The organism is Bradyrhizobium sp. UBA2491, from assembly GCF_002341725.1.
Classification (GTDB): domain Bacteria; phylum Pseudomonadota; class Alphaproteobacteria; order Rhizobiales; family Xanthobacteraceae; genus Bradyrhizobium.
On sequence record NZ_DDOP01000080.1, the window covers coordinates 56991 to 113802 of the forward strand.

The 56812-nt window shown below is 64.4% G+C and carries 52 protein-coding genes, 1 tRNA gene and 2 pseudogenes (1 of these 55 running past the window's edge); 21 read left to right on the forward strand and 34 right to left on the reverse strand.

Annotated elements, in window-relative coordinates:
- From B2W55_RS27675 to B2W55_RS27695, 5 genes and pseudogenes are all read right to left on the reverse strand, one after another.
- Positions 1-940 carry the 5' portion of a choice-of-anchor A family protein gene (locus tag B2W55_RS27675; protein ID WP_024578358.1) on the reverse strand. It extends 44 nt beyond the left edge of the window, so the window shows 940 of its 984 coding nt (coding positions 1-940); it begins with the start codon at positions 938-940; its stop codon lies off the left edge, out of view.
- A complete protein-coding gene (locus B2W55_RS27680) occupies positions 937-1539 on the reverse strand; it encodes a PEPxxWA-CTERM sorting domain-containing protein (RefSeq protein ID WP_024578359.1) in 603 nt (200 codons plus the stop codon). Before B2W55_RS27680 ends, B2W55_RS27675 begins: the two co-directional genes overlap by 4 nt.
- A 270-nt stretch (positions 1540-1809) precedes the next feature.
- Positions 1810-1920, reverse strand: a pseudogene (locus tag B2W55_RS34285) (PEPxxWA-CTERM sorting domain-containing protein); the annotation flags it as partial.
- Between the two features lie 835 nt (positions 1921-2755).
- Positions 2756-2830: transfer RNA gene (locus B2W55_RS27690), tRNA-Glu, on the reverse strand.
- Positions 2831-3264: 434 nt separating this feature from the next.
- Positions 3265-3612 carry a hypothetical protein gene (locus B2W55_RS27695; protein WP_145987263.1) on the reverse strand — a complete coding sequence of 116 codons (348 nt, stop codon included), beginning with the start codon at positions 3610-3612 and terminating at the stop codon, positions 3265-3267.
- A gap of 168 nt (positions 3613-3780) precedes the next feature.
- Between B2W55_RS27695 and B2W55_RS27700 the strand changes: the two genes are divergently transcribed.
- On the forward strand, positions 3781-5022 hold the full coding sequence (locus B2W55_RS27700; RefSeq protein ID WP_024578362.1) for a Zn-dependent hydrolase: 1242 nt from the start codon (positions 3781-3783) through the stop codon (positions 5020-5022).
- Here B2W55_RS27700 and B2W55_RS27705 read toward each other — a convergent pair.
- Entirely contained in the window at positions 5019-5240 is a 222-nt protein-coding gene (locus B2W55_RS27705; protein WP_024578363.1) for a DUF2061 domain-containing protein, read from the reverse strand. The two genes, B2W55_RS27700 and B2W55_RS27705, sit on opposite strands and share 4 nt — an antisense overlap.
- A gap of 180 nt (positions 5241-5420) precedes the next feature.
- Between B2W55_RS27705 and B2W55_RS27710 the strand changes: the two genes are divergently transcribed.
- Together B2W55_RS27710 and B2W55_RS27715 are read left to right on the forward strand one after the other, a co-directional pair.
- The gene (locus B2W55_RS27710; protein WP_024578364.1) at positions 5421-6458 is read left to right on the forward strand and encodes a PrsW family glutamic-type intramembrane protease; all 1038 of its coding nucleotides are present in this window, start codon (positions 5421-5423) and stop codon (positions 6456-6458) included.
- A gap of 337 nt (positions 6459-6795) precedes the next feature.
- Positions 6796-7881, forward strand: coding sequence for a 3-deoxy-7-phosphoheptulonate synthase (locus B2W55_RS27715; RefSeq protein WP_024578365.1), 1086 nt, complete (start codon positions 6796-6798; stop codon positions 7879-7881).
- A gap of 64 nt (positions 7882-7945) precedes the next feature.
- Here B2W55_RS27715 and B2W55_RS27720 read toward each other — a convergent pair whose 3' ends face one another.
- Genes B2W55_RS27720 through epmA form a run of 4 tightly spaced genes read right to left on the reverse strand, consistent with a single transcriptional unit; the run spans position 7946 to position 10595 of the window.
- The gene (locus tag B2W55_RS27720; RefSeq protein ID WP_024578366.1) at positions 7946-8212 is read right to left on the reverse strand and encodes a hypothetical protein; all 267 of its coding nucleotides are present in this window, start codon (positions 8210-8212) and stop codon (positions 7946-7948) included.
- A gap of 22 nt (positions 8213-8234) precedes the next feature.
- Entirely contained in the window at positions 8235-8525 is a 291-nt protein-coding gene (locus B2W55_RS27725) for a hypothetical protein (protein WP_244442097.1), read from the reverse strand.
- Positions 8455-9546: a lysine-2,3-aminomutase-like protein gene (locus B2W55_RS27730; RefSeq protein WP_024578368.1), complete on the reverse strand. Its 1092-nt coding sequence runs from the start codon at positions 9544-9546 to the stop codon at positions 8455-8457. Before B2W55_RS27730 ends, B2W55_RS27725 begins: the two co-directional genes overlap by 71 nt.
- Positions 9543-10595, reverse strand: coding sequence for an EF-P lysine aminoacylase EpmA (gene epmA, locus B2W55_RS27735; protein ID WP_024578369.1), 1053 nt, complete (start codon positions 10593-10595; stop codon positions 9543-9545). The genes B2W55_RS27730 and epmA overlap by 4 nt, the downstream gene beginning before the upstream one ends.
- Before the next feature lie 381 nt (positions 10596-10976).
- On the opposite strand from epmA, the gene efp reads away from it, so the two are divergent.
- Both efp and B2W55_RS27745 read left to right on the forward strand, forming a co-directional pair.
- Positions 10977-11543, forward strand: a complete 567-nt coding sequence (gene efp, locus B2W55_RS27740) for an elongation factor P (RefSeq protein ID WP_021081155.1) — start codon at positions 10977-10979, stop codon at positions 11541-11543.
- Between the two features lie 155 nt (positions 11544-11698).
- On the forward strand, positions 11699-13276 hold the full coding sequence (locus B2W55_RS27745) for a peptidoglycan DD-metalloendopeptidase family protein (protein ID WP_100555257.1): 1578 nt from the start codon (positions 11699-11701) through the stop codon (positions 13274-13276).
- Positions 13277-13308: 32 nt separating this feature from the next.
- Here the strand turns inward: B2W55_RS27745 and B2W55_RS27750 are convergent, their stop codons facing one another.
- The 6 genes from B2W55_RS27750 to B2W55_RS27775 form a co-directional block, all read right to left on the reverse strand.
- Positions 13309-13701 carry a tautomerase family protein gene (locus B2W55_RS27750; RefSeq protein WP_024578371.1) on the reverse strand — a complete coding sequence of 131 codons (393 nt, stop codon included), beginning with the start codon at positions 13699-13701 and terminating at the stop codon, positions 13309-13311.
- A gap of 241 nt (positions 13702-13942) precedes the next feature.
- Complete coding sequence (locus tag B2W55_RS27755; protein WP_051404229.1) at positions 13943-15877, reverse strand: caspase family protein; 1935 nt, start codon at positions 15875-15877, stop codon at positions 13943-13945.
- A gap of 14 nt (positions 15878-15891) precedes the next feature.
- Positions 15892-16314: a chorismate mutase gene (locus tag B2W55_RS27760; RefSeq protein ID WP_080890977.1), complete on the reverse strand. Its 423-nt coding sequence runs from the start codon at positions 16312-16314 to the stop codon at positions 15892-15894.
- Between the two features lie 133 nt (positions 16315-16447).
- The gene (locus tag B2W55_RS27765; protein ID WP_024578374.1) at positions 16448-17341 is read right to left on the reverse strand and encodes a dihydrodipicolinate synthase family protein; all 894 of its coding nucleotides are present in this window, start codon (positions 17339-17341) and stop codon (positions 16448-16450) included.
- Between the two features lie 191 nt (positions 17342-17532).
- Positions 17533-18039 (reverse strand): cupin domain-containing protein, encoded by a 507-nt coding sequence (locus tag B2W55_RS27770; protein ID WP_024578375.1) that lies wholly within the window; start codon positions 18037-18039, stop codon positions 17533-17535.
- 138 nt (positions 18040-18177) lie between these two features.
- Positions 18178-18657, reverse strand: a complete 480-nt coding sequence (locus B2W55_RS27775) for a carboxymuconolactone decarboxylase family protein (protein WP_024578376.1) — start codon at positions 18655-18657, stop codon at positions 18178-18180.
- Positions 18658-18740: 83 nt separating this feature from the next.
- On the opposite strand from B2W55_RS27775, the gene B2W55_RS27780 reads away from it, so the two are divergent.
- Both B2W55_RS27780 and B2W55_RS27785 read left to right on the forward strand, forming a co-directional pair.
- Positions 18741-19316, forward strand: a complete 576-nt coding sequence (locus tag B2W55_RS27780; protein ID WP_024578377.1) for a MarR family winged helix-turn-helix transcriptional regulator — start codon at positions 18741-18743, stop codon at positions 19314-19316.
- Between the two features lie 112 nt (positions 19317-19428).
- Positions 19429-20661 (forward strand): lytic murein transglycosylase, encoded by a 1233-nt coding sequence (locus tag B2W55_RS27785; protein WP_024578378.1) that lies wholly within the window; start codon positions 19429-19431, stop codon positions 20659-20661.
- A 91-nt stretch (positions 20662-20752) separates the two neighbouring features.
- On the opposite strand, the gene B2W55_RS27790 is transcribed toward B2W55_RS27785, so the two are convergent.
- Both B2W55_RS27790 and recJ read right to left on the reverse strand, forming a co-directional pair.
- On the reverse strand, positions 20753-21571 hold the full coding sequence (locus tag B2W55_RS27790; RefSeq protein ID WP_024578379.1) for an SDR family NAD(P)-dependent oxidoreductase: 819 nt from the start codon (positions 21569-21571) through the stop codon (positions 20753-20755).
- 18 nt (positions 21572-21589) lie between these two features.
- Positions 21590-23431, reverse strand: a complete 1842-nt coding sequence (gene recJ, locus B2W55_RS27795) for a single-stranded-DNA-specific exonuclease RecJ (protein ID WP_024578380.1) — start codon at positions 23429-23431, stop codon at positions 21590-21592.
- A gap of 488 nt (positions 23432-23919) precedes the next feature.
- Between recJ and B2W55_RS34290 the strand changes: the two are divergent.
- Together B2W55_RS34290 and B2W55_RS27805 are read left to right on the forward strand one after the other, a co-directional pair.
- A pseudogene (locus B2W55_RS34290) lies at positions 23920-24735 on the forward strand (glucosyltransferase domain-containing protein); the annotation flags it as partial.
- 208 nt (positions 24736-24943) lie between these two features.
- On the forward strand, positions 24944-25324 hold the full coding sequence (locus B2W55_RS27805) for a hypothetical protein (RefSeq protein ID WP_024578382.1): 381 nt from the start codon (positions 24944-24946) through the stop codon (positions 25322-25324).
- 44 nt (positions 25325-25368) lie between these two features.
- Here B2W55_RS27805 and B2W55_RS27810 read toward each other — a convergent pair whose 3' ends face one another.
- The 5 genes from B2W55_RS27810 to B2W55_RS27830 form a co-directional block, all read right to left on the reverse strand.
- Entirely contained in the window at positions 25369-26088 is a 720-nt protein-coding gene (locus B2W55_RS27810) for a haloacid dehalogenase type II (RefSeq protein WP_024578383.1), read from the reverse strand.
- A 161-nt stretch (positions 26089-26249) separates the two neighbouring features.
- The gene (glpX, locus tag B2W55_RS27815) at positions 26250-27248 is read right to left on the reverse strand and encodes a class II fructose-bisphosphatase (RefSeq protein WP_024578384.1); all 999 of its coding nucleotides are present in this window, start codon (positions 27246-27248) and stop codon (positions 26250-26252) included.
- 79 nt (positions 27249-27327) lie between these two features.
- Positions 27328-28647, reverse strand: a complete 1320-nt coding sequence (locus B2W55_RS27820; RefSeq protein WP_024578385.1) for a homoserine dehydrogenase — start codon at positions 28645-28647, stop codon at positions 27328-27330.
- A gap of 38 nt (positions 28648-28685) precedes the next feature.
- Positions 28686-29906, reverse strand: a complete 1221-nt coding sequence (locus B2W55_RS27825) for an LL-diaminopimelate aminotransferase (protein ID WP_024578386.1) — start codon at positions 29904-29906, stop codon at positions 28686-28688.
- Positions 29907-30122: 216 nt separating this feature from the next.
- Positions 30123-30398 carry a hypothetical protein gene (locus B2W55_RS27830; RefSeq protein WP_024578387.1) on the reverse strand — a complete coding sequence of 92 codons (276 nt, stop codon included), beginning with the start codon at positions 30396-30398 and terminating at the stop codon, positions 30123-30125.
- 292 nt (positions 30399-30690) lie between these two features.
- On the opposite strand from B2W55_RS27830, the gene B2W55_RS27835 reads away from it, so the two are divergent.
- Positions 30691-32499: a PHA/PHB synthase family protein gene (locus B2W55_RS27835; protein ID WP_024578388.1), complete on the forward strand. Its 1809-nt coding sequence runs from the start codon at positions 30691-30693 to the stop codon at positions 32497-32499.
- 91 nt (positions 32500-32590) lie between these two features.
- Positions 32591-32989: an MAPEG family protein gene (locus B2W55_RS27840; RefSeq protein ID WP_024578389.1), complete on the forward strand. Its 399-nt coding sequence runs from the start codon at positions 32591-32593 to the stop codon at positions 32987-32989.
- Positions 32990-32997: 8 nt separating this feature from the next.
- Here the strand turns inward: B2W55_RS27840 and B2W55_RS27845 are convergent, their stop codons facing one another.
- The 7 genes from B2W55_RS27845 to B2W55_RS27875 form a co-directional block, all read right to left on the reverse strand.
- A complete protein-coding gene (locus tag B2W55_RS27845; RefSeq protein WP_024578390.1) occupies positions 32998-33588 on the reverse strand; it encodes a class I SAM-dependent methyltransferase in 591 nt (196 codons plus the stop codon).
- Positions 33589-33602: 14 nt separating this feature from the next.
- On the reverse strand, positions 33603-34580 hold the full coding sequence (argC, locus tag B2W55_RS27850; RefSeq protein ID WP_024578391.1) for an N-acetyl-gamma-glutamyl-phosphate reductase: 978 nt from the start codon (positions 34578-34580) through the stop codon (positions 33603-33605).
- A 102-nt stretch (positions 34581-34682) separates the two neighbouring features.
- Complete coding sequence (gene argC, locus B2W55_RS27855; protein WP_024578392.1) at positions 34683-35729, reverse strand: N-acetyl-gamma-glutamyl-phosphate reductase; 1047 nt, start codon at positions 35727-35729, stop codon at positions 34683-34685.
- Entirely contained in the window at positions 35726-36400 is a 675-nt protein-coding gene (locus B2W55_RS27860; RefSeq protein ID WP_024578393.1) for an FMN-binding negative transcriptional regulator, read from the reverse strand. The genes argC (B2W55_RS27855) and B2W55_RS27860 overlap by 4 nt, the downstream gene beginning before the upstream one ends.
- 233 nt (positions 36401-36633) lie before the next feature.
- Positions 36634-37623, reverse strand: a complete 990-nt coding sequence (locus B2W55_RS27865) for an MBL fold metallo-hydrolase (protein ID WP_024578394.1) — start codon at positions 37621-37623, stop codon at positions 36634-36636.
- Positions 37624-37847: 224 nt separating this feature from the next.
- Positions 37848-39329, reverse strand: coding sequence for a caspase family protein (locus B2W55_RS27870; protein ID WP_024578395.1), 1482 nt, complete (start codon positions 39327-39329; stop codon positions 37848-37850).
- Positions 39330-39368: 39 nt separating this feature from the next.
- Entirely contained in the window at positions 39369-39899 is a 531-nt protein-coding gene (locus B2W55_RS27875; RefSeq protein WP_024578396.1) for a DedA family protein, read from the reverse strand.
- A gap of 188 nt (positions 39900-40087) precedes the next feature.
- Here B2W55_RS27875 and B2W55_RS27880 point away from each other — a divergent pair, with 188 nt between their 5' ends.
- The 5 genes from B2W55_RS27880 (at position 40088) to B2W55_RS27900 (ending at position 46024) form a co-directional block, all read left to right on the forward strand.
- Positions 40088-40456: a hypothetical protein gene (locus tag B2W55_RS27880; protein WP_024578397.1), complete on the forward strand. Its 369-nt coding sequence runs from the start codon at positions 40088-40090 to the stop codon at positions 40454-40456.
- 127 nt (positions 40457-40583) lie between these two features.
- Positions 40584-42644, forward strand: a complete 2061-nt coding sequence (gene parE, locus B2W55_RS27885; RefSeq protein WP_024578398.1) for a DNA topoisomerase IV subunit B — start codon at positions 40584-40586, stop codon at positions 42642-42644.
- A gap of 110 nt (positions 42645-42754) precedes the next feature.
- Entirely contained in the window at positions 42755-43939 is a 1185-nt protein-coding gene (locus tag B2W55_RS27890) for an AIPR family protein (protein ID WP_080890984.1), read from the forward strand.
- A 376-nt stretch (positions 43940-44315) separates the two neighbouring features.
- Complete coding sequence (locus B2W55_RS27895; protein ID WP_024578400.1) at positions 44316-45107, forward strand: outer membrane protein; 792 nt, start codon at positions 44316-44318, stop codon at positions 45105-45107.
- Positions 45108-45253: 146 nt separating this feature from the next.
- Positions 45254-46024: a glucose 1-dehydrogenase gene (locus B2W55_RS27900; protein ID WP_024578401.1), complete on the forward strand. Its 771-nt coding sequence runs from the start codon at positions 45254-45256 to the stop codon at positions 46022-46024.
- A 78-nt stretch (positions 46025-46102) separates the two neighbouring features.
- Here the strand turns inward: B2W55_RS27900 and B2W55_RS27905 are convergent, their stop codons facing one another.
- The 3 genes from B2W55_RS27905 to B2W55_RS27915 form a co-directional block, all read right to left on the reverse strand.
- A complete protein-coding gene (locus B2W55_RS27905; protein WP_080890976.1) occupies positions 46103-47308 on the reverse strand; it encodes an FAD-dependent oxidoreductase in 1206 nt (401 codons plus the stop codon).
- 224 nt (positions 47309-47532) lie between these two features.
- The gene (locus B2W55_RS27910) at positions 47533-48507 is read right to left on the reverse strand and encodes an outer membrane protein (protein WP_081725929.1); all 975 of its coding nucleotides are present in this window, start codon (positions 48505-48507) and stop codon (positions 47533-47535) included.
- A gap of 30 nt (positions 48508-48537) precedes the next feature.
- Positions 48538-50034: a caspase family protein gene (locus B2W55_RS27915; protein WP_024578404.1), complete on the reverse strand. Its 1497-nt coding sequence runs from the start codon at positions 50032-50034 to the stop codon at positions 48538-48540.
- Between the two features lie 304 nt (positions 50035-50338).
- Here B2W55_RS27915 and B2W55_RS27920 point away from each other — a divergent pair, with 304 nt between their 5' ends.
- The 5 genes from B2W55_RS27920 to B2W55_RS27940 all read left to right on the forward strand — a co-directional run bounded on the left by B2W55_RS27920 (position 50339) and on the right by B2W55_RS27940 (position 56183).
- Positions 50339-51286 carry a helix-turn-helix transcriptional regulator gene (locus B2W55_RS27920; protein WP_024578405.1) on the forward strand — a complete coding sequence of 316 codons (948 nt, stop codon included), beginning with the start codon at positions 50339-50341 and terminating at the stop codon, positions 51284-51286.
- Between the two features lie 122 nt (positions 51287-51408).
- Positions 51409-52023, forward strand: a complete 615-nt coding sequence (locus B2W55_RS27925) for a TetR/AcrR family transcriptional regulator (RefSeq protein WP_024578406.1) — start codon at positions 51409-51411, stop codon at positions 52021-52023.
- 189 nt (positions 52024-52212) lie between these two features.
- Positions 52213-53094 carry a helix-turn-helix transcriptional regulator gene (locus B2W55_RS27930; RefSeq protein WP_080890975.1) on the forward strand — a complete coding sequence of 294 codons (882 nt, stop codon included), beginning with the start codon at positions 52213-52215 and terminating at the stop codon, positions 53092-53094.
- 253 nt (positions 53095-53347) lie between these two features.
- Entirely contained in the window at positions 53348-54820 is a 1473-nt protein-coding gene (locus tag B2W55_RS27935) for a DEAD/DEAH box helicase (protein WP_024578408.1), read from the forward strand.
- Between the two features lie 295 nt (positions 54821-55115).
- Positions 55116-56183: a GGDEF domain-containing protein gene (locus B2W55_RS27940; RefSeq protein WP_024578409.1), complete on the forward strand. Its 1068-nt coding sequence runs from the start codon at positions 55116-55118 to the stop codon at positions 56181-56183.
- 93 nt (positions 56184-56276) lie between these two features.
- Here the strand turns inward: B2W55_RS27940 and B2W55_RS27945 are convergent, their stop codons facing one another.
- Positions 56277-56732, reverse strand: coding sequence for a TfoX/Sxy family protein (locus tag B2W55_RS27945; protein ID WP_024578410.1), 456 nt, complete (start codon positions 56730-56732; stop codon positions 56277-56279).
- Positions 56733-56812: the final 80 nt, after the last annotated feature.

Consider the following 56812-nt stretch of genomic DNA (forward strand, 5'->3'; position numbering starts at 1 on the left):
TCTTGATCCGGCGACAGGACGCCAAGCCGAGACCAGCGAAACCAAGCAACAGCATTGTCCAGGTAGAAGCTTCGGGAACGGACCCGACCGAATTCAGATAGCTGGCGTCAGTGAGGGTCTTGAAGTGCAGTTCGCCGTTGCCTTGGAACGAGGCGGCGAACAGCGTCCCATCGATCGGGCTGGAGCTTGACACGGTTGCGTTGGGAGCAAGAACGGTGCCGCCGAATTCGACGCCGAAGTTGAGGCTCGTCGCGTCGTAGAAATTCCACAATATGTCCGACGCGTAGTTGCTGTCGTTGAAGTTTCCCGACCCAGTGGAAAAGTTTCCGTCGACGTTGACGACCAACAGCTTTGCGCCGTTGAGGTCGAAGGTCGGATTGCTGACCTGCTCCAGCTGGGCGGCAGTGATATTGATCACGGCGACACCGTTCACCGGCTGGGCGGTAAAGATAGAGCTGTTCTGCGAAATGATGGCGAGACCGGACGCCCCAGTTGTCGCCATCTTGGAGAGCGCGCTCGAGACCTGCGTCAGCTGCCCCGCAATCGAGCTGTAACTGTAGGGAAAGGCGTAATTGGAGGTAACCTTGCTGGCACCCGAGAACGTCGCGTTCTGCGAACCTCCGACATGCACCGTCAGATTGTTGACGTTGTACGGGCCGCCGGAGGCATTTCCGTAGATGTTGACCCCACCGTAGCCCGATAGCGAAGAGGCCGTCGGTTGATAACCCTGGGTATCGAATGTCGTGCTCGGGCCCGACAGATTGCCGCCGATCATCACCGCTCCGACGGTGTCGGACTGTGAGCTGTTGGTGACGATCGCGTTGAAGTTGGTCAACAGATCGCTCGTGAGCGGGAGCGCTGCGGCAGGTCGGGTTGCACCTGCCGCAAGGAGCGCGGCAATCAACCAGGCACGGGACATCTTCATGAAGCCCTCGATCAAATCAGTTGTCCGAGCAGCGGCCGGTTGCGCTTACGACGAGCCAGAAAGCCCAGTCCGCAGAAGCCGAGGATCATCATGACCCAAGTGGCAGGCTCCGGGACCGCAGCGGTCAAAATGGTCCCGTTGGTTCCGAACGCGATCGAGGCGGGCGAGCCCGTACTATGGGATGCGCCGGCCACAGGGTAGTCGTCGTCGATCTCTCCAAAAGAAAACAGGATGAGATCCGCCTGGCCATCGTTGGAAAAGAGTAGCAAGGAATGCCCGCTCGGACCGAAATTGCCGTCAAAATTGAATATGAGATTGCTGCCGACCGCTTCCAGGACGTTACTTCCGCTGAAAGACATGTTCGAAAGCTTGTCCGCGACGTGAGTTCCGATGGTCAGACTGAAAGCCAGGATATCGGACTTCGACAGTGCGCCGGTCTTTCCATTGGTGTCGATATAGCCGGTCGTCGTGATCGTATTTCCCGTGGTGTCATCGGTCACGGCGATGTCGACGGTGTAACGCTCGGTAACCACTGACGCCGTTGCGCTCGAGGCACCGACACATAGCAGGGCCAATCCTGCGACAATCGATCCAAAATTCAGCAATAACTTCATTTGAACACCCGCCTCAAAAAATAGTCGCATCAGTCGGGCCTGTTGCGGCCCGTCAACGCGTCAGACTTTCGCCAGTTTGGTTTTAGGAGGACGGCGGGGGCGGTGTGAAATGGATAATTAATATACTCCGAATTCAGGAACCTGATTGGCTCAGCGGCAAGCGACCAACGGAAGGCGGCGCCACGAGCCTCGCCGACCTCGCCTCCCTGATCCGGAAAACAAAAAGACCGCCCGAAGGCGGTCTTGTTATCAACGCCGATCAGCTGAGGATCAGGCCGCGCTCAGCGCATTGCGCCGCCGATAGGCCAGGAAGCCGAGTCCGGAGAAGCCCAGGATCATCATCGCCCAGGTCGAAGGCTCGGGGACCGCGGAGATCGTGGTGGAGAAGAAGGCCTGCCCGGTGTTGTCGCCGCTGCCCCAGATCCACTGCGCATTCGTGCTGATGCCCGCGATCGGCCCGCCATACGCGCCGGTCCAGATGTTGGCGCCGCCATTGCTGCTGTCACCCGCCTGCAAGGCAGCCGCTCCGGACGGAGTGCTCCAGGACGAGCCGGCGGTGACCGTCTGGGCGCGCCAGGCGGCATCCGTCGACGTCAGGAGCGTGGCTGAACCGTTGCCGAACAGTCCACCGCCGAGCAGGTTGAACTGACCCAGGATGGCGTTCGGATTGCTGCCGCTCGACGGCGTCGTGGTGTGATCGGAATCCGAGGCGTAGTTCTCCGCCACGATGTGCAGGTACCAGGTCCCGGCGCCGAGGTTCAGGCTGAACGACTGCGGGTTGCGCCAGTCAACGCCGGTGCCGCCGGGGGTGATCAGTGTGCCGAGCGTGGAGTCGCTCGAGCTGATGTAAGCCTGAAATCCGTTGTCCGCGGTCAGCACGCCGGTGAGGGTCGAGGCATTCGCCGCAGGCGCGGCAATCGCCGCAGCCATCACTAGTCCGAGCGCAACCTGGCGCAACATCGCATGCTCCCAATGGATTAAAAATCTCGCGCAGGCTTCTAATCAGGGGCAAAAGAGTCGGTCAAGCGACGGGTTAAATTAAACATTAATTTCAACCGCCCGCAGCATATCAAAACGACGTCGATTAAATGTGCATCTGGTTCGCCGCGCAGCCGCCGACGGAACTCCCCTGCCGCGTCATGCCCGCATGCATGGGCATTGAACGCAGTCACGTTGGACGGGCTCGCGGCTCGGATGGGATATGCGTTGGAAACATTGGCGCTCCCTAGCGGAATCGAACCGCTCTCTCCACCGTGAAAGGGTGGCGTCCTAACCGATAGACGAAGGGAGCAAAACTCCCGGCAGATCAATACGTTAGACGTGAGATGCGCCGGACTGGTCATGACCGTCAACGATCGCGACGGGCGAACGTATAGTGGCGATTGGCCGGTCGGGCAAGCGTTCAGAACGCTTTTCCGGGGATGCCGCCTACCTGCAGGACAATCCGGCCTCGATCGAGGTCCAGAAACCACAATGCGACGGCACATGGGCATGCGCCCGCGAACCGCCGGCGTGAATCAGGATTGCGGCGGCAAGCGCGACGACGACGGCGGGGATGAGGAATCGACGGAACGACATGGGCCTGCGCATCAAACGATATCGTGGCCTAACTAAGGCCAGCGCACGGGATGAACATCCAGCGCTCGCGCGACACCGTTCGCGGTTAGTCCCTGCGCAAACGAGATCCGCGGCTTTCGCAGTGAACTGCCTCGCGGCTTGGGCGCGCTAGTGATTGGCTGCGCTTGCGACATCCTGGCGATTGTTCGGCTGCGCCGCCGGCGCCTGCTTGATGCAGGTGCTGCAAATCACGAGCTTGCGCGCCAGCCGATCGTCGGCGTCCGCTTCCGACACTTGTACGTCAGACGTCTCGGCCACCGCCGGCGACGTATTCCGCGCATGGCGTCGCGGCTGCGGCAGATTGGGATCCTGTCCGGCACCATCCCACGCCAGCGGGCCGGTTCCCGGCGCCGGCGTGGACATGCTGTATTGCTGCGAATATTGCGCACAGGCACCGAGCGCGATCGGAAGAAACAACACGGCGGCCTTACGAGCCCAGTTCCGGAATGCAGACATGATCACACTCACACGCTATTCGTACCGCGACATCAGTACTGCGACCTAAGAGCAGAACCGCTAAGAAATCGTTTGCCTTGTTTGGTTCGTCGCATCCGACCGCGACGGCATCAAGACGGGATTGCGGCGCCAACGCGCCGTCGAACACGCTAGTCCGGAGTCCAACCAATGCCCGCCATCAACCATCGCTTCGACGGCAAGCGCGTGCTCGCCGATCTCAACGCGCTACGCGCGATCGGCGCCTACAAAAGCGGTGTGCACAAGCCGACATTCTCGGAACCGCATCTGCGCTCGCTCGACTGGCTTGCGGCACGCCTGCCCGATGCGGACCTCACCGCAACCATCGACGGGATCGGCAACGTGTTCGGCAGCAGCACAAAGGCGGGACCAAAGCTGCTCGCAGGCTCGCATCTCGAGAGCCAGAACCATGCCGGCTGGCTCGATGGACCGCTCGGCGTGATCTATGCGTTGGAAGCCGCGCGCGTCATCAACCGCGATCCCGGCATCAACGGCGCGGTCGAAGTCGCCGCCTGGTGCGACGAGGAAGGCCATTTCGGCAGTTTCCTCGGCAGCCGCTCGTTCGCCGGCGCAGTGAGCGAGGCCGACATCGATGCCGCGCGCGACCGCTCGAGCGGCCGCGCGATGCGACAGGCATTGCAGGATGCAGGCTTTGCCGGCCGCCCTCGCCTCACCGCCGAGGCTTCCCGCCATATCGGCTATCTCGAAGCCCATATCGAGCAAGGCGACACGCTGGAAAGCAGCGGGCTCAAGATCGGCGTCGTCACCTCCATCGTCGGTATCTGGCAGTTCCGCATCACCTTCACCGGTGCGCAGAACCATGCCGGCACCACGCGGATGGCGGTGCGCAAGGATGCGGGCCTGGCGCTGGCGCGGTTCTGCGTCGCGATCGACGACAGCTTCCCTGCCCTGTGCGGACCGCGCACGGTGTGGACCACTGGCCGCATCACGCTGGACCCGGGCGCGCCCAGCATCATCCCCGGCGGCGCCGAGATGCTGTTCCAGATCCGCGACGACAATCCCGAGGTGATCGCGCGTCTCGAGCAACATCTGCATCGTCTGGCGGCCGAGGCCACCGCGCAGGGCGGCTGCGGCGTGCAGGTCGAGCGCATTCGCACCGGCGTGCCCGCGATGATGACGCCGGCATTCCAGGATGCGATCGAGGCGGCCAGCGCGACCTGCGCCGGCGGCAAATCGATCCGCATGCCCAGCGGCGCCGGTCACGACGCGCAGGTGCTTGCCACGCTCATGCCGGCGGCGATGCTGTTCGTGCCGTCGATCGGCGGCATCAGCCACCACTGGAGCGAGAACACCGACGATGCCGATATCGTCACGGGCGCCGAGGTGTTCGTGGAAACCTGCCGCCGCCTGCTGACGCAAGCGGCGTGCTAACCGGTGCGTCGTCCGAACGGAACCACGGCCCAGGCCCGCTCGTGCAGATAGTACCAGGCGATCTTGGTCACGATCTCGAGCCCGGCGATCGAGCCGGCGAGCGCAACCTTGCCGGTCATGAACCAACTGATGGCGAACGTATCGAGCGTCCCGAGCGTCCGCCAGCTGACGGCCTTGAGGATCGATCGCGTATGACTCTCTGCTGCGCGTAAATGCACCCGGTAACGTCTCCCGTCTGATCAAGCACTTCTACCATGCCGTTCATCGGCGCGCTCGCGTCCGCCTCCGCCGGAATTAGCCAAACGTGAACTCCCAACCGCGCGTCCGCCGCCGCCGACCACCTTGCAAAGTGCTGGGTTTGTGGCCATTTTTGCCGTTCACGAGAACAGATTGAGCCCATGTTGTTGCTTGAGTCGCTTCCGACAGTGATCGGCGCCGCCGCGATCGCCCCCGCGCTGCTGGTGCTGTGGCTGGTGATCGCCGCCGACGAGCGCCCCGGACCTCCGGTTCAGGTATGGCTTGCCTTCGTGCTCGGCGCGGCCAGCATCTCGCTGCTCGGACTGGCGCGAATCCCCTTCAATGCGCTGCTCGCCATTCCCGACAATCCCTGGGCGACGCAGGCAGTGCGCGCGGCATTCGGGGTCGCGGCGCCGGAGGAGATCGTCAAGGTGCTGGTCATCGTCGCGATCTCGACGCGGCGCCGTGCCTTCGCCGACCCGATGGACACAGTGGTCTATGGTGCGGCCGCGGGCCTCGGATTTGCGGCTTACGAGAACCTCGCCTATCTCGTCCAGCACAAGGACATGTGGCGCGCGCTGGCAGCGCTGCGCAGCGTGCTGACCGTGCCGTTCCACGGCGCGCTCGGCATCATCGCCGGCGCCTACCTGGCGATCGCGCGCTCCGGCGGCGCGCTCGGCGCCTATCGCGGCCATCGCGACTGGGCGCGCATCACCAACTGGGCGCTGGTGCTGGTCGCACCGGTCGCGCTGCATGCGGCGTTCGATTTTCCGCTGCTGGCGCTCCAGCGCATTCCGGATCTCAGCTCGACGACGCGGCTGCTGCTCGGTTCGGCCAGCGTCCTGATCGGTTTCTCCTCGATCGGCTTCGCGATCCGCCTGGTGCGGCGCCTCGGCAAGCATCACGCGCCGCGCACAGACATCGCGCGCGAGCGGCTCAGCCAGTTGCGGCGGATGTGGGCGGTGCTGCTGATCGGCGGCGGGACCGGCTTTGCCGGGGTCTGTTTCCTGCTCACCTCGCTGCACCACTGGTACGTCAACCCCGAGCGCGACGCGTCGTTCATCCTGATCCCGATCGGCTTCACCTCGATCCTGATCGGGCTGGCGCTCCTGGTCGCGACCACCGCCGTCTACTTCTTCGGCCGCAACCGGATGCGAACCGCCTCGGAAGGTCTTCCGGCCGCGCCGGGCCAGAGCTAGGACGGGCGCGCGTCGACGTGGCCCTTTTGCGCAACCGGAATAAGCTTGCCGACACACTCCGATTTGCTGATCGGCATGGCGTTGGCGGCGTGCAACACCTGACGGCGAACCGCGGCGGGGTTGCATTTGGGGGGTGACATCCCCAAATCCCTGCGCTATAGAGCCGCCCCATGATCACCGTCGCCACCAGCTATTTTTGGTACTTTAGCTACGACAACTCGCTGGCGGCAGGAGGATCGCGCTCAATCTGAATAATTGCAGCAAACATCCAAAACAAGCCGCCAGACCTGGCGGCTTTTTTGTGTGCCGGCAGGTCCGAAATCCAAAGGAGCCAGCCGTGTTGAGTACGACAGACGATCTTCGCATCAAGGAATTGAAAGAGCTGAGTACGCCTGAAGAGGTGATGCGGGAGGTCCCGCGCACCCTGACGGCGACCCGCGTCGTGATGGGCGCCCGCAACGCCATCCACGCGATCCTCAATGGCACCGATGACCGCCTGCTGGTCGTCGTCGGCCCCTGCTCCATCCACGATCCCGCGGCGGCCGTCGATTACGCCGAGCGCCTCGCCGGCCTGCGCGAACAGTTAGCCGACCGCCTCGAGATCGTGATGCGGGTCTATTTCGAGAAGCCGCGCACCACCGTCGGCTGGAAGGGGCTGATCAACGATCCCGGCCTCGACGGCAGCTTCGACATCAACAAGGGCCTGCGGCTCGCCCGCAACGTGCTCTCGGCGGTGAACAATCTCGGCTTGCCGGCCGGCACCGAATTCCTCGACATGACGACGCCGCAATACATCGCCGACCTGGTCTCCTGGGCCGCGATCGGCGCGCGCACCACCGAAAGCCAGATCCATCGCGAACTGGCGTCCGGCCTGTCGTGCCCGGTCGGCTTCAAGAACAGCACCGACGGTGGCGTGCGGATCGCGGCGGACGCGGTGCAGTCGGCCTCGCACCCGCATCACTTCATGGCGGTCACCAAGGGCGGCCGTTCGGCGATTGCTGCCACCAGCGGCAACGAGGATTGCCACGTCATCCTGCGTGGCGGCCGGGTGCCGAACTATGATGCAGCAAGCGTCGATGCCGCCGCCGCCGAGCTCGGCCGCGCCGGTGTCGCAGCGCGGTTGATGATCGACACCAGCCACGCCAACAGCAGCAAGAAGCCGGAGAAGCAGCCCGCGGTTGCGGCCGACATTGCGCAGCAGGTGGCAGGCGGTGAAGCACGCATCATCGGCGTGATGATCGAAAGCAATCTCGTCGCCGGACGCCAGGACGTCGTACCGGGCAAGCCACTGACCTACGGCCAGAGCATCACCGACGGCTGCATCGATCTGGAAACGACCGCTGACGTATTGAAGCAGCTGGCCGATGCCGTCGACGCAAGACGCAGCGTGCGGCGCGACGGCTTGCAGGAGCGTTCGGCCTGACACGGCCGAACCGATTGAGCGTTGCCGGCGGAGCTGTCGCGCTCCGCCGGCGTCTCACGGGAGGTCAACACCCGCGGCAGATGCTCTTGATCTTCTTGTCGAGCGCCGCGTCTTCCTTGTTCGCCGTATTGTTCGGATCGCTGATGTTCTTTTCGTTGGGTATGTCGCCGCGGCGGGGCTGACGATGTCCAATCGGCGCTTCCGGCACCCCGGAATTCTTCTGCACGGAGGACGATCCACCTTGCTGCTGCGCCCAAGCCGGGGACATTCCAACCTGGGACGCTCCAGCCGCAACCAACATCAGAGCCATCACCAAAACTGTCTTCCGCATCTCGCGTCTCCGCTTCTCAACCCTATCGCGCCCGTTCCGGCACTTCGACGGTAGCACAGTTGCGTCGCCCCTGCGCTGCGCAATCCTGCACCTTCCGTATATCGGCCATCGCACCAAGGAGCCAGATTCCCGCGCCGACCAGCAGCGCAAACATGCCGAACATCACAGCATTTTCGATGCTGCGGCTGCCGCCGTCCTCGGGCGGCTCCTGCGCTCCGTCCCCGGCCCCGCCCATATCCGCCTCAAGATTGCGGCGGATAAAGATGAACCTCGCCGCAATAATCGACGATACGGTATCGTCGTTCCGCGGCATCTTCACGTTCGCGGGAAGCCGGCTGCGACAAATAGGTCGGGCCGATCGGCGCCTTGCCGTGGCCGCCGGGGATGTCGAGGACATAATCGGGCTGACACAGGCCCGAGACGCGCCCGCGCAAGGCCCGCATCAAGTCCTGCCCGGCTTCGATCGTCGTGCGCAAATGTGCGGTGCCTGGCGCAAGGTCGCCGTGATGCAGGTAATACGGCTTGATCCGGCACCCGACGAAGGCGCGCATCAACGCCGTCAGCGTCGCCACATCGTCGTTGACGCCGCGCAGCAGGACGGACTGGCTGACCAATGGAATACCGGCATCGGCAAGCCGCGCACATGCCGCACGGGCATTGGCGCTCAGTTCGCGGGGGTGGTTGGCGTGGATCGCGATCCAGGTCGTCGCGCCCTCCACCCGCAACGCCGCGATCATATCGGGATTGATGCGCACGGGATCGGCGATCGGAACACGGGTGTGGATGCGGATGATCTTCACATGATCGATGCCGGCGAGATCGGTCATGATCTCGGTCAACCGGCGCGGCGACAGCATCAGCGGATCGCCGCCGGTCAGGATGACTTCCCAGATATCTGGATGGGTACGGATGTAATCGAGCGCCGCGCCGTAGGCGTCGTCGGACAAGGCCGTGGCCTTTCCCGGTCCGACCATTTCGCGCCGGAAACAGAACCGGCAATAGACCGCGCAGACATGAACGAGCTTGAACAGCACCCGGTCCGGATAGCGATGCACGATCCCGGCGATCGGCGAATGCGCATCGTCGCCGATCGGGTCGACGTTCTCGCCGGGCTGCTCGACGAGTTCGTCAGCACTCGGGATGAACTGTCGCGCGATCGGGTCGGCCGGATCGGCGGGATCAATCAACGCGACGAGTTCAGGTGTCACCGCGACCGCGTAGCGCGCAGCGACCTGTTCGAGCTCGGCAAGGGCAGCGACCGGCGCGAGACCAGCCTCGACCAGCTCGTGCGGCTGGCGCAGGGTCGCCGCCAGTTTCGGATCGATCCTGTTCATGTCTCTCCTGCAGGCGGGGTCCAGACCACCTGATCAATTCGCGGCGCGCCGCTCGCCAGCATCACCAGCCGGTCGAAGCCGAGCGCAACGCCGCTGGCTTCCGGCATCTGGCCGACCGCGGCGAGAAAGTCATCGTCGAGCGGATAGCGCTCGCCGTAGCGGCGGGCCTTCTGGTCCATCGCCGCGGTGAAACGATGGCGCTGCTCGGCCGCGTCGGTCAGCTCGCCAAAGCCGTTGGCGAGCTCGACGCCGCAGGCATAGACCTCGAAACGCTCGGCTACGCGTGGGTCGCCCGCCTTGGCGCGCGCCAGCGCGGCCTCCGGCGACGGGTATTCGAACAGCACCGTCAGTTGGCCCTGACCGAGATTGGGCTCGACATGCTCGACCAGCACCTTGCTGAAGATGTCCGACCAGGTGTCGTCATCTGAAATCCGCACCCGCGCGTGCGCGGCCGCCGCCAGCGCGGCACGGTCGCCCTCGCCGTCCGAGATCGTCGCCAGCAGATCGATGCCGGCAAAGCGTTCGAAAGCCGCCGCGACCGTCAGCAGCTCCGGCTCGGCAAACGGATCGGCAATCTTGCCGCGGAATGAAAACCGCCCGATTCCGGTCGCCTGCGCCGCGTGGGCGATCACCACGATTGTATCGGCCATGATGGCGTCATAGCCGGCATTGGCGCGGTACCATTCCAGCATGGTGAATTCGGGCAGATGCAGATCGCCGCGCTCGCGATCGCGGAACACGCGCGCGAATTCGTAGATCTTGGGCTCGCCGGCCGCGAGCAGCTTCTTGCAGGCGAACTCCGGCGAGGTGCGCAGATAACGTGTCGCACGCGCGCCGTCGGCCTGCCGGAGCTCGGTCCGCGGGGCGTGCAGATGCGTCTCATTGCCCGGCGATACCTGTAGAATCGCGGTCTCGACCTCGGCAAATCCCTGCTCCTCGAACCACGCCCGGAGCGCTCGCGTGATTGCGGTCCGCGCCTGCAAGAACGGCCTGCGGTCAGCGTAGCGCCGCGGCATCCACCACGGCGAGGGCTGGTCGTGCCCCGTCATCGCCAACGGGTCCGCTTGGATTCGACATCAACAAGCCTCCACCCCCGCTCAGGAGTCGGGCATAACCAGTTGATTCGAAGCAGATTCATGGTCGGCACGGCGTTGGTCACCGGAATAGGCGGCGAAGCTGATCCCTTCTTGTCGAAAGATGCCGGCCTTGTCCATGCGCCACCACGGCCGAACCGGGGGCGGATGGCACGATTCGGCCCGGAAATTGGGCCAATCCGGGGCGGCAGGGACGGCTGCCAAACTGCCGAATTGGACCGCAAAAGACTGGCATCTCAGGGACAAATCAGTATGTTGCAGCCCGAAATCGCCGCCACGGCCGAGGGGCTGCCGGTCCGGTTTGCGCCCCCGCTTCTCAAATTCAGGAAAACACCTTTGAAAGTCATCGCCAGTTCCATCCGCAAGGGCAACATCATCGAGCAGGATGGCAAGCTCTATGTGGTCCTCTCCGCCGAAAACATTCATCCCGGCAAGGGCACCCCGGTCAGCCAGATCGAAATGCGCCGCATCGGCGACGGCGTGAAGGTGTCGGAGCGCTACAAGACCACCGACCAGGTCGAGAAGGCCACCGTCGAAGACCACAACTACAACTACCTCTACGAAGACGCCGACGGCTTCCACTTCATGAACAACGACAACTACGACCAGGTCCAGGTCTCCAAGGAGATCGTCGGTTCGTCTGCGCCGTATTTGCAGGAGAACATGACCGTCAAGCTGTCGATGCACGACGGCAATCCGGTCGCGATCCAGCTGCCGCAGCGCGTGACGCTGGAAGTGGTGGAGACCGAGCCGGTGACCAAGGGCCAGACCGCCTCGTCCTCCTACAAGCCCGCGGTGCTGTCGAACGGAATCCGCACCGGTGTGCCGCCGCACGTCTCCACTGGCACCCGCATCGTGGTCATGACCGAGGACGGTTCCTACGTGGAACGCGCCAAGGACTAATCAAGGACTAAGCAGCGTGGACGCCGCGAGGTCGAGGTGAATGATCTCCCCGCATCAGGCTGTTGTTTAAACATAAAATTTCCGGAAAACTGCTACACACTTTTCCGGATCTTGCTCTACTCTCGCTGGCGATCAGTCATGAGCCGGGGGGTGCAGTGAGCAGGAAGGTGGTCAGCTTCATCAGTTGCTGGCTTGCAGCCCTGCTCTTGCCTCTTCCCGGCGCTGACGCTGACGAATTCAGGACACCCTCGATCTCGGCCATGCGGGTCGAATGGCGCGCAGCGCTCGACCAACTGCGGCAGGAGATCGGCGGCCACCCGGCCGTTGCCGCCAATTTCAGCTTCGCCGGCCAGCGCCGCGTCCCGGCCTCGGATCCGCGCTCGACCCCTGCGCTGGTGCAGCTGAATGCGGTGACATCGCCGCTGTTCCCCGGCATCGCGCGCAGCCCGATCCCGGTGCTGCTGCCGTTCGATCCCGCGAGCTATCTCGACGCACGGCTGAGCGGCGCGCCGGACAGCCTGGCGGTCGCGCGCCATCAGGCCGACTTCCGTGCCGCCGATCTGTTCCATGCCGGCGCATCCGGCTATGACGCAGTGTTCTCACTCGATCCGGGAGCCGTCGACGGCATGCCGCCACGGACGTTCGCAAAGCCGGTCGAGGTGCAGATCTCGGGCTCGATCCTGGTCTACGACCTGGCCGACCGGCTCGGTGGCAAGGGCGAGCCGGTGAAGGCGCTGGCGGCGCAGTTTCCGGATCTGCGCCGCTTCATCCGCGAGGGCTATGTCCGCTATGCCTTCACCAGGTTCGGGATTCCCTATGTGGTCTCGATCCAGTGCCTCGACAGCGCGCCGCGGCCGAAGCGGCTGGCGTGCCGCGAGGCCTCCCCGGTCGCCGAACGCTTCCTGAAGGCGTTGCATATCGCGGGCGGACAGCCGTCACGCCCGCGCAGTGACCTCGCCGCCGACGTCGCCGAGCGCCCAATCGCGCCGTCGGCCGCCTTCACCTATCGCCCGAGCGGCGACATCATCGCCGGCAGCGGCGGCCGCAGGCAGCAAGGCGGCCATGCCGACTTCACGGTGTATTCGCAGATCCGCTTTCCGCTGGAGAAGGCGCCGGCGTTCGCGCATTCGCAGTCCTTTCCGAAGCGCGGGCGGGTCGACGAGTATCCCTGGCAGGACAATTTCTGCGAGGCGCGCAGCTTCGAGGTCGGGCAGTGCGCGAGCGGCTACGGCCACCAGGGCCAGGACATCAGGCCGGGCGGCTGCCCGCCCGACAGCAAGGATGGTTGCGACCCCAGGCAGCAGGCGGTCGTCGCGGTGCGCGACGGCATCGTGATCCGTTCGGCGCAGCAGCAGGCGGCGACCTTGCAGGTCAATACCCGCACCGAGCATGTCCGCTTCCGCTACATGCACATGAACCCGTCCGCGATGGATGCCGACGGCCTGCTCAACGGCCGCCGCCTCGGCGAAGGCGAGAAGATCGGCGTGGTGTCGAACTATCTCGACCATCCCAACGGCACCTCGCGGCATCTGCATTTCGACGTGCAGGTGTTCACCCGTGACGGCTGGCTCTGGGTCAATCCCTACACCACGCTGGTGTCGGCCTATGAACGTCTGATCCGCGGTCGCGGCCGCGAGATCGGGCCGGAGCCCGGCCCCGCCGCCGCCGTGGCCCACGCTTTGCCCGACGACGTCGTGCATCACATCGACACCCAGGAAGGCGGCGGCAATTAGCCGAGCCGAGCCGGCCAAGACCGATACGCGGTCTATTTCAGTTCGCCGGTCATGAATTGCGCCCGACCCATACCGAACGACCAATCCTCATCGTCATTGATCACGAAATTGATGACGAGGTCGCTCGGTGCGATTCCGCAAGCTGACGACAGCCTCTCGGCAAGGACGCGATAGAAATCCAGCTTCAGGGCCTTGTCGCGCGGACGGCTGGTCAGTTGGAGCATCACCAGACTGTCCGTCCGGGGAATATCCAGGCCGGTGTCGAGCGCGACGACCTGACATCGCGGATGAACGTGCACCACCTGGTAGCGGTCGCGCTGCGGCACGTGGAGGGTTTCGACCAGCACCTCGTGCGTGACATCGAGCAGCCGCTGAATCTCTACATCGCCTCGTCCCTCGATCACATCAAAACGCAGAAACGGCATGTTGATGGCTCCTTGCTTGGCTTACCGAAGACTGTCTCGTACGCGCGCCGTCGACCATCGCGATGATCCAATCTGCGTCGTTCTCAATGTTTCGAAATGTCTCGCACGCCGCGGCGGTTCCGCGCTTCAGGCGAACCGGGCCGCCCGTCCGACTTGCCGGACTGAAGCACGGCCTTGGGCCGGCGGATAATGATTATCCGAGATGGTTGCGATCTGAATCGCAGATCAGGCCCGCCGGCAACTACTTTGCCAGTACCGCGCTTTGCAGCGCCGCAAGCGTGTCCGGTCCGTAACGCCCATCGGGCGCGCGCTTGAGCAGGCCCGCACGCGCCAGCCGCAGCTCGACCGCCTTGCGCAGTTCCGGCGTCAGCGACGTCGTCGGCTTCTCGATCAGCAGCGCGCGCGCCACCGGTGAGCCGCCGCGCAAGGCCTCCAGGCCGTATTCGGCGGCCTTGCCGGGATCGCGCCGAAGGCCGCCGGCACCCGCCATCAGCAACGGCATCAGGCTCGCCTTGGCATTCATGTTGCCGATCGCCGCGGCACGTTCGTAGAGATCGGCGGCGCGCGCAAAATCGCGCGGCTCGCCGATGCCGCCGGCGGCCAAGTTGCCGAGCATGACGTTGCCGTCGCCGTCGCCGAGTTCGGCGGCGCGCTGAAACAGTGTGCGCGCCGTGGCATAATCCTTCACCGCGCCGGTCAGGCCGAGCAGCACATAGCCGACGCGCAGCATCGTCGCGGTGTGCTCGGTGGTGACGAGCTTGTCGATCCATTGCCGCGCCTGGCGGGCATCCTTCGGCACGCCGGTGCCTTGCAGGTATAGCACCGCGAGGAAACCCATCGCCTGCGGATCGCCGGTATCGGCAGCCTTGCGGTACCATTGCGCAGCCTGCGCCGCGTCCGCGGGACGCCCCACCCCGTTCTCGTAGCCGATGGCGACGTTGCGCATCGCCGGCACGTTGCCCGCGGCCGCGGCCTGGTCGAACAACGCCACCGCGCGCGGCAGGTCGGCCGGGCCGCCCTCGCCCTTCTCCAGCATCACGGCGAGGTCGGACATCGCCGCGACCGAGCCCGCCGCAGCGGACTTCGTCAGCCAGTCGCGCGCCTCCGCGAGTTCGCCGGCGACGCTGAGCGCGCGCGCCATCTGAAATTGCAGACGGCGATGGTCCGGCGCCTGCGTGAGCGCCGCGCGGCAGGCATCGACGGCGAGCCGCGGCTGGATGTGATTGAGCGCGACGCCGGGCACGCCGGAGGGCCGGTCGGTGTCCTCGGCGGACGCCGCGAGCTTGTCACAGCCTTCCGCGGCGCTGCGCGCGGCCGGTGTCGGCAGCACCAGCGCAGCCGTCTGCGTCGGCGCAGGGGCTGCGGCAACCGGCGGCGGCGCCGTCGGGGCCGGCAGGCCGACGAAATAGAAATCGCCGAGCAGCGAGAACGTCACCTCGGGCAATTGCCGCTCGTTGGTCGCCTTGTAGACGTCGGCCGCGACATGCCGGAACAGCGGGCCGATCTCGACGCCGGGCTGGCTCACCTCGCGGATGAACGCGGCCGCGAACGGACTGTTGCGCCCCTCGCCGTCGGCGGCGACCGCGCCGGGCTGTGTGGAATAGGCGATCACGGTGCCCGCGGTCTGCTTGATCCGTGCCAGGCCGCGCGTGATCGTCACGGCGCGCGCGGGATTGGCCTGCGCCAGCAACTGGTCGGCAAGCGGATTGTCGCGGCAGGCGTCGAGCATCAGGATGCGCACGCCACTGGCGCGTTGCAGGTCGGCGAGGATGTCGTCGACCCGCGCCATCTGGGCGCCGATGTCGGCGGCGCCAGTCAGCCTGGCATCGATGGGCACGAGGTAGTTCGCGCCCTGGAATTGAAAGCCATGACCGCCGTAAAAGAACAGTGCAGCATCAGCGCCGACGGCGGCATCGGCAAAGCGGCGGAATGCGTCGTCCATGCCGCGCTTGTCGAGATCGACCCCCTCCACCACCTCGAAGCCGGCGCCCTTCAGCATCCGCGCCACATCGGTCGCGTCATTGCGCGGATTGGGCAGTTGCACCGTGTTGCGATAGGCCGAGTTGCCGATCACGAGCGCCACGCGCCTATCGGCAAAGGCCGAGCCCGATGCGACCATGCAGCCGAAGAGGACAAACGCCGCGGCCGCGACCCTGCGCCGGACTGAGTACCGCATGCTGCCGCGTCCGCTTACTTCTTCCAGGGGGCATCGCCGCGCGCTGCGGCGTCGGCAAGGATGCCCTGCTCATAGTCGATGAAGGCGCGCACCATCGCGCGGTAGGCGGCTTCGGCAACCTTGGGCGACAGACCATCCTGCTCGGCGAGTGCCATCGCCTTCTTCACCACCGCCTCGGCGCGCTCCGGCGCCTCGACTTGCGCCGGATTGGCCTTGAAGCGCGCGGCCTCATGGACGTAGCGGCCGCGCTCGGCCATCAGACGGACGATCTCGCGATCGAGTCGGTCGATATTGCCGCGCACCTCTCCAAGCGTCTTGCAGCAGGCGCCGTTGTCGACCGTGGGGCGGCCCCATAGTGCCGCCGTATTGGTTGCGGGTTCCTCGGCCCACGCCATCGCGGGAACCAGGAGCGTCAGCAGACATACCGGCAATCGCATCGAACGCCTCCCAATAGCGCCTCGCGATTGTTATGCCGATTTTGCGCAGAGATGGAAGCCGCGACGCCGGCGGATCGAACGCGGGTTCCATTCGGAACTGGATCGATGCAACCGGTCACATCATGTGATGCGATCAACCGAGCTCGATTCCCGCCAAAACCTCGCCCACCTTCTTCTGGGCATCGGAAGGCAACGGCAGGATCGGACGCGGCGGTTCGGCCGCACAGATCCCTCTGAGATTGGCGATCGCGTAAACGACCCGCAGGCTCGAGAACGTCTTGAGCAATTGCCAGACCGGTTGCAGCCGCGCGTCCAGCTGCCGCGCCTTGGCGGCATCGCCACTTGCCGCGGCACGGACGATGTCGAGGCAGACCTTGGGGAAAATTCCTGCGAGGACGCTGTACCAGGTCTCGCCGCCCGCCAGCAGCGCCTCGGTACAATTCCAGTCGGCGCTGTAACCCAATGAGAAGCCGTTCGGGACGACGGCCCGCAATTCGGCGACATGGCCCGGCAAGGCCGCCGCGTCGAGTGCGGGACTCTTCACCGCGACGATGCCGTCCACATGGCTCAAACGGCCGATCAAGGCCGGCGTGAAGCGAAAATGCGTCGTGCCCGGATTGTCGTAGATGCAGATCGGCAACCTGCTTTCACGCGCCACCGTTCGAAAGTGCTCGAAGACCTCATCATCGGTCAGCGGCGTATACGATACCGGCGCAAGGAGGCCTGCGGCCGCACCGGCATCACGTGCGTCCTGCGCCAGTCTTACGGCATCATCGGTCCGCAGCGCACCCACGCCAACCAATATGGGTGTCCCGCCAGCGGCCAGGGCGGTAGCCGACTGCACCGCACGCCGCCGCTCGTCGCGGCTGAAATACGGATAGGAACCGGTGCTTCCGAGCAGCCCGATCGAATCCACCTTCGCGGCAATCAGGGGCTCCAGCAATGCGCGAAGCGCTCCCGCATCGACCTGCCCGTCTCGATTGGAGGGCGTGATCGGGAAGGCAGAAAGCCCCTTGAGATGGACCATCGTTGGCTCCTGTTCAGTGGCGGCCGTGAGAGGCGGCGAAACCGCGCTCCGGCCGCAATCGTCGCGCCATCAATCGCCGCGCGCAGTTCCGCCTGCAAGGTCCAGTTTCCTGCGGACTTTGCAGCAAACTGGCCCAGTGCCGCGCCGGGTTCGAGACCGACGCGGAACCGGGTTGGCTTCGATCGGCGGTGCTATTCGAGCATCGTGGTGAGCGGCGCGCCTTCATCCGCCACGAACACCGCGATCAGCTCCGCAGGCTCCGTGGCGCTTGCATTGGCCGAGACCATGTGGGTCGAGCCCGGCGGCTCGAAGAAGGACTGGCCGACATGGAAGGTCTCGACCGGCCCGCCGCCGAGCTGGGAGCGAATCTCGCCCTTGGTGATGTAGGCCGTCACCGAGCCGGAATGACGGTGCGGCGGCGTGAACCCGCCGGGACCGTAGAACACGCGCACGACGGTGACGCGCTTGCCCGGCACGTTGGGCAGCGCGTGCGAAGTGATGACCTCGACCTTGTCGAGTGGCGACGCCGCATTGGCGCTGGCGCATAGCGGCGCGATCACCGAGGAGATCGCATCCATCGGGGTCGGCAGGCTCTTGCCGATCACCAAGGCGCTGGCCAGTCCTGCGACCACGGCCAGCGACACAGGCCGCGACAACCGCGCGAATGGAAGGGATGGTGTCATCGTCATCGAGGTCATCGGCCGTCTCCCTTGTTATTTACTGTTTGATCCGTTCCGGCTTTAAAGCGAGATGAGGTTGAATCCTCGTCTCGCTTTAGCTTCTTGTTTGCGCATGATCTTTTCGGAAAGCCGCTGCGCACTTTTCCGGATCATGCTTTAGGAAGCCGCAGCGTCGGTGCGCTGCCGGCGCGGCGGCGGCGTCCAGCGATAGGCCGCACCGAACCTGTTCCAGACATTGATCGATGCGATCGCCGAGGTCAGATAGGTCAGCTCCTGCTCGGAGAATTCGGCGGTCACCTGCGCATAAACCTCGTCGCTGACGCCATTTGGCATCGTCGTCAACGCCTCGGTCCAGGCCAGCGCGGCGCGCTCGCGGGCCGAGAACTGCGGCGCCTCGCGCCACACCACGACGAGATTGAGCTTGTCGACGGGAACGCCGAGGCTCTCGCTCTGCAGGATATGATACTGCACGCAAAAGGCGCAGCCGTTGATCTGCGAGGCGCGGATCTTGACGAGCTCCAACAGCTGCTTGTCGAGACCGGCCTTGGCGGCGAACTGGCCGAGCGCGCGCACGGCCGCGAAGACGTCGGGCGCTAGCCTCTCGAAGTCGGAGTATTCCTTGCGGGCATGTGACATTGGCGCGGCCTCGTGTTATCAGTGTACTGAGACATTATCAGAGCTCTGATATCGAGCAAGCCACGAACACTGACGAAGGCAACATGGCGGGGATGCAGAAACGTGGGAAATCCGGTGCTGCCAAGCGGCGCCCGGTCGACAACATCATCGGCGGAAGGACCACCGCCGCATCAGGGTCGGGCGCCGCCGACGCCCTGCTCGCCTCCTCCGTCCCGGCTCCCGGCGAAGGCAAGCGCGGCGAACAGGGTTATCTCGGCTATCTGCTGCGCCAGGCCCATGCCGCGTCGCGGCTATCGATGGAGCGCGCGCTGGGGCAGCTCGGCGTCACCTCGCCGCAATTCGTCGTGCTGACGATGCTGAAGGCCTATCCCGGGCTGTCCGGCGCCGATCTGGCGCGGGTGGCGCTGCTGACGCCGCAGACCGTCAGCGTGATCATCCGCAACCTCGAGCGTGACGGTGCGATCCGGAAGACACCGCACCCGGTCCACGGCCGGGTGCTGCAATGGACCCTGACCGACCATGGAACCAGGCTGCTCGAGAAGTGCCGCCACATCGCCCAGGATCATGAGCGCCGGCTCGCTGCCGGCCTTGACGCCAAGTCGGAACAGGTGGTGCGCCAGTGGCTGTCAAAAATCGCCACAGATTTGCAGGATAGCTAAAGCATGCCCCGGAAAAGTGGGAACCGGTTTTCCGATAGAGGCATGCTCAAATCGTGATTGCTGCGGCGGCGTGGCTTTTGGCTCACTCGACCGGCGCCGCTACACTGGTCAGATGAAACAGCCTGATTCTCCGCGATCCCCTGCCCGTCGTTCCGTCCTGAAGGCGGGGCTGGCAGCAAGCGTTGCGCTCGCCACCCCGCTCGGCGCACTGGCCGCCGCCCCTCCGGGCTTCGATCAATGGCGCGACAATTTTCGCGCAAAGGCGCAGGCCAAGGGCATTTCGGACGCGACCTGGAATCGCTGCATGGGCCGGGTCGAGCCCGACATGAGCGTCTTCAAGCAGATGCGCAACCAGCCCGAATTCCACGAGCAGATCTGGCAATACATCAACCGCCGGGTCTCCGACTGGCGCATCATCCATGGCAAGGAAGCGCTGAGGAAGAACGAGGCGCTGTTCACCCGGATCGAGCGCGACTTCGGCGTCGAACGCGGCACGTTGCTCGCGCTGTGGGGTGTCGAATCGGCCTATGGCGATCCGCTGGTGCAGCAGAACCACATGACGCCGGTGTTTCCCTCGCTGGCGGCGCTCGCCTGGAACGAGCCGCGCCGCAAGGCCTATTGGGAGACCGAACTGATCAACGCGATGAAGATCGTGCAGCGCGGCTGGAGCACGCCGGAGGAGATGAACGGCTCCTGGGCCGGCGCGATGGGGCATTCGCAGTGGATGCCCGAGGTCTGGCTCAATGTCGGCTTCGACTATGACGGCGACGGCAAGGTCTCGCCGTTCGGCCGGCCCGACGATGCGCTGGGCTCGACCGCGAAATACCTGGTCAATCGCGGCAAGTGGCGCCGCGGCGAGCACTGGGGTTACGAGGTGCGCGCGCCGGGTGGCGCCAGCGGCAGCCGCAGCTATGCGGCCTGGGCGAGCGCCGGCGTCGTCAGAGCCGATGGCCAGCCGTTCCCGCAGCCGAACGCGTCGGCGCAGCTCTGGATCCCGGTCGCCGGCGGGCCTGCTTTCCTGCTCGGCCCGAACTTCAACTCGGTAAAAAGTTACAATCCCTCGATGAACTACGCGCTGGCGATCTGCCATCTCGGCGATCGCTGCCTCGGCGGGCCGCCCTTCATCCAGCCCTTCCCGGGCTCGGAGCGCGCGCTGACGCTCGCCGAGGTGCAGGAGATGCAGACGCGGCTGACCAAGGCCGGCTTCGACACCGGCGGCACCGACGGCCGGGTCGGCAACGACACCATGAAGGCGATCAAGGATTTCCAGATCAAGTCCGGCCTGCTGCCCGCCGATGGTTACGGCGGGCTCAAGGTGCTGGCGCGGTTGCGGCAAGGCGGTTAGCCATCATCGCGATCCCGTGTAGCCCGGGTGAGCGACAGCGACACCCGGGGCGGTGTCTCCCGCATGTCGCTCCGCTCATGCGGGCTACACGCTAGCCACCCGCAGGCTGCCGCACCACGCCGCCGGCATTCATGCCGCCGTCGATGACGAGTTCGCTACCGGTGACGTAGCGCGAGGCATCGGAGGCGAGATAGAGCACGCCTTGCGCGATCTCGATCGCCTGGCCGGCGCGGCCGAGCGGCGTCGCGAACCTGGCGCGCTCGTCCGGATCGATCGGTGCGTTCTGGCCGGCGCCCGTCGCACCGGTCGGGATCTTGCCCCAGATCGGCGTGTCGATGATGCCGGGATGCACGGAGTTGACGCGGATGCCGTCGTTCACCTGCGCGCATTCCATCGCGATCGACTTGGCGAACAACCGTACCGCGCCCTTGGTCGCGCTGTAGCCGGAGAGCGTCGCGGCACCACGCAGGCCGGCCAGCGACGACATCATGATGATCGAACCGCCGCCATGCTTGCGCATCAGCGGCAGCGAATGCTTCACCGACAGGAAAACGCCATCGATATTGATCGCGGTCTGGCGGCGCCAATCCGCCAGCGACATCTCGACGATCGACGGCGCCCCGATGCCGATGCCGGCATTGGAGACCATGATGTCCAGGCGGCCATGGCGCTTGCCGATCTCAGCGATGACCTCGATCCAGCGCTCCTCGCTGGTGACGTCCTGCGGCAGGAACGTCACCTTGCGCCCGGCCTTGGTGAGCCGCGCGGCGAGCTCGGGTCCCCGCAACTCGTCGATATCGGTCGCAACCACCGTCGCGCCTTCCTGCGCCAACAATTCGACGATCGCCTCGCCGATTCCCGATGCGCCGCCGGTCACCAGCGCGACCTTGCCTTCAACCTGTCCTGCCATGTCCTCTCCAAACGTTTCTTATCGGATCACCGTCGGGCCCTGATCCGGCGCCGCGACGTCGAGGACACGGAATTGCACACGTTCGGTGCCTTGCCAACGGTCGACTGCAAGAGAGCCCGCCACGTGCAATTGCTGACCGCGATTTTGCGTCAAGGCGCTGCCGAGCTTCTGTCCGATGGAGCGGAATGCGATACCGTTGACGATGGACCCGTCGCCGGACTTGAAGCGCAGCCGCAAATGCGCCTGCCCGACCTCGTCGGCATAGACCAGTTGGTGCGACGGCAGCGCGATCACCGGCTCCGGATTGGCGCTGCCGAACGGCCCCGCGCGATTGAGCGTCGCGGCGAATTCCGGCGTCACCGCGCGCGCGGTCACCGCGCCGTCGATGAACAGCTCGTTCTCGTGACGGGAATTGGCGACGTCGGCTGCCAGCGCGCTTTCCATGTAGGCGCGGAATTCGGCGAGCTTCTCCTTGCGCAGCGTGACGCCGGCCGCCATCGCGTGGCCGCCGCCCTTCATCAAGAGGCCGTCGTGCACCGCCTGGCGCACCGCTCGGCCGAGATCGACGCCGCCGATCGAGCGGCCCGATCCGGTGCCGATGCCGCCCGGCTCGAGCGCGATCGCGAATGCGGGACGCGCGAACTTTTCCTTCAGCCGCGCCGCGACCAGTCCGACCACGCCGGGATGCCAGCCTTCCGCCGCAGTGACGATGACAGCGCCCTTGTCCTCGAGCCCGAGCGAAGCCAGCGCCTCGGCTTCGGCCTGCGCCTCGGCGGCCTGCTCGATCACGCGACGCTCGGCATTGAGCCGGTCGAGTTCGGCCGCGATCCGCGCCGCTTCCGAGACGTCGCCTTCGAGCAGTAGCCGGACGCCGAGGTCGGCGCGCCCGATGCGGCCGCCGGCATTGATGCGCGGCCCCAGCATGAAGCCGAGATGCCAGGCCTCCGGCGGACCGTTCAGCCGCGCCACATCCATCAGCGCGGTATGGCCGACATGGTCGCGCCGGCGCATCGCGATCAGGCCCTTGGCAACGAAGGCACGGTTGAGCCCGATCAGCGGCGCGACGTCGGCGACGGTGCCGAGGGCTACGTGATGCAGCATGCTGAGCAGGTCCGGCTCCGGCATCACGCTGGTCCAGAAGCCGCGCTGACGCAGTTCGCGGTTCACCGCAACCAACGTGACGAACACGAGGCCGACAGCAGCGAGATGACCGAGCCCGGAGAGATCGTCGGGCCGGTTCGGATTCACCAGCGCGTCGACCTCGGGCAGTTCATCGCCGGTCTGGTGATGGTCGATCACCACCACCGACATGCCGAGCTTCTTCGCTTCCGCCAACGGCTCGATGCTGGTGGTGCCGCAATCGACCGTGACCAGCAGCGTCGCGCCCTTGGCCGCCAGCGCACGAACGGCGTCGACGTTCGGCCCGTAGCCTTCGAAAATCCGATCCGGAATGTGGATCAGCGGGTCGAGCCCGCAATGGCGCAGATGCCAGGTCAGCAGCGCCGCCGAGGTCGCGCCGTCGACGTCATAGTCGCCGAAGATTGCGACCTTTTCGCCGCGGACAGCGGCATCCGCGATGCGCTTGGCCGCAGTCTCCATCTCGGTGACCGTGTGCGGATCCGGCATCAGCTTGCGGATGGTCGGGTCGAGGAAGTCGGCGACCTCGTCGATCGCGACGTCGCGCCCCGCCAGCACGCGCGCCAGCATTTCCGGCAGATTGTGTCGCTGCACGATCGCGAGCGCCCGCGCCGCGCCGCGCGCATCCAGCCGGTCGCGCCAGAGCTTTCCGGTCAGCGACCGCGTCACGCCAAGGAACGCCTGTGGCGCCTCGATGGGGATGGCAGTGGCGGGAGGGGTCATATTGCGTTCAATTCGTCGAGCGTCCACCGGAGGTCATTTCAGCAAAGGGGTGGGCGCAATCCGCCGCCTCACGCCGATCGATCAGGATTGATAGAGGTAGCATATCGGTGCGCCGAGGGTGCCCCGGCCCGGCGGTTTTGCACAACGCAGCCATGATCCTGATCTTGCGGAACAATCCCCGCCCCCTCGGCCTAGCCTGCGCTTCGGCACCAAGGGAGCGGCGAATGCCCTCAAGCCGGCTCCGGCTGCAAGCTGGTCGACCAACCAGCAAAATTCCACGCAATTTCTGCACATCATCTCCTGTAAAGCCTCCCATTTTGGCCTCGCGAGCCGCACCTGATCCTTCGACCTGACGGCAGATGTCGTGATGGGACGGAGGTCCGATGAACGCAAGCACAGCAAGAACAATCGCCCGGCAATTCGCCGCTCCGTTCTCGGCCGTGCTCGCGCTCAACATCGTCGCGCGTGGTCAGGCCTTGTTCGCACCGATGTACTCGATTGACAGCTATGACGTCGCGCGGAAGTCATTCGGCGGAGAGATCGCCTACTCTCTTGGCGATGGGCGCTTCATTCGCGCCGCGCTGTGGTGGTTACAGGCGCAGATCGGCTTCCTGCCGATCGAGTCGATGTCGGCATCGATCTGTCTGGCTATTCCGCTCTTCATCATCGCCGGATTCGTATTTGCGGCGGCGATCTTTGATGATTTGAAGCAAGCGGAAGCGTTCGCCTTCGCCGCGCTGTTCACCCTGCATCCATTTGCGACCGAATATTTCTATTATGGCGAAGTCACCTTCGCGACAATCCTGGCGTTCCTTTCGGCGGCATTGGCCATATGGAGTGCCTACCGCGCGCCGCAATCGCTGGTCTGGCGTTGCGCAACCGTCGCAGCGGTCGTCCTCGCCCTGGGCAATTATCAGATTGTGATCGGCCACATCGCGGCAGGCGGACTCCTCGTTCTGGTGGCGCGAATGTGCGCTGGCCGCAGCGCTTCGGGGTCGGACTGTTACGCTTTCCTCGGCGACTTCTCGCGTCGTACCGCTGTCCTGGTCGCCGGAGCTGCGGTCTATCTGGCCTGCCTGGTTCTGACGAGATATTTCAACGCAGCGGTCGCTTCGGGCAGAGCCTATCGCACCGGCTTACCGGACTTCTCCCACAAGCTTCACGCAGTCGGTCCTGCGTTGAAGTTTTGCCTCTTCCCGCCGCAAGGCATCGTCCCCACAACAATCTCGGTTGCGACCATCCTCGGGCTGGCGATGTGTGTCTTCCTGCTCCTGCAAATGACAATGCAAGGCCGGAATCGCATTGCCGCCCTCGTCGTCGGATCGGCAGTCGCCTTGGCAGTGATCTGCGCCGCAGCCGCATCGCTGATCGGTGACGTCAGTTGGCAAGCGCCGAGGCTCTTCTCGCCGATCGCGCTCTGCATAGCAGCACTTGGTGTGGCAGGTTTTCGACTTGCATCCGCCGGACGGAAATTCGGGCTGGTCGCCATATCCGCCATCGTGATCACGGGCTATGTCGGCGGACGCCTCGATCTTGTTCGATCAACGGCGCATGAACTTATGGGACCATCAGGAAGCGAACCGGATCATCGCTCGGCTCGAAGCAGACCCCGCCTTCGGCAAGGTGGCGGCGCTGGCCGTGGTGGGCCGCCGCAAGGCGCACCCGCTCGTGCTCAGCACATCGTCTGTCGATATGAACACATCCGGACTTGGTTCGCCGTGGTCCAAGCTGGGGCTGTTCGAGCAAGCGACGGGTTACAGTTTCGCGTCACCGACGGATGCCCAATGGCAAACCGCGATCGATTATTGTTCGCATGCGACAGCCTGGCCGCTGCCCGGTTCCGTCGGCGTGATCGACGACCTGGCGGTCGTCTGCCTTCCCCAGGCTCATTAGGCTTGCACCGCGGCTCTCACATCCAGGACACGAGAGCGCCGGGCTCAACACCCCATCCTGTCCGCTATGGCCCCGAAATCCTTGGCCACGATGTCCCAGTTGCCGGTGGCCTCGAAATCGACCTTCTGCAAGGGACCGTACTCGGTCGGCCGCGCCACGAAGGCGGTCTTCAGGCCGTGCTTCTGCGCATGCTTGAGGTCGTAATTGTGGGCGGCAACCATCATCACCTGCTCCGGCGGCAGGCCGAGGAGCCTGGCGGCGCCGAGATAGGTTTCCGGATCGGGCTTGTAGTGTTCGAACAGTTCGGCCGACATCACGAGGTCCCAGGGAAGGCCTGCGAACTTCGCCATGTTGGTGAGCAGCCCGACGTTGCCGTTGGAGAGCGGAGAGATGATGTATTTCGTCTTCAACCGCGTCAGGCCGGCGACGCTGTCCGGCCAGCCGTGCAGCCGATGCCAGCCCAGCGTCAGATGATGCAGGTCGGCCTCGGTCAGCCCCTTGATGTCGAACTGGGCGATCAGCTTCTCCAGCGAGCGGCGATGCAGGACGTCGAGGATGACGTAGCCGTTCTGCGGGTTCTTGCGCACCTCGTCCATCGAGGCCGTGTAGACCGCGCGCCAACCGTCGACCAGCGCGGTCCAGTCAACTTTGATGCCCCGCGCCGCGCCCCATTTGGTGAAGTCGTTGATCAGGCTGGTGCGCCAGTCGACCACAGTTCCGAACACGTCGAACACCAGGGCCTTGACGCCGGACAGATCGGACATGGGTACCTCCTGTTTTGTTGTTCTTGCTTGCGTCACGCTCTCTCTTCGTCATTTCGGGATGCGCCTCTTGGCGCAGGCCTCAGATGCGCAATTGCGCATCGGGGAATCCATACTCCCGATGGTGGTTATGGATTCCGGGCTCGTCCTTCGGACGCCCCTACTTAGTCGAGGTGGAACTTCTCGAGCTGGCGGTGCTCGGCCTTGATGTAGCGCACGGTGCCGGTGACCGAGCGCATCACGACCGTCTCGGTCTCGATCACGTCCTTCTTGAACTTCACGCCGGTCAGCAGCGAACCGGTGGTGACGCCGGTGGCGGCAAACAGGCAGTCGCCCTTCGCCATGTCCTCGATGCCGTAGATCATCTTCGGATCGGTGACGCCCATCTTGTGGGCGCGCTCGCGCTTCTCTTCGCTGTCGAGGATCAGGCGGCACTGCATCTGGCCACCGATGCAGCGCAGCGCAACGGCCGCCAGCACGCCCTCGGGTGCGCCGCCGGTGCCGATATACATATCGACGCCGGTCTCTTCCGGCGTGGCACAGTGGATCACGCCGGCGACGTCGCCGTCGGTGATGAAGCGAACCGCCGCGCCGGTCGATCGCACGCTGTTGATGATGTCGGCATGGCGCGGACGGTCGAGCACCAGCACGGTGATGGCGCTGGGATCGACGCCCTTGGCCTTGGCGAGCCGGCGCACATTGTCGGCCGGCGGCGCATCGAGCTCGATCACGTTCTTGGCAAAGCCCGGTCCGATCGCGATCTTCTGCATGTAGACGTCGGGGGCGTGCAGCAGCGTGCCGCCGTCGGCCATTGCCATGGTGGCGATCGAGCCCGGCATGTTCTTGGCGCACAGCGTGGTGCCTTCGAGCGGATCGACCGCGATGTCGACCTTGGGGCCAGCGTTGAGGCCGACCTTTTCGCCGATGAACAGCATCGGCGCCTCGTCGCGCTCACCCTCGCCGATCACGATGGTGCCTTCGATCGGCAGCTTGTTGAGCTCGCGCCGCATCGCGTCGACCGCGGCCTTGTCGGCGGCCTTTTCCTGGCCGTGGCCGCGCAACCGCGCGGCCGATACCGCCGCGCGCTCCGTCACGCGCACGATTTCGAGCGTCAGGATGCGCTCGAGCAGCATCTGCGGCGGCACGGAAATATGGGTCGACATCGGCGTACTCCTTAAGTCTCGGGGACAGGCCAGCCTGTCCGCATCAATCGTCTCACGCCCGCCCCGTTCAGGCCATGCGCTAGTTTTTCTCGATCCGGATCACCTGCGGCCGGCCGCTGATGACCTTGTCGCGCTGCACTGCGGCCAATGCGCGGTGCACGGCATCCTCGCTGGTCGCATAGGTAATCAGAATGACCGGAACCGGTGAAGGTTTTTTGGCCGCACCGTTAACGTCCACACCATCCGGATGCCGCTGCACGATGGATTCCAGCGATATCTTCTGTTCCGCGAGCCGGGTGGCGATTGTTGCGGCAGTGCCTGCAAGATCGCGCGCCATCAGGCGGATGTAATAACCGCCCTCGTGGCGTTCCATCGGCGCCTTGGAGGTGTCGCGCAACCGCTCGACCGGACGCCCGAACGGCTTGGCACGGATGCCGCGGGCGACGTCGGCGATATCGGCGACCACGGCCGAGGCGGTCGCGCCGCCACCTGCGCCGGGTCCGACCAGCGTGATCGGCGGAATCCCCTCGCCGTCGATGGCAACCGCATTGGTGACGCCCATGACCTGCGCGATCGACGATGATTTCGGCACCATGGTCGGGTGCACGCGCTGCTCGATGCCCTTCGCGGTGCGCACGGCAACGCCGAGCAGCTTGACCCGGTAACCGAGTTCCGAGGCCGCCTTGAGGTCCTCGGGCGTGATCGAGGAGATGCCCTCGACATAAACAGCGCTCTCCGCGACCTTGGTTCCGAAGGCGAGGCTGGCCAGGATCGCGAGCTTCTGCGCGGTATCGTGACCATCGACATCGAACGACGGATTGGCTTCGGCATAGCCGAGCCGCTGGGCGTCCTTCAGGCACTCCTCGAATGACAAGCCCTCCTGCTCCATCCGGGTCAGGATGTAATTGCAGGTGCCGTTGAGGATGCCGTAGACGCGGTTGATGCTGGTGCCGGCGAGGCCCTCGCGCAGCGTCTTGATGACCGGGATCGCCGCACCGACCGCCGCCTCGAAGTTGAGCGCGCCGCCATGCTTCTCGGCGGCGGCGGCAAGCCGCAGGCCGTGCTTGGCGATCAGCGCCTTGTTGGCGGTCACGACCGACTTGCCGGCTTTCAGCGCCGTCTCGATCGCCGACAGCGCGGGATCGCCGGCGCCGCCCATCAGCTCGACGAAGCAATCGATATTGGGATCCTCGGCCAGCGCCTCGGGGCTCTTTGCCCAGGCAATGCCGTGCAGGTCGAGCCCGCGCTTCTTGGCCTTCGAGCGTGCCGTCACGGCGACGACACGGACGCCACGGCCGCTGCGCTCGGCGAGCGCCCGTCCTTGCGTTTCGATGAGGCGTACGACATCGGCACCGACGGTGCCGAGCCCCGCTATGCCCACGTTGAGGGGTGCGACCATGGAGTTAGGGGACCTGAAGTTTAAGCAACCTGGAAGGATTAGCGTCGGTTGGCGAGAGGAACGACGTTGTGCAACGTTTCGATGCCGCTTTCAAGGAAGCGGCGCACGCCGCGCGCAGCCTGCCGGATGCGCTGCTCGTTCTCCACCATCGCGATGCGGACATAGCCTTCGCCGTGCTCGCCGAACGCGACGCCGGGCGACACCACGACGCCGGATTTCTCCACCATCAGGGTGGCGAACTGCATGCTGCCGACCGCCTCGAACGCCTTGGGCAGCGGCGCCCAGGCGAACATCGAGGCCTGCGGCGGCGGAATGTCCCAGCCGGCGCGGCCAAATGACTCAACCAGCGCGTCGCGACGCTTGCGGTAGGTATCGCGCATCTCGCGGATGCAGTCGTCCGGACCGTTCAGCGCCGCGGTCGCCGCCACCTGGACCGGCGTGAAGGCGCCGTAGTCGAGATAGGACTTGACCCGCGCAAGGGCTGCGATGATGCGCTCATTGCCGACCGCAAATCCCATGCGCCAGCCGGCCATCGAGAACGTCTTCGACATCGAGGTGAACTCGACGGTGACGTCGATCGCGCCGGGCACTTGCAGTACCGACGGCGGCGGATTGTTCTCGTCGAAATAGACTTCGGCGTAAGCGAGATCGGACAGGATGAAAATGTCGTGCTTCTTCGCGAAGGCAACGAGATCCTTGTAGAAATCGAGGTCCGCGACATAGGCGGTCGGGTTCGACGGATAGCAGACGATCAGCGCGATCGGCTTCGGGATCGAGTGGATGATGGCCCGTTCGACCGCCTCGAAGAACTGCGGCGTCGGCTCCGAGGGCACCGAGCGGATCACGCCGCCAGCCATCAGGAAGCCGAACGCATGGATCGGATAGCTCGGATTGGGGCACAGCACGACGTCGCCGGGCGCGGTGATCGCCTGCGCGACGTTGGCGAACCCCTCCTTCGAGCCGAGCGTGGCGACGACCTGGGTATCGGGGTTGAGCTTGACGCCGAAGCGGCGCGCGTAATAGGCGGCCTGGGCCTTGCGGAGACCGTTGATACCGCGCGAGGCCGAATAGCGATCGGTCCGCGGCTTGCCCAGCGTCTCCTTGAGCTTCTCGATCACATGCGCCGGGGTCGGCAGGTCCGGATTTCCCATGCCCATGTCGATGATGTCGGCCCCGGCGTTGCGCGCGGCCGCCTTGGCCTGGTTGACCTTCTCAAAGACGTAAGGCGGCAGACGGCGAATGCGGTAAAAATCTTCCATGGGACCCTTGCTCCGACAACCGCGACGCCAGAATCGCCCCCTATAGCTTACATGCGGAAGCCGGCTCGGCCTCTTGCAGAAATCGCACTGAATCAATGACTTAGAGCGAATTCAGGCGCACGATCTGGGGGCTGCGGCCGGACCTGCGGTTGAATTGGGTTTCTTTTAGCACGGACGTCGGGCGGCGCCAGCGCTGATCGGCCGTTTGACGCGGGCTCACTTGCCGGCCTGGGCCGCCGTCGAGGCCTGGCGATCGCGCGCGGCAATCAGCTCCTGCTCGATCTTGGCCTGATCCGCCGGCTTGATCATCGGATCAGCGCGGTCGGGCGGAATATCATGCACCGGAAGGTACCCGCTGGGATCCTTGGCCCGCGCCGGCGCATCGGCCGGCATCGCCATATCGGCGATCGTGCTCGAGCACCCGCTCAGCGCCAACACCGACGCGAGCAGCGCTGCGGCCGCGAGCCCCCTCTTCATCATTTCGACCGGCATGCGCCGAATTGTCCCCAACAAGCTGGCGCGAACGTCGCGCGTCGCTGACACGGGTCGCACTGGTACGAGCCTTGCAGCGTCCCCCGCTGCGTTAATTTCGACTTCAGCGTTTCAAACCATTGTCGCCCGAAACGCTTAAGGCGTGAACAACAAAACCGACCCCTGAGGCTTCAATATGACGGAACAAAGATTTTTTGTCGCACCGCAACAGAGCGAAACATCGGATTTTCACTGATTATCGTTGCCGCACCGCGCGATGACGCCCTCCAAACGACGCGATAATGTCCCTCAGATGAGCAACGTCAGCACCGACACCCAAGCCGCCCCCAAATTCAACGCCGAAGCCTTCGCCATGAACATCGCGCGGGCGATGGAGAGCAGCGGTCAGGCGCTGGCCGCCTACCTCAAGCCGCGCCAGATCGGCGAAGTCCGTGACAAGCCGCCGAACGAGCTTGGCGAGGTGATCAAGACTTTCAGCGTGATCGCCGAATACTGGCTGTCCGACAAGGAGCGCGCTTCGTCGCTGCAGATGCAGCTCGGCAAGGATTATCTCGATCTTTGGGGCTCGGCGGTGCGGCGGATGGCCGGCGAAGCCGATGCCAAGCCCGCGATCGCGCCGGCGCCGCGCGACAAGCGATTCCAGGACCCGGAATGGAAGTCGAACCAGTTCTTCGACTTCATCCTGCAACTCTATCTGTTGACCTCGAAATGGGCGCAGCAGCTGGTCCACGACGCCGACGGAATCGATCCGCATACCCGCAAGAAGGCCGAATTCTACGTCCAGCAGATCACCAACGCGCTGGCGCCGTCGAACTTCGTCCTGACCAATCCGGAAGTGCTGCGCGCCACGGTCGAGACCAACGGCGACAATCTGGTCCGCGGCATGAAGATGCTGGCCGAGGATATCGAAGCCGGCCACGGCACGCTGAAGATCCGCCAGTCCGATTCGAGCAATCTCGAGGTCGGCGTCAACATGGCGACGACGCCGGGCAAGGTGATCTACCAGAACGAGCTGATGCAGTTGATCCAGTATTCGCCCGCGACGGAGAACGTGCTGCGCACGCCGCTGCTGATCGTGCCGCCCTGGATCAACAAGTTCTACATCCTCGATCTGCGTCCCGAGAAATCCTACATCAAATGGTGCGTCGACCAGGGCATCACGGTGTTCGTGATTTCCTGGGTCAATCCGGACAAGGAGCTCGGCAAGAAGACCTGGGCCGACTACATGACCGAAGGCCCGCTCACCGCGATGGACGTGATCGAGAAGGTCACCGGCGAGATGAAGGTGCACACTGCCGGCTATTGCGTCGGCGGCACCATGCTCGCCTCGACACTCGCCTACCTTGCCGAGAAGCGCCGCCAGCGCGTGACATCGGCGACGTTCTTCGCAGCTCAAGTCGACTTCACCCACGCCGGCGATCTGCTGGTGTTCGTCGACGAGGACCAGATCTCGGCGCTGGAACGCGACATGCAGGAATCCGGCGTGCTCGAGGGCAGCAAGATGGCGATGGCCTTCAACATGCTGCGCTCGAACGACCTGATCTGGTCGTATGTCGTGAACAACTACCTGAAGGGCCAACCGCCCTCCTCGTTCGACCTGCTGCACTGGAACTCCGACGCGACGAGAATGCCGTCGTCGAACCACTCCTACTACCTGCGCAACTGCTACCTGGAGAACCGGCTGTCGACCGGCACCATGGTGCTCGACAACACGCTGCTCGATCTGTCGAAGGTGAAGGTGCCGGTCTACAACCTCGCCGCCCGCGAAGACCACATCGCTCCGGCGGAATCGGTGCTGTACGGTTCGCAGTTCTTCGGCGGCCCGGTGAAATATGTGCTGTCCGGCTCCGGCCATATCGCCGGCGTGGTCAACCCGCCCGCCTCGAAGAAATATCAGTACTGGACCAACGACAACATCAAGGACATCAAGCTCGCCGACTGGCTGAAGGGTGCCGAGGAGCACAAGGGTTCGTGGTGGCCCGACTGGCGCGGCTGGCTGGAAAGCCATGATCCGGAGACGGTCCCGGCGCGCGCGGTCGGCTCCAACGGAACGTCCGCGCTCGAGGACGCCCCCGGCAGCTATGTCCGTGTCCGCGCGTAGCGCCAAGTCTTCGCGTAGCGCCAGGTTCGCCACTCAGCTATAAACAGACGGTCCCGACGGTCGGGAATCGAATTCACGTGAGGGGGATACGATGACGCGCGAACTGTTTTGGCTGTCGCTGACGGTGATCCTGACCGGGCTGCTGTGGATCCCCTACATCATCAACCGCACCCAGGTTCGCGGCCTGTCGGGTGCGATGGGCAATCCGACGCGCAACGACAAGCCGCAAGCCGACTGGGCCAATCGGTTGATGTTCGCGCACGATAACGCGGTCGAGAACCTCGTGATCTTCGCGCCGCTGGTGCTGATCCTGAACGCCGCCGACTATTCCAGCAAATGGACCGTGCTCGCCTGCGCCGTCTATTTCTGGGCGCGCGTCGCGCATCTGATCGTCTACGCGCTGGGCATTCCGGTGTTTCGCACCCTGGCCTTCACAGTCGGCTTCATCGCCCAGGCCGTGCTGGCGCTCGCGATCTTCAAGATCGTCTGAGCGGCAAACTACCCGCTCTTCCGCATTACGATATGCAGCATCGTCGCCGGCGCTTCGTCAAAACTCTTGATCTCGCTGGTGTCGGACGAGACCTGCGTCCACACCCCTGACGACGCGTAGGTCGCCGCCAGCCAGTCGGCGGTGGGATAATTGTAATAGCGCCCGATGCTGTCGCGGCCGTCATCGTGGCCGACCTTGTAGCTCGCATAGAACAATCCATCGGGCTTCATCGCCCGATGGATCCGGCCCAGAATGCCGGCCAGCTCGTCGCGGGGCACATGCAGCAGGCAGGCGCTGGCCCAGACGCCGTCATAGGCATACCGCTCGTCGAGCTGATCGAACAGCATTGCCTCGACGGGATGATTGATGCGCCGCGCGGCGACTTCGGCCATCTCCGGCGAACCATCGGTGGCACGCAGCACGAAGCCCTCGGCGAGCATGACCGCGGCATGATTGCCGGCCCCGCAGCCGAGTTCGAGGATCGAGCCGCCCCGTGGCAACAATTTGAGGAAGGCGACAAGCCGGGTAGACGGTGCTTTCGCCCACCCGGCATAAGCCTCGGCATTGTGCCGGTAGAATTGCAGCGTGGCGTCGTCCATGACGCACCCTGCCGTCAGACGTCGGTTAGCCCGAGCATCAGCCGCATGTTCTGGACCGCAGCGCCCGAGGCGCCCTTGCCCAGATTGTCGAGCCGGGCGACCAGCACCGCCTGGCGATGCTTGTCGCTGGCGAAGACATAGAGCTCGAGCTGGTTGGTCTCGTTGAGCGCTTCCGGCTCGATCTTTCCGTCCTTGGCGGCGTCGTTGTGCAGCGGCATCGCCGAAACGTGCTTGCTGCCGGCGTACCATTTCGCCAGCGCCGCCTGCAGATCGGCACCGTCAGGCTTGCCGGGCAGCGCGTCGAGCTGCAACGGCACCGAGACCAGCATGCCCTGCCGGAAGTTGCCGACCGACGGGATGAACAGCGGCCGCCGCGTCAGATGCGAATAGAGCTGCATCTCCGGCACGTGCTTGTGCTCGAAACCGAGACCATAGAGATGGAAGGCCGGCGCCGAGCCGTCCTCGAAACTCGCGATCATCGACTTGCCGCCGCCCGAATAGCCGCTCACCGCATTGATGGTGACGGGATAGTCGGCAGGCAGCAGGCCGCCATCGACGAGCGGCCGCAACAGCGCGATCGCGCCGGTCGGATAGCAGCCGGGATTGGAGACCTTTTTCGCGGTCCGGATCTTGTCGGCCTGGCCGGGCGCGAGTTCCGGGAAGCCGTAGGCCCAATCGGGCGCGACCCGGTAGGCGGTCGAGGCGTCGAGCACCTTGGGCGCGGCATTGCCCATGGTGTCGATCAACGCGACGGTTTCCTTGGCGGCATCGTCAGGCAGGCAGAGGATCACGAGATCCACCTCCTCCATCAGCGCGCGCTTCGCACCGGCATCCTTCCGCTTATCCTCGGCGATGTGCCTCACCGTGACGTCGCCGATCCCATGCAGCCGCTCCTGGATGCCGAGGCCGGTCGTGCCGGAGCCGCCGTCGACGAATACGGTTGCCGTGGTCGCACCACTCTTGGTCGTCTGTTTGGTATCGGTGAGGGTCATGGCACGTTCCTTTCAAGCTCATTCGTTTCGTTAGCTAGCACATCTGGCCGCGCCCGCGCCGCCAATAGATTGAGCGCATCCTCGTCCGCGACACCCGCCCGCTCACGGAAACAGCGCGATCTGCTCCAGTCCGACGGTTTCGGGCAAGCCGAACATCAGGTTCATGTTCTGGATCGCCTGTCCGGCCGACCCCTTCACCAGATTATCGAGCGTCGAGAGCACGATGGCGCGGTTCTTGATCCGGTCGGCGACGACCCCGATCTGAACATAATTCGAACCACGCACGTTCTGCGTCTGTGGCAGCACGCCCTTCTTCGTCACATGGACGAACGGCTCGTTGGCGTAGGCCTTTTCCAGCGCGGCGCGCAGATCGTCCGGCGTCGCCCCGTTCAGTTTGACATAGGATGTGCAGAACTCGCCCCGCGCCATCGGAATGAGATGCGGGGTAAAGTTTACCGTCACGGCCGAACCAGCGGCTGCGCCGATCTCCTGCTCGATCTCCGCCGAGTGTCGATGGCTGCCGATCGAATAGGGCGACAACCCCTCTCCGGCCTCGCTGAACAGCGTGTTCTGCTTCAGTCCGCGTCCGGCCCCGGTGACGCCCGACTTGGCATCGATGATGATATCGTCGACGTCGATCAGCCTTGCCTTCGCCAGCGGAACGAGCGCCAGCAGCACCGCCGTCGGATAGCAGCCGGGACAGGCCACCAGCCGCGCGGCCGCGATCCTCTCCCGGTAGAGTTCGGTCAGCCCATAGACGGCCTCGTCCTGCAATTCGAGCGCCCTGTGCTCATGGCCGTACCATTGCGCGTAGCTGTCCTTGTCGCGCAGCCGGAAATCCGCGGACATGTCGAGGATCTTGATTGCGGGATTGGCTTTCAGCACTGCGGCGATGATCTCCTGCGTCGTGCCGTGCGGCAGTCCGCAGAACACGGCATCGAGCCGCGTCCAGTCGACCTTCTCCCATTCCACGAGTTTCGGCAGGTCGAGCATGAAGAAGTGCGGAAACACCTCGCTCATCGTCTTGCCGGCATGGGTGTTGGCGGTAAGCGCGGTGATCTCGGCATTCGGATGCCGCGCCAACAGACGCACTGCGTCAGCGCCAGTGTAGCCGGACGCCCCCAAAATTCCGATTTTCTTCTTCGTCATTGCTCGCTCCCCGGAAACGTCGTCATCTCGGTCTGCATCGTCGCGAAAGCTTGCGGGCGCACCTCGCGCATCAAGGCCGCGATGTCTCGGGCACCGGCTTCGGCCTGCGCAGCGAGCGCGTTGCCGACCGCCGCGAAATCGGTTTCGGATTTGTGCTGGTTCAGCTTGAAGCTGCCCTCCACCGCTTCCACCGTCATCTCGAGGCCCACGATGGCCTGCTTCATCGCTTCCAGCCGCGCGGCGGTCATCTTGCCCGACACCCACGGCCTTTTCGGCAACAGCCGGTCCTCGAACTTGGCGCTCAGCGCGTCGATCTGAACGGCAAGCTCCTGATCCGACAACGTCCGCACCGGCCCGGTCAGATGCACCGCCTGATACAGCCAGGTCGGCACCTGATCGGGTGACACGTACCAGTCCGGCGAGACATAGGCGTCGGCGCCGTTGACGGCCAGCAGCCAGGACGTGCCGCCCGCCAGCTTTATCAGCGGATTGTGACGGGCGACATGAAACAGCGCCCGCGGCGTACCGTCAGCCGCATAGGTCAGATAGAACGGCAGTGCGGACGCGATCGGCTTGGCGCCGTCCCAGGCGCAGGCAAGCCCGAAGCCGCGCGCTTCGGCAAAGGCCAGGCTTGCAGCGCGGTCAGGCTTGAATACCGGTGGCGTATACATGGTGGTTGCTCCCTGTGATGTAGGAGCCGCCAGATCGAACCACGGGTCTTTTTCAGGAGAGCGCCGCGGGATCGGATCCGGCGGCAGAGGCGATGTCTTAAACGCGAACGACCGCCCATACCGCGAGAATGCGGCGGCGGCGGGCGATGGTGATGGTCGCGGCGTTGATCATGGGCGCGGCTATAAGGCCGCACCCAAGTGACGTCAAGACACTCGCACGTCAAGACAGCCGCTCAGATCACCGGATTCCACGGCGCCGGCACGACGCGATAGCCGTTGCCGTCCTTCACCACGTTGCCGAGACCCGGGAACGGATAGTGGAAGCCCTGCACCTGGAGCCGCTCTGCGACCACCATGTCGTAGATCCGCCGCCGGGTCTTCTCCGCCACGTCGCCGTCCTGGTCGAAGAACGCGTGCCAGCCGGGATTGGTCGCGAACAGGTTCGGATTGTTGGTGACATCGGACTGGATGAAGACCTTCTCCGAACCCGACGCCAGCACATAGGAGGTGTGACCCGGGGTGTGGCCGATGGTCTCGACCGAGGTCAGGCCCGGGGCGATCTCCTTGCCCCATTCATAGGGCGTCACCTTCTTCTTCAGGCCGGCCTCGAAGATGTTGCGGTTGTTCTTGAACAGGCCCTGCATGCGGCCGGCCGGCGCCCGGCTCATCTCGCCGTCGTCCATCCAGAACTTCCATTCAGTGGCAGGCACCAGCACCTCGGCATTCGGGAACGCCGGCGTGCCCTCGGCCGTCAGCAGGCCGTTCACGTGGTCGGTGTGGAAGTGCGAGATCACGACCATGTCGACAGCCTTGGGATCGAAGCCGGCCGCGACGAAATTGTCGGCGAACAGGCCGTTGGCACCCTTGCTTTTGACCTTCGCCAGCGCGCCATTGCCGGTGTCGATCACGACCACCTTGCCACCGGTGTTGAGCACGAGCGGCGCGAACCAGATCGTCATCATGTCGCGCGGCATGAACGCCTTCTCGAGCGCCGCGTTGACGTCCTCACGCTTCGCATTCGGGATGAAGGCATCTTCCAGCTTGAAGACGTTCTTGCCGTCGGACACCGCGGTCACCAGGATGTCGCCGACCTTGTAGCGATAGAAGCTCGGGGCCTGCTTGTCGGCGACCGACGCCGCAGCGGCCGCAGGAGCGGCGGACAACAACGGTGCGGCGGCGACGCCGGCAGCACCGGCGAGAGCGTGACGTCGGGTCAATTCCATGGGATGTCCTCCAATGCGACACAGCGGCTGCGAGCGGCGAGTTCGGGCATGTTGGATTTGCTTCGTTCTGCAATGACTGCGCGCTTGGCCGTCCCCTCGCCCAACCCCTGCGTGGCGATTTTATTCCACGGCAGATCACCGGTCCATAAGCTCGCGAGGCCGCCGAGTTTCGAACTCGCAATTGGCCCGTCTCCGGCCCGTGCACAGAGTGCGAATTCGAAGACTCAGGGCTTCCTCAGGAAATAATCGTCACCGCCCAGCGAGCCGTAGACAAACGGTTCCTGACCGTTGCCGGTCGCCGCCATCACGTCGTCGCGGACCAGACCGAAGAACTTCCGGATTTCGACGCCCGGTTTCTGCATATTGCGGATGAGTGCGCGGGCGAACGGGCTGTTGCTCTGCCCGTCCGTTCCATCCATCGCGGTCTGACCGGCCTTGGCGGAATAGGCCACCAGCGTCGCGCTCGCCTCGGGCTCGACCCGCGCCAGGCCTCGTCCCACCGAGCGGCTCGCCACCGTCCGCGTCATGTCGCGCAGGAATGGATTGTCCCGACAGGCATCGAGGATCACCAGATGCAGCTTGTGCGCGGCCTCGACGCTTGCCAGAACCGCATCGAGCGGCACCGCCTCGAACCGAACGGCGCGGTCGGTCTTCAGCTTGGCGTCGACCGGAATGAGGTAGTTGGTCCCATTCACCTCGATGCCGTGGCCGGCGTAATAGACCAGCGCCCAATCCGCCTTGGCGGCTTCGGTCGAGAAATCATTGAGTGCCTGACGCATCGCGGCGGCACCGAGATTGTCGTTGAGTACGACGGTCTTGAAACCGGCTGAACGCAGCGCGTCGGCAACCGCGGCGGCGTCATGTTGCGGATTCGGCAGACGAGGCACCGAGACATAATCGCTGTTGCCGATCACCAGCGCCACGCGCGTCTCGCCGCCCGGCGCATCGGTTGCGATCGCAGCCGGTACGGGATCGGGCGTCGGCGTAGCCGCCACGACCGGCGCAGCCGGCTTGGACGGTGCCGCTGCGGCGATTGCTGCACCACCGGCGCGCTCGCGTGCTTCGGCCATTTGCGCCGCAGTGATGCTCGACGGATCGAGCCTGCCGGCCTGCGCGATATCGGCCCGTGCCTTGTCGGCCTGCCCGGCCTGCTCATAGGCGATGGCGCGCGCGCGATAGGTCTTGGCCGCGCGCGGATCGAGACGCACCGCCTCGTTGAGGTTCGAGAACGCCCGCTCGGCGTCACCCTTGCCCTGATAGGCGACCCCGCAGACCCGGTAAGCGACCGCGTTGCGCGGATTGATCCGGATCACGGCATTGCAATCGTCCAGCGCCCGGTCGAAATCGCCACTCTTGGAATAGGCGGAGGCGCGATTGAGCACGGTCATCGTGTCGTTTCTGCCCAGACCGATCGCCTGCGTGTAGTCCTTGATCGCTTCGTCATACTTCTTGATCTGGAAATAGACCGCGCCACGATTGGCGTAAGCCAGGCCGGAGTCGGGAAAGCGCTGGATGATTCCATCGAGGGCGGACAGCGCGCCCTGATTGTCGCCGCGCTTGAACAGCGCGATCGCGGCGCTGTTGGCACGCGCGACCGCGGGATTCTTCTCAGGCGTATCGCGGATGGTTTGGGCCGAAGCCTGCTGGACGGACGATGCCGCGGCGGCCACTGCGAGCGCCGCTACCCCGCGCCAGAATGGTTTCATCTCCTGCCTCTCCGATATCCCGCCGCGAGACCATGGAGATTACACCGCCCGCCACATCCACTCCACGGCCTGGGCGATCACATCACCGAACAACAGCAGCGCCGCTGACCAGACCAGCGCGGAGACGAAATTCGCGATCTGGAACTGCCAGTACGACATCTCGAAAATGCCGGCGACAAGCGGCACCGAGGCGCGCAGCGGGCCGAAGAAGCGGCCGATGAAGATGCTGGGCACGCCCCATCGCTTCACGAAGGCCTCGCCGCGCGGCAGGATCTCGGGATAGCGCGACAGCGGCCACATCTGCGCGACCTGCTCCTTGTAGCGGTAGCCGAACCAGTAGGAGACCCAATCGCCGAGCGCGGCACCAATGCCGCCGGCAATCCAGATCGGCCAGAAATTGATCCCGCTGACGCCGATCAGGGCGCCGATCGCCACCAGCGCGCCCCAGGCGGGCACCAGCAATGAAATGAAGGCCAGCGATTCAGCGAACGCCAGCAGCATGACGATCGGAGCGGCCCAGGCCTGGTGATGGCGCACGAATTCGGCCAAGGCCTGCGCAAGGTCTTCCATCTCGTCGTGTGCCTTCCCGCTCCGTTGAACCTCGAATGAACCTTTCTAGCCGCACGCAGCCTAAGAACAGGTAAGCCGGCCGACTGCGTGACATCAAGTCACAAAGGCGGGGATCAAACGTGATTTCCCACAGGCCCCCGCGGTGCGGACCGGCAAGCATCCTCCACAAAAGAAAAAGGATTCATTGGATGATCGGGTCACTGATGATGTGCGTGAGCGTTCTCGTGCTGTTGTTCGGAATGCTCGCGGGCATCGCAATGGGTATCGAGCACGACTTCACGTTGGGGCCGGCGCATGCGCATCTCAATCTCGTCGGCGGCGTGATGCTGTTCCTGTTCGGGCTCTACTACCGGCTGGTGCCGGCTGCGGGCAGCATGTTGCTCGCCAGGATCCAGGGCTGGCTGCATATCGTCGGTGGCGTGTTGTTTCCGGCCGGCGTGGCCGCCGTGCTGCTGAAGGGACCGTCGTTCGAGGCCGCCCCGATCGTCGGGTCGCTGATGGTGCTCGCCGCGATGGCCCTGTTCACGGTCATTGTATTCCGCACCTCGCGGGCGTAATCGCGGGCTCCTATCTACACAGGCGGCTGGGCCGGGAGGCGCGGCCGCCCCCATTTGGCAGCCCATCCGTGGCATAGTCAAAGCAACCGATTCGCCGCGCCAAGACCGGCGCGCCACTTGAAGAACCATGTCCAAAGCATTGAAATCGAACGCCAAAAGCAAATCTGACGACGATCTGTTTGACGCCCCGCAATCGAAGGGTCGCGCCGTTGCGAAGGCTGCGGCCAAGCCGGTGAAGGACGCCGAATCCGGCTATACGGCGGCGAGCATCGAGGTTCTGGAGGGCCTGGAACCGGTTCGCAAGCGCCCCGGCATGTATATCGGCGGCACCGACGAGAAGGCGCTCCACCACCTGTTCGCCGAGGTGATCGACAACGCCATGGACGAGGCCCTGGCGGGCCACGCCACCTTCATCGAGGTCGAGCTGACGGCCGACGGCTTCCTGTCGGTCAACGACAACGGCCGCGGCATTCCGGTCGACCCGCATCCGAAATTCCCGAAGAAGTCGGCACTCGAAGTCATCATGTGCACGCTGCACTCGGGCGGCAAATTCAATTCCGACGTCTACGAGACCTCGGGCGGCCTGCACGGCGTCGGCGTCTCCGTGGTCAACGCGCTCTCCTCCCGGCTCGAGGTCGAGGTCGCGCGCAGCGGACAATTGCATCGCATGACGTTCGAGCGCGGCCATCCCAAGGGCAAGCTCGAGGACCTCGGCAAGGTCAGCAACCGCCGCGGCACCCGTGTCCGCTTCAAGCCGGACACCGAAATCTTCGGCGCCAAGGCCGCCTTCAAGCCGCAACGCCTGTTCAAGATGACGCGCTCGAAGGCGTATCTGTTCGGCGGCGTCGAGATCCGGTGGCACTGCGATCCGGAATTGCTGAAGGGCGTCGAGGACGTTCCGGCCGAAGCCAAATTCCACTTCCCCGGCGGCCTGAAGGATTATCTCGCGGCGGCGATCCACGCCGACACGCTGGTGCATCAGGACATCTTCTCCGGCAAGTCCGGCCGCAGCGGCGCGCACGGCGCCTGCGAATGGGCGGTAGCCTGGACCGCTGACGCCGACGGCTTCCTGTCGTCCTACACCAACACGGTGCCGACGCCCGACGGCGGCACCCATGAATCCGGCCTGCGCAGCGCGCTGCTGCGCGGCCTGAAGGATCACGCCGAGCGCGCCGGCCAGGGCAAGCGTGCGGCCTCGATCACCTCAGAAGACGTGATGGTGGGCGCGGCCGTGATGCTTTCGGTGTTCGTGCGCGAGCCTGAATTCCAGGGCCAGACGAAAGACCGCCTCGCCACCGCTGAAGCGCAGCGCATCGTCGAACAGGCCATGAAGGATCCGTTCGACCACTGGCTGTCGGGCAATCCGAACCAGGCCAATCGGCTGCTCGATTTCGTGATCGACCGCGCCGAGGAGCGGCTGCGCCGCCGCCAGGAGAAGGAGACCGCGCGCAAGACCGCCGGCAAGAAGCTGCGTCTGCCCGGCAAGCTCGCCGATTGCTCCGATGCCGGCACCGAAGGCTCGGAACTGTTCATCGTCGAGGGCGACTCGGCCGGCGGCAGCGCCAAGCAGGCGCGCGACCGCAAGACCCAGGCCGTGCTGCCGCTGCGCGGCAAGATCCTCAACGTCGCCTCCGCCGGCAAGGACAAGCTGACCGCCAACGCGCAGATCTCCGATCTCGTACTGGCGATCGGCTGCGGCACGCTCGCGCACTACCGCGAAGAGGATCTGCGCTATCAGCGCATCATCATCATGACCGACGCCGACGTCGACGGCGCACACATCGCCTCGCTGTTGATCACCTTCTTCTACCGCCAGATGCCGCGGTTGATCGACGAGGGCCATCTCTATCTGGCGGTGCCGCCGCTCTACAAGCTGAAGCACGGCACCAAGTCGGTCTACGCCCGCGACGACGCCCATAAGGATGAGCTGATCAAGAGCGAGTTCAACGCCAACGCCAAGATCGAGGTCAATCGCTTCAAAGGCCTCGGCGAAATGAACCCGACGCAGCTCAAGGAGACCACGATGGATCCGGCCAAGCGCACGCTGCTGCGCGTGGTGCTGCTCGCCGACGATCGCGAGGGCACCGCCGACTCGGTCGAGCGGCTGATGGGCACCAAGGCGGAAGCGCGCTTTGCCTTCATCTCCGACAAGGCCGAATTCGCCAGCGACGACCTCCTCGACGTCTAGGCAAGGAGTTGCAGCCGGGTCGATCGGTGTGGTAACCTTTGATTCGCGATCCATCTTGCCGTGGAGAGGCTCTCCATCGGCGTAACCAATGGTCGCGAATGGAGAGAAACATGACTGCTCAGTCTGAGCGGCACAAGCGCCGCATTGCCTTTTCCTATCACACCCTCAGAAACATAAGCGCTCCGGAAGACTCCGATGAGCGGCGCAAGGTCTATGCCGGCAACGCCCCGGCCACCTCCTTTATATCGCTGCCGGAGGACGAGAACGTTCGAGAGTACATCGTCACCGCGGAGGGAAAAAAAAGGCAGCGCCTCACTGATGTGCATCGACGCATCCGGACTACCCTCGAAAATACTCCGGAAGACTTCGTCATTCTCAACAGCGGCATCGTAATTGTCGCACGCGATATCGAGGTCGATGAAAAGGAGAAGAAGGCCTACCTGAAGGATCCCAGCATCATAAACGGATCCCAAACGCGTGGTGAGTTGGATCACTATATCTCGACTACGCCTGAAGAGGACCAATTTCCGGTATCGTGCAAATTTGAGCTGGTAGTTACGGGTGACGATGACCTCATTGCGGAAGTGTCAATTGCTCGCAACTTTCAAAACGACGTTGCAACGCTATCGATCGTAGGTCGAAAGGGTCTTCTCGACGAACTGGAAGAACGGCTCCAAACAACGTTACCGGATCTTCAGTTACGAAAATCAGAAACCCAGCGCTCTGACGACTACTACGATACGGAAAAACTCCTGCAAGTAATTACGGCGCTAATTCCTGCCGAGCTATGGCCCAAACCTAAAGAATTAGAAGATCCCAAGAAGGTCTACACGTACAGCATGAAATCAAAATGCCTGAAGGATTTTCAGTCACTTCACGAGCGCGCCAAAAACCCCAAGTCGGAAGGGCACGCGCAAGCCAAAGCCCTTTATGACTTTTACCTTGAGATTGCTCCCATCGCTCATGAACTGTACGAGAAATGGAAAAAACACCCCGGATTTGCCGGAACGGGACTTCGTTCCATCGAGCGAGAGGGGCGTCAAATTGTCGATGTGCCGGACGGAATCATCTTCCCGATCCTCGCCTCGCTTTCAGCATTCGCTCGTCGTGTTCGCGGAAAATGGCAGATCACGCCACCCGCCGTGTTCAACGATGTTGAGATTATTCATGCTGCCAAGGCCCAGTACATGAACGTCGCGCACAGCAATCCTTGGAACATGGGGAAAAACCAAGCGATCTATTCTTCGCTTTTTCAGATCACTAACATCTACAAGAAAGTTGGGAGCGCATCCTGACTGGCTCGGCGAGCTCGGTCCGCGGTCGGCACATTGACCTGCTGATCACCGGGCCCAGCCGTTGGCTGATGGGCACCAAGGCGGAAGCGCGCTTTGCCTTCATCTCCGACAAGGCCGAATTCGCCAGCGACGACCTCCTCGACGTCTAGGCCCAACCGACTGTTTTCAAATCGTTTTCCGGCCGCCTCCCGATCGGGGGCGGCCGTTCTCATTCGCGGTTTCCGAGAGTACCGGAGGTATCGTTTTCGGCCGGTTGTGTCTCACCCGCAACAGCATTTCCAACGGAACCACGTATAGTCCTGACATGAGTTTCGGGAATCGGCGCCAACGCGCTCCCGGCAGCGACCCGATCGAACGCTAAGTCGAGGATTTGGATATGAAGAAGGTTTTGCTCGCTCTGACCGCGGTTGCTGCGATGACAGGTTCGGCGTCGGCTGCTGATCTGGCCGCCCGCCCCTACACCAAGGCTCCGGCCCCGATCGCGGCGGCGCCGAGCTGGACCGGCTTCTACATCTTCGGCGGCGGCGGCGGCGGCATCTGGGATGCTGACACCGGCGTCCAGAACACCGTCGGCGGCGCGCCGATCCTGGGCTTCAACCAGCGCCAGGGCGGCGATGGCTGGTACGGCACCGTCGGCGCCGGCTACGACTGGCAGACCGCCAACAGCTGGGTGATCGGCGTGTTCGCCGACGGCCAGTTCGGCAGCCTGAAGGGCACCATCCAGGATCAGGGTCCGTTCGCCGCTGGCAACATCAAGAACGACTACAGCTGGGCCGCCGGTGCGCGCCTCGGCTACTTGGTCGCTCCGAACGTTCTGTCCTACGTCAACGCGGGTTATTCCAACTCGCATTGGAAGGGCGCCACCCTGTTCAACACCATCACCGCTCTCCCCTCGGGCCTGCACACCAACGGCTTCGACCGCAGCGGCTGGTTCGTCGGCGGCGGCGTCGAGAACAACCTGAACATCTTCGGCCTCACCGCGCCGGGCTGGTTCATGAAGACCGAGTACCGCGCTGCCTACTACGACACCAAGAACATCTCGGAGCTGGCGGACGTCACCAACATCTCGAACGGTCGCGACATCACCTTCAAGCCGTTCGTCCAGACCATCAGCACCTCGCTGGTCTACCGCTTCAACTGGACCGGTCCGGTTGTTGCCAAGTACTGAGCTGAACACTGATCTTCTGCTGACCTAGCAGAGCAAGAGCCCCGGCATCGTCCGGGGCTTTTTTGTTGTCCGCGGCACCCGATCTGGCCAGCACGGCCACGATCGGGCACTCTCGGCTCCGGTTCAAACCACAACGGACAACAACAATGAGAAACGGACAGTTTGATCTCTCCGGCCGGGTCGCCATCGTCACCGGCGGCAATGGCGGCATCGGGCTCGGCATGGCGCGGGGCCTGGCGGATGCCGGCGCGGCGGTTGCCGTGGTCGGCCGCAACGAAGCGAAATCGAAGGCCGCCGTCGAGGACCTGGCCAAGCGCTGCGTCAAGGCGATTGCGGTCACGACCGACGTCACCGACAAGGCCGCGGTCGCGGCCATGGTCGCGCGGGTCATCGACGAACTCGGCCGGATCGACATCCTCGTCAACAATGCCGGCATCAGCATCCGCAAGCCGCCGCACGAGCTCGAGCTCGACGAGTGGAGCAAGGTGATCGACACCAACCTCACCAGCGCGTTCCTGTGCTCGAAGGCGGTGTATCCGGCGCTGAAGGCGTCGGGCCGCGGCAAGATCATCAACATCGGCTCGATGATGTCGATCTTCGGTGCGAGCTTCGCCGCGGCCTATGCCGCGAGCAAGGGCGGCATCGTGCAGTACACCCGCGCCTGCGCCAACGCCTGGGCGCCCGACAACATCCAGGTCAACGCCATCCTTCCCGGCTGGATCGATACCGACCTGACCAAAGGCGCGCGCCAGCAGGTCGCCGGCCTGCACGAGCGCGTGCTGGCACGCACGCCGGCGGCACGCTGGGGCGCGATCGACGATTTTGCCGGCATCGCCGTGTTCCTGGCTTCACCAGCATCGGATTTCGTCACCGGCACCGCGATCCCGGTCGACGGCGGCTATTCGGTCATGGCCTGAGACACCGAGGCCCCGGCGCAGCGCCGGGGCCTTCGCGTTCTGTCGGCCCGGGAGAAGTTCACCGGTACGCGAGGCGCGTCAGGTCGCGGCCGGCGAGTGCACATGCTCCGGCCGTACGCCGACCGCGACGAGACGCGCCGTCAGCCCCTGCAAAACAGGCAATGCCGTGATCAGCCGTAGTGCGAACGGGATCGGCTGATCGCCCGGCTTCAGCGCCGCGCTGATGATGTTGTTCTGCGCGATCACCTGCATGCGCTGCGTCACCCGCACCGGGAACTCGCGGCGTCGCCTGACCGCATCGAGCTCGTCCTCCGACGGACAGCCATGCACGAGCTTCGCCGCCAGGATGTTGGCGGTCGCGACCGCGTCCTGCACCGCGAGGTTGACGCCCACGCCGCCGATCGGCGACATCGCATGCGCCGCGTCGCCGATGCAGAGCAGGCCCGGACGAGTCCAGCGCGTCATCCGATTGATCGCCACGGTGAGCAGCTTGACGTCGTCGAAGCTCTTCACGTCGGCGATGCCGGCCTTGAGGATTGGCGCGAGGCGCAGCACGTCCTCGAGCAGCGCCGGCAATCCCCTCGCCTTCACCGCCTCGTATTGTCCTTTGGCGATCACATAGGCGCACTGCCAATAGTCGCCGCGGTCGAACGTCACCATCATCTTGCCGTGGTCGACACGGGCGAACAGATTCTCGGTCTCGTTTGGACGCCGCCCGACGCGAAACCACAGCACGTCCATCGGCGCGCCGATCTCCTCAACCGCGAGGCCCGCGCGCTCGCGCACGATGGAGTGGCGGCCGTCGCAACCGATCACGAGATCCGCCGCGATGTCGACTGGACCGTCCGGCGTCTTGGCGCGGACACCCGTCACCGCGTCGCCGCTCCGGATCAGGTCGGTTGCTTCCGCGCTCATCAGCACCTTGAGCGAGGCAAACCGCCTGCCGCTCTCGCGCAGGAAGTTGAGGAAGTCCCACTGCGGCATCATCGCGATGAAGGGATATTTGACGCTGAGGCGGCTGAGGTCGGCGATCCGCACCGAGGTGCCGCCGAAGATGCCGTCGAGTTTCTGGACCTGCTGGTATGGCAGCTTCAGGAAACCGTCGATCAGGCCGAGCTCATCCATCACCTGCAAGGTCGAGGGATGCACGGTGTCACCCCGGAAGTCGCGGAAGAAGTCGGCGTGCTTCTCCAGCACCACGACGTCGACTCCGGCGCGGGCGAGCAGATAGCCAAGCATCATGCCGGCCGGCCCGCCACCGACCACGCAGCAGCGGGTCTTCATTGCCTTTCCTGCCGGCAGTATGGACGTGTCGATCATTTCGATTGCCCTGCCAGACCCGGTGATTGCATTTCGGGGCACGATTTGGGAGCAGCCAGCCGTCACAGCACACGCCAGGCAGGCAGCGGGGTCGTGACCGCCTGAAGGGCATCAACAGAAACCCCGGCCAATGGCCGGGGTTCCTCGAATTTGCCAAGCGTCAGGTCGTGACAAGCGTCAGGCCGTGATCAGTATCGCGCGACGACAGGTCCGCCAAAACGGTAGTTCACGCCGACCCTCGCGATGTTCGCGGTAAGGTGGGTCGAATTGCTGTAGGCGAACCCGGCGAATGCGGGGGTCAAGACACCCACGCCACTCAACTTGCCAAAGTCGAGGTAGAGATATTCTCCCTTCACCGACCAGTTTCGGGCGAATGCATATTCGAAGCCGGCACCAACGGTCCAGCCGACGCGCGTGTCGGACGCGTTGGTGTTGAACACGAACGGAGCAAGCTGAACGATCGATTGGTTGACGCTGAAATTGGTGACGGCCACGCCACCCGTTGCATAAAGCAGCCAGTGGTCGTTGGCCCAACCGAGACGACCACGACCGGTGAAGAGCCAATCAGTGGAAACAGACGAGGTGGGCGTAAAGAAACTCGTCGGCGGCCCGATCGCTCCGCCGGGCAAAGTGCTGGGAAATGGGAACGTTCCCGTCGTGCTGGCACGCATCCGAAACGACTCGAAGTCCGCTTCGAGGCCCAACACCGTGCTGTTCACCTGCCAATTGTACCCGGCCTGGACGCCGCCGGTAAAACCGTCGGGCTTGAGACGAGGTGAAGCCGCATTGGAAATCGCGGCGGAATCGACCGCAAAGAACGGCGGGATCGGAACGGTTTCGGCCCCGTCGATGGCAGCCCGGCCCCACGCATACCCGGCGTTGCCGCCGACATAGAACCCGGTCCACGTAAACACGTCAGCGACCACCGGCGGCGGCGCCTTGACGGCCATGTCAGCGGCCATCGCATTGCCAGAGCAGGAAAGGCCCAACAGGACCGAGATTGAGGCACACCCCAAAAGCTTCTGCATTTTGCCCCCCAAAAAGCATTGGTTCAGAAATAAAATAAAAATGATTTGTATTTGGCCGACGTCTTGCTGACGAGCAGAAAGCTGCGACAGGGTGTCACCCTCGTCACTTTCCTCGTGAAAGTTGCGGTCGAGCAACAGTTCTCGGGAGACCGGTTGGATGCTCGGTCAGCGCCGGAACGTCTTGATCTCGGACACGCTGCCGTCGCGATAGGTCAGCTCCACCGAGACCGCCTTGGTCTGCGGCGCGAGCTTGAGATAGGTCTGGGCGTTCGATGGGATCGCCACGGGATCGCGCTGATCGCAGGGCGGCATCTTCAACACCTTGTCCGGCACCGCGCTGTCGATGCCGATCCGCACCTCGCGGATCGCGCAGCGATACGACATCAAGTGGGTGTAATAGACCAGCAGCCCGTTGAACTCGCGGAACGACAGCCAGCTCGTCGCCGTCATGTCGAGGATCTTGCGCTGGTCGCGGATCAGCGCGGCGTCGGGATCGAACTTGATCGGGAATGGTCCCTGCATCTCGCCCTGGGTATCTACATAGCGAAGCTCGATCGTGGCCGCCGGCGCGTCGGCCGGCAGCTCGATCGACGGATTCGGCATCCGCTTGCGCGTGCGCGGGTCGAGCGTGTCCATGAAGCCGGTTTCGCGGAAGTCGCCGCTATCGCCGATCCGCCAGGAGATGCCGAGCGTCGGATCGGCGATCGAGAACACGACGGTCCAGCCGCCATTGTGCCGCGAGAAGCTCGCGATCGGCGCGTTGATCGAATCCTCCTTCGGCAGCTTCGGCACCGCGACAGGCGGCAGCGCCGCGACCTGTTGCGACGGCGCGGATGGTCCGGCGGCCTCGGCCTGCCCCTTCGCCATCCCGTTCAGGAAGACGTCGTCGACCATCTGGTCGAAATAGACCGGGATCTGCTTGTGCTTGACGGTCTCGGCCATCTCGCTGACCTGGCGCCGGGTGCGCTGCGCGACCTGCACGAGGTTCTCGCCGGGCCGCAGCAGCTCCTTGGCGAAGGTCCTTGTGAACACCGAATTGGGATTGGCATCGTCGTTCGACAGCCGGTCGAGCGCGGTCTGCCGCGGCCCCGCCGAGAACACCGAGAACACGCCCTCCGGCAGTTGCGTCATCGGCGCGAGGCCACCACCGCCGGCAACAGCGCGCGTCCCGGCGCGCTCGAACGGATTGTTGCGGCAGGCGTCGAACACCAGGATCGAGGTCCGCGCCTTCTTGTTCTGCAACCGCTCGACGATGCGATCGGCGAGAACCGAGGCGTCGCGCACCAGTTCCTCCTGCCCTTCGGTGGCGGCCGGCACATCGGTCGGCAGCAGGAAGTTCTGGCCGGCGATCTCGAAGCCGTGGCCGGCATAGAAGAAGAACACGGTATCCCCCGGTTCCACGGCGCGGTCGAACGCCAGCAAGGTCTCGGAGAACGCCTGCCGGTTGAGGTTCTCGGCCACCATCACGTTGAAGCCAAGCTGCTTCAGCGTGTCGCCCATGGTGCGGGCGTCGTTGACCGCCTTCTGCAACTTCGGCACGTTCCTGTAGTCATTGTTGCCGATCACGAGTGCGACGCGCTTCTCGGCCTCGGCGGGCGCGGCCGCTGCGATGAAAGCGACCGCCAGGAGGGTCGCCGAAAGTCTCGAGAGCCAGCTCTTCATCCGTTTCCCGCCTGCACGACCCGTGTGCCGTTCGTGCGACCGCCGCCTGGAGCATGATCCGGAGGATCATGCTTGAAATAGAAACCAAAGCGCGATGACGATTCAACCTGATCTCATCGCGCCTTAATAGTCGGCTCGGCCGATCGGCCGGTTCAAGGCCGAACCACCACGGTACTGACCGGCCGCAGCCGGCCAAAATGAGGCGGTCTGTCGCTCTCGGGTCAAGTTTCCTTTTCCGGTCCGCATGATAGGATTTCAAGCTTCGATCCGGCGCGAGCTCTCCGCAGGTCCCAAGGGCTTTTCCGTGTACACATGGTCTACTGATCAAGTCGATCCTCGAGATCGCTTCGACTATTGGCGCGAGGTCCGCGCCAAGGGATTGTTCGGCGTCACCGCGGAGCTCGAGCCCGACCGCCGCCAGGACTTCTTCGGTGAGTTTTCCTTGCGCAAGCTCGGCGATGCCGGGCTGGTCGAGCTGCGCGCCTCGCCCTATCGCGTCGAGCGGCGCAGCGGCGACATCGCCGACGCGCGCAGCGACAGCCTGTGCATCTATCAGCAACTCGGTGGCGGCGGCTGGTTCGGCGGCGCACGGCTTGACGAGTTCGCGGTGCGCGACGGCATGTTCGCGACCAGCCATTCGGACCTGCCCTATCGCACCGCCCCGCTGCATGACGACGGCTTCCACCTGCGCATCATCAAAATTCCGGTCGCGAACGTCGTTCCGCCCGGCGCCGAGCTCGGCGAGCTGGTGCCAAAGCCCGTACAGGACCAGGCCTCACTGCGGCCGTTGCTGGAATCATGCTTTCGCGACCTGATCGAAGGCAGCAATGCGGCGGGGACGGCTCCGATGGTCCAGGCGCTTGCCCATATCGCGCTGATCGAACGCGGTATCATGCGGCCGAAGAGCCGGCTCGCGCAGCAAGCGCTGCGAAGTGCCCACCTGTCGTTGGCCCGCCGCCTGATCCGGCAGCACCTGTCGAGCGCAGCGCTGTCGCCGACCCTGATTGCCGGCCTGCTCGGCGTCTCGGTCCGCCATCTGCACATCCTGTTCGAACAGACGGAGATGAGCTTCTCGGAGACCGTGACCGGGCTCCGGCTCGCGCAAAGCCGTCGCCTGCTCCGCGAGCGGTCCGGGCAGACCATCGCCGAAGTCGCCTTTGCCTGTGGCTTCGAAAGCCTCGCGACGTTCTATCGCCTGTTCAATGCCGCCGAATCCATGACGCCCGGCGACTACAGGGCACAATCCGCCTGAGCGCGGACAGCGCCCCGACGAGCCGGCACACCGGGCTGTTGCGGGTTGCTAAAGCGCGGCCATGCCCGTAAGCCGGATTCGCGGCGTCTCGCGTGCCGCCCCTCGACGCCTGCGGATTGCTGATGCCGAAGAAGATGATCAAGCCTGGACCTGATCTGCTCAAGCAGGTCGACCGGGCCTTTCTCGATTACGGCTATGGCGGGCTGTCGATGGTCGGGCTGGCCAAGGCCTGCGGCTTCACGCAGCGCGCGCTGTACTACTATTTCGGCAACAAGGAAGATGCGTTTCGCGCCGTGATCGCCTGGCACCATGTCGAGGATGTCGAGCTCGCGATGCAGGCCGGCCGCTCGGTACGGACCAATGGCGGCGGCGCGCTCGATATTTTCGCCGAGGTCCTCGACGTGCGTTACGGCGAGACGCGGCGCCGCCTCACGCATTCGCCGCACACCGTCGAGCTCAACGCCGAGGCCTTCAGACGCTGCCGTGATCTGATGATCAAGACGGCCGTCGCATTCCAGGGTGAACTGGAAAGGCTGGTGATCGATTTGCAGGCCGCACGGCTGTTGAAGCTGAACGGCACCTTCACGCCGGCGCAAATCGCCCAGGGACTGGCCGACGGCGGACGTGCCGTCAATCAATCGCTCCCGCCGATTGCCCATGACGACTTTTCGGCCCGCTACCGTCAGACCTGCGCGATGGTGCTCTATGGCTGTGCCGTGATGCCGAAACGGAAGTAATTCCCAGTTTGCGCAAGTGCGTGCGCCGCACGCAACGCTCACCGATCCGCAAAAATCGACCGAAAAGGCCCGGCTGCGCCATTGCCGCGGCCGATCACTGCGTCGCGACGCATTTTTCCTATTTCATTAATTGCGTAATTGTGTGAAATATACGTATTGCGATCGCAGGACTTTCCGGAGGCGTCTCGAATGGTCGACATGGGGCATCGCGGCAGCCGGGCGCATCGCCGCGAGATCGGACACGCTCCCGATCGAAGTGATCAGCCTGCACGGATTGAGAAGATATTTTCTGGCCATTTCGCCAGAACCCCGCAGGCGCTTCGCCCGGACGCGGCACAGCAAATCTCGTTACCGGTGACGCGCGCTCTCACGCAGAGCGAGGGATCATGCACGATGCGCGCTAAGCACCAGGAATACGGCCCGGAAGCCTCACCCACCGACCCGGCCGCTGTGGGCCTGCAAGCCGATCCAACTGCCGCCCCCGTGCTGGCTCGTCACGGTGCTCCGGCGACCAGCGATCGCGGCTGGGCACCGTTGCTCGAAGCCTGCCTTGCCGACTTCAAAGGAGCGGCGGAAGACGGTGACGCGGCCTGCATCCCTGCGCTGGTCAAGATCGTGGCTGACCTCGCCCTGATCGAGCGCGGCGCGATCAGGCCGGGCAGCCGCCGCGCGCAGCAGGCGCTGCGCGTCGGCCGACTGAGCCTGGCCCGGCGCCTGATCACGCGCCATCTCGCAAAGCCGGCGCTGTCACCCCACATGGTCGCCGATCTGCTCGGCGTCTCGGTCCGCTACCTGCACATTCTGTTCGAGGCGACCGGCACGAGCTTTTCCCAAACCGTCACTGCGCAACGCCTGAGCGAGAGCCGCAGGCTGCTTCGCGAGCAACCGCGGCGGCCGATCGCGGACATCGCCCTCGCCTGCGGGTTCGGCAGCCTCGCCACCTTCTACCGGATCTTCAGCGCGGCCGAGGCAATGTCGCCCGGCGAATTCAGGGCCAAGGGCAGCGCCAACCCGCCTGCCGAGACCCATGCACTGGATAGCGGGGAGATGATTCATTTGACCGCCAAATGACGGAAATGACGGTTATTTTGGCGAAAACGTTAAGCTTTTTCGGCCATCCGGCCGGTTCCAAGATTGACTTTACCGGTTTCGACCCTATGTTGCGAGGCAACGCGGCCCTCGGATCGAAGCGCGATTCGTCAGGTTTGCCGTCCGTCAGCGTTAGTCAGAGCCCCCGAGCTTTTTAGAGAAGCGAGCCGTTTCGGGGCCGAACGCGACAGCCTTTTACCTTCGATTCCGAACGGCGGTTTCGACCAGAGGCTCAATGTCTTTTTCCAATCTAGGCCTGTCCGATAAGGTCCTCGCCGCAGTTGCGGCCACCGGTTACACCAACCCCACCCCCATCCAGGAACAGGCAATCCCGCACGTCCTCGCCCGGCGCGATGTGCTCGGCATTGCACAGACTGGCACCGGCAAGACCGCTGCCTTCGTTCTCCCGATGCTCACCCTCCTCGAGAAGGGCCGCGCCCGGGCACGGATGCCGCGCACCCTGATCCTCGAGCCAACCCGCGAGCTTGCCGCGCAGGTGAAGGAGCAGTTCGACAAATACGGCGCCGGTCAGAAATTGAACGTGGCTCTCCTGATCGGCGGCGTCTCGTTCGGCGACCAGGACTCCAAGCTGATGCGCGGCGTCGACGTGCTGATCGCAACGCCCGGCCGCCTGCTCGACCACACCGAACGCGGCGGATTGCTGCTCACCGGCGTCGAGTTGCTGGTGATCGACGAAGCCGACCGCATGCTCGACATGGGTTTCATTCCCGACATCGAGCGCATCTGCAAGCTCGTCCCGTTCACCCGGCAAACGCTGTTCTTCACCGCGACGATGCCCCCGGAGATCAGCCGCATCACCGAGGCTTTCCTGCACAACCCGGCCCGGATCGAAGTCTCCAAGCCCGCAACCACCGCAGTCACCGTGACGCAATTGCAGGTACCCGCTGGTCGCGAAGCGCACGACAAGCGCGAAATCCTCCGCCGCCTGCTGCGTGACGCCAAGGATCTCAACAACGCGATTATCTTCTGCAATCGCAAGCGCGAAGTCGCCGTCCTTCACAAATCACTCCAGAAACACGGCTTCAGCGTCGGCGCCTTGCACGGCGACATGGATCAGTCGGCCCGCACCGCGGCCCTCGACCAATTCCGCAAGGGCGAGATCCCGCTGCTCGTCGCCTCCGACGTCGCCGCCCGTGGTCTCGACATTCCCGCGGTGAGCCACGTCTTCAATTTCGACGTACCGCACCACCCCGACGACTACGTCCACCGCATTGGCCGTACCGGTCGCGCCGGACGCACCGGTACCGCGATCTCCATCGTCACCTCGCTCGATAGCAAGTCGATGGCTGCGATCGAGAAGCTGATCGGCCAGCCGATCCCACGCGCTGAAGGCGACTACGCCGTGCACAGTGAGGCCTCTGACGAGGACGCCGCGCCGCGCCGGTCGCGCAGCCGCGACGGTTCGCGCGACGGCGCCCGTGGCGGCCGCAAGCCGCGCCGTGAACGCGAGCCGCGCAATGGTGAGCGCGAACCGCGTCACGACAGGGAGCCCCAGCAGGAGCGTGCAGCGAAGCCCGAGCGCGAGCCGCGCAACGGCCGTAGCGGTGCCCCGCAGGCCACTCCGTCGCACGTGCCCTCGATCGGGCGCGCCGAGCCACGGCGGCAGCAACGCGAAGTCGACCACGAGCCGGCCGATCATTCGCATCTGCCTGCCTTCCTGCTGCGACCTGTGCGCGCACGCGCGTAACGCTTGCGCCGGTGTCGCCGCGACGGGCGGCGGCAATCCGCGAATCTCCGTCAGATCTAGCGGTACATCGTGCGGTGATGCTTCGGGTTTGAAGCAAATCCGCGCAGATTCCATATCGCATTGACGAACAAACGAAAGTCTTCCGAAAGTCGCGGCGACATTGGACATTAGTCGCGACCGGATTCCCGTAGTTCCACTGTTTACCTTGCTTTCACTCTCGTCCCGTACCCTCGCGCCAATAATTTAGTCATTGCTGCCGGGTGCAACCGGCATTGCGCGCATTGAGGACGTGACAGTGGTGAAACTGCTGGACGAACACGAACGTACGTTGGCCTTCGCCGAAGTCGCGCTCGGCCAGATCCGCTCGCTTCGCCAGACTGCCGTACCCCGCAACTATGAGATCTGGTACGTCTACGCGACCGGGTACAACGCGCCGCTCAACAAGGTCATCAACGAGACCCTGGCGCGCAGCGGCAAGCTCAGCGAATCCGATCTCGAGCAGATCTACGAAACCTATCTCTCGCACATCAAGACCTCCGATCGAATCGACAAGGTCGGCGCCCGCGTCATCGGCGAGATCGACGCCGTCATGAAGCTGATCACCGATGCGCTCGGTGTGTCGGCGAATTATGATGCGAGCCTGATCGGTGCCAGCAACAAGCTCGCCAGCGCCACGACCCACGATCACATCAAGACGATCGTCGAGGGCCTCGCCAAGTCGACCCGCGAGATGCGCGATACCAACCAGGCGCTGGAGAACCGGCTCGCACTGTCGAAATCCGAAATCAACGACCTGCAACACAGCCTCGAGGCGATCCGCGCCGAGAGCCTGACCGACCCGCTCACCGGCCTCGGCAACCGGAAATATTTCGACCGCTCGATCGACACGGCGGTGCAGACCGCGCTGGTCAGCGGCGAGCCGCTGTCGCTCCTGATGTTCGACATCGATCACTTCAAATCGTTCAACGACTCCTACGGCCACCTCACCGGCGACCAGGTGCTGCGGCTGGTGGCGCAGTCGCTGAAACAGACCATCAAGGGCCAGGACATCACCGCCCGCTATGGCGGCGAGGAATTCGCCGTCGTGCTGCCCAACACCGCGCTGCGCCAGGCGCTGACGGTCGCCGACCACATCCGCCGCGCCGTGATGGCCAAGGAGCTGAAGAAGAAGTCGACCGGTGAAATCCTCGGCCGCGTCACGATCTCGGTCGGCGTCTCCATGCTGAAGCCGAACGACGACACCGATTCCTTGATCGAACGCGCCGATGCCTGCCTCTACGCCGCCAAGCGCGCCGGCCGCAATCGTGTGATCTGCGAAGCCGACCCGGAATACAGCTCCGAGACCCAGACCCGGGTGGCTTAAGTCTCCCCTGATGGTGAGGAGGCGCCGTCTCGAACCATGAGGCCCCGATAGCGCGCCGCGGCCATCCTTCGAGACGCGCGCGATGCGCGCTCCTCAGGATGACGACCTTTTTCCCTTTTGCACTCGCTTCTTTGAAGGTCGCTTGGCTGCGGGCTTCTTCACCACGCTCTTCTTGTTCTTGCTCGCGACCTTCTTGCCAACCGTCACCGTCGCCTTCCGCGGCCGCTTGCGCAGCGCCGCGCGCTGGGCAGCGGCGAGCGCCGAACGTGCCCACGCTGCGAGCTCCTCAGAATCGTCGAACAGCCGCGCCGGCAATTGCCAGTAGGAGTTGACGGTGACGGTCTTCGACCGTGTCGTGTACTGGAATGGCCCGCAGCCCTCTGCCTCGAATTGCGGGATGGTCTGGTCGTCGGCACGGAAGTAGAGCCCGGCGCGCAAGGCGAGCGCAAAATTGGTGCCATCGGCGGAGATGCCGTAGCCGGAGAACATCCGGCGCAGCGTGACCGGGCCGAAATCGACGAACAAGTCGGTCAGGAATTCGCGGTCCACGTACTTCCCCCGTTCAAGCCAAGCGCGTCTGCCGCAGCCTGTTGACTGCGCAGTATGGTCGACGACCGCGCCGACACGCA

Bases quoted from the DNA above. Each gene is read 5' to 3' on its own strand.
- B2W55_RS27840 (WP_024578389.1), top strand. From the start codon at position 32,591: ATGACGCGCGAACTGTTTTGGCTGTCGCTGACGGTGATCCTGACCGGG.
- B2W55_RS27915 (WP_024578404.1), bottom strand. From the start codon at position 50,034: ATGAAGAGCTGGCTCTCGAGACTTTCGGCGACCCTCCTGGCGGTCGCT.
- B2W55_RS27905 (WP_080890976.1), bottom strand. From the start codon at position 47,308: ATGAAGACCCGCTGCTGCGTGGTCGGTGGCGGGCCGGCCGGCATGATG.
- B2W55_RS27725 (WP_244442097.1), bottom strand. From the start codon at position 8,525: ATGCCGCGGAACGACGATACCGTATCGTCGATTATTGCGGCGAGGTTC.
- B2W55_RS27780 (WP_024578377.1), top strand. From the start codon at position 18,741: ATGGCGGGGATGCAGAAACGTGGGAAATCCGGTGCTGCCAAGCGGCGC.
- B2W55_RS27695 (WP_145987263.1), bottom strand. From the start codon at position 3,612: ATGTCTGCATTCCGGAACTGGGCTCGTAAGGCCGCCGTGTTGTTTCTT.
- B2W55_RS27835 (WP_024578388.1), top strand. From the start codon at position 30,691: ATGAGCAACGTCAGCACCGACACCCAAGCCGCCCCCAAATTCAACGCC.
- B2W55_RS27760 (WP_080890977.1), bottom strand. From the start codon at position 16,314: ATGCGATTGCCGGTATGTCTGCTGACGCTCCTGGTTCCCGCGATGGCG.
- B2W55_RS27860 (WP_024578393.1), bottom strand. From the start codon at position 36,400: ATGTATACGCCACCGGTATTCAAGCCTGACCGCGCTGCAAGCCTGGCC.
- B2W55_RS27890 (WP_080890984.1), top strand. From the start codon at position 42,755: ATGACTGCTCAGTCTGAGCGGCACAAGCGCCGCATTGCCTTTTCCTAT.
- B2W55_RS27820 (WP_024578385.1), bottom strand. From the start codon at position 28,647: ATGGTCGCACCCCTCAACGTGGGCATAGCGGGGCTCGGCACCGTCGGT.
- B2W55_RS27785 (WP_024578378.1), top strand. From the start codon at position 19,429: ATGAAACAGCCTGATTCTCCGCGATCCCCTGCCCGTCGTTCCGTCCTG.
- B2W55_RS27700 (WP_024578362.1), top strand. From the start codon at position 3,781: ATGCCCGCCATCAACCATCGCTTCGACGGCAAGCGCGTGCTCGCCGAT.
- B2W55_RS27845 (WP_024578390.1), bottom strand. From the start codon at position 33,588: ATGGACGACGCCACGCTGCAATTCTACCGGCACAATGCCGAGGCTTAT.
- B2W55_RS27870 (WP_024578395.1), bottom strand. From the start codon at position 39,329: ATGAAACCATTCTGGCGCGGGGTAGCGGCGCTCGCAGTGGCCGCCGCG.
- B2W55_RS27830 (WP_024578387.1), bottom strand. From the start codon at position 30,398: ATGCCGGTCGAAATGATGAAGAGGGGGCTCGCGGCCGCAGCGCTGCTC.
- B2W55_RS27875 (WP_024578396.1), bottom strand. From the start codon at position 39,899: ATGGAAGACCTTGCGCAGGCCTTGGCCGAATTCGTGCGCCATCACCAG.
- B2W55_RS27925 (WP_024578406.1), top strand. From the start codon at position 51,409: ATGCCGAAGAAGATGATCAAGCCTGGACCTGATCTGCTCAAGCAGGTC.
- B2W55_RS27880 (WP_024578397.1), top strand. From the start codon at position 40,088: ATGATCGGGTCACTGATGATGTGCGTGAGCGTTCTCGTGCTGTTGTTC.
- parE (WP_024578398.1), top strand. From the start codon at position 40,584: ATGTCCAAAGCATTGAAATCGAACGCCAAAAGCAAATCTGACGACGAT.
- B2W55_RS27900 (WP_024578401.1), top strand. From the start codon at position 45,254: ATGAGAAACGGACAGTTTGATCTCTCCGGCCGGGTCGCCATCGTCACC.
- argC (WP_024578391.1), bottom strand. From the start codon at position 34,580: ATGACCCTCACCGATACCAAACAGACGACCAAGAGTGGTGCGACCACG.
- B2W55_RS27765 (WP_024578374.1), bottom strand. From the start codon at position 17,341: ATGGTCCATCTCAAGGGGCTTTCTGCCTTCCCGATCACGCCCTCCAAT.
- B2W55_RS27810 (WP_024578383.1), bottom strand. From the start codon at position 26,088: ATGTCCGATCTGTCCGGCGTCAAGGCCCTGGTGTTCGACGTGTTCGGA.
- B2W55_RS27710 (WP_024578364.1), top strand. From the start codon at position 5,421: ATGTTGTTGCTTGAGTCGCTTCCGACAGTGATCGGCGCCGCCGCGATC.
- glpX (WP_024578384.1), bottom strand. From the start codon at position 27,248: ATGTCGACCCATATTTCCGTGCCGCCGCAGATGCTGCTCGAGCGCATC.
- B2W55_RS27805 (WP_024578382.1), top strand. From the start codon at position 24,944: ATGTCGGCGGACGCCTCGATCTTGTTCGATCAACGGCGCATGAACTTA.
- B2W55_RS27720 (WP_024578366.1), bottom strand. From the start codon at position 8,212: ATGCGGAAGACAGTTTTGGTGATGGCTCTGATGTTGGTTGCGGCTGGA.
- B2W55_RS27790 (WP_024578379.1), bottom strand. From the start codon at position 21,571: ATGGCAGGACAGGTTGAAGGCAAGGTCGCGCTGGTGACCGGCGGCGCA.
- B2W55_RS27730 (WP_024578368.1), bottom strand. From the start codon at position 9,546: ATGAACAGGATCGATCCGAAACTGGCGGCGACCCTGCGCCAGCCGCAC.
- B2W55_RS27825 (WP_024578386.1), bottom strand. From the start codon at position 29,906: ATGGAAGATTTTTACCGCATTCGCCGTCTGCCGCCTTACGTCTTTGAG.
- argC (WP_024578392.1), bottom strand. From the start codon at position 35,729: ATGACGAAGAAGAAAATCGGAATTTTGGGGGCGTCCGGCTACACTGGC.
- epmA (WP_024578369.1), bottom strand. From the start codon at position 10,595: ATGACGGGGCACGACCAGCCCTCGCCGTGGTGGATGCCGCGGCGCTAC.
- B2W55_RS27770 (WP_024578375.1), bottom strand. From the start codon at position 18,039: ATGACCTCGATGACGATGACACCATCCCTTCCATTCGCGCGGTTGTCG.
- B2W55_RS27930 (WP_080890975.1), top strand. From the start codon at position 52,213: ATGGTCGACATGGGGCATCGCGGCAGCCGGGCGCATCGCCGCGAGATC.
- B2W55_RS27775 (WP_024578376.1), bottom strand. From the start codon at position 18,657: ATGTCACATGCCCGCAAGGAATACTCCGACTTCGAGAGGCTAGCGCCC.
- recJ (WP_024578380.1), bottom strand. From the start codon at position 23,431: ATGACCCCTCCCGCCACTGCCATCCCCATCGAGGCGCCACAGGCGTTC.
- B2W55_RS27755 (WP_051404229.1), bottom strand. From the start codon at position 15,877: ATGCGGTACTCAGTCCGGCGCAGGGTCGCGGCCGCGGCGTTTGTCCTC.
- B2W55_RS27865 (WP_024578394.1), bottom strand. From the start codon at position 37,623: ATGGAATTGACCCGACGTCACGCTCTCGCCGGTGCTGCCGGCGTCGCC.
- B2W55_RS27935 (WP_024578408.1), top strand. From the start codon at position 53,348: ATGTCTTTTTCCAATCTAGGCCTGTCCGATAAGGTCCTCGCCGCAGTT.
- B2W55_RS27895 (WP_024578400.1), top strand. From the start codon at position 44,316: ATGAAGAAGGTTTTGCTCGCTCTGACCGCGGTTGCTGCGATGACAGGT.
- B2W55_RS27750 (WP_024578371.1), bottom strand. From the start codon at position 13,701: ATGCCGTTTCTGCGTTTTGATGTGATCGAGGGACGAGGCGATGTAGAG.
- B2W55_RS27680 (WP_024578359.1), bottom strand. From the start codon at position 1,539: ATGAAGTTATTGCTGAATTTTGGATCGATTGTCGCAGGATTGGCCCTG.